General features: G+C 74.3%; 48 protein-coding genes (1 of these 48 only partly in view). 18 read left to right on the top strand and 30 right to left on the bottom strand.

Annotation, left to right across the window (positions count from 1 at the left end; translation table 11 throughout):
- A protein-coding gene (locus ABD361_RS24480) for a phosphotransferase family protein (protein ID WP_344437987.1) crosses the window boundary here: on the top strand, positions 1-277 show its end. It extends 752 nt beyond the left edge of the window; the window shows 277 of its 1,029 coding nt (coding positions 753-1,029); its start codon lies off the left edge, out of view; it ends in the stop codon at positions 275-277.
- Positions 278-287: 10 nt separating this feature from the next.
- The gene (locus ABD361_RS24485) at positions 288-1,511 is read left to right on the top strand and encodes an acyl-CoA dehydrogenase family protein (protein ID WP_344437990.1); all 1,224 of its coding nucleotides are present in this window, start codon (positions 288-290) and stop codon (positions 1,509-1,511) included.
- A 299-nt stretch (positions 1,512-1,810) separates the two neighbouring features.
- Here ABD361_RS24485 and ABD361_RS24490 read toward each other — a convergent pair whose 3' ends face one another.
- Positions 1,811-2,422, bottom strand: a complete 612-nt coding sequence (locus tag ABD361_RS24490; RefSeq protein WP_344437992.1) for a TetR/AcrR family transcriptional regulator — start codon at positions 2,420-2,422, stop codon at positions 1,811-1,813.
- A gap of 239 nt (positions 2,423-2,661) precedes the next feature.
- On the opposite strand from ABD361_RS24490, the gene ABD361_RS24495 reads away from it, so the two are divergent.
- Positions 2,662-4,008: a serine-threonine protein kinase gene (locus ABD361_RS24495; protein ID WP_344437994.1), complete on the top strand. Its 1,347-nt coding sequence runs from the start codon at positions 2,662-2,664 to the stop codon at positions 4,006-4,008.
- A gap of 180 nt (positions 4,009-4,188) precedes the next feature.
- Positions 4,189-4,800 (top strand): hypothetical protein, encoded by a 612-nt coding sequence (locus ABD361_RS24500; RefSeq protein WP_344437996.1) that lies wholly within the window; start codon positions 4,189-4,191, stop codon positions 4,798-4,800.
- Between the two features lie 67 nt (positions 4,801-4,867).
- Here ABD361_RS24500 and soxR read toward each other — a convergent pair whose 3' ends face one another.
- Together soxR and ABD361_RS24510 are read right to left on the bottom strand one after the other, a co-directional pair.
- Positions 4,868-5,317 (bottom strand): redox-sensitive transcriptional activator SoxR, encoded by a 450-nt coding sequence (gene soxR, locus ABD361_RS24505; RefSeq protein WP_344437998.1) that lies wholly within the window; start codon positions 5,315-5,317, stop codon positions 4,868-4,870.
- A gap of 15 nt (positions 5,318-5,332) precedes the next feature.
- The gene (locus ABD361_RS24510; RefSeq protein ID WP_344438000.1) at positions 5,333-5,947 is read right to left on the bottom strand and encodes a TetR/AcrR family transcriptional regulator; all 615 of its coding nucleotides are present in this window, start codon (positions 5,945-5,947) and stop codon (positions 5,333-5,335) included.
- A gap of 143 nt (positions 5,948-6,090) precedes the next feature.
- Here ABD361_RS24510 and ABD361_RS24515 point away from each other — a divergent pair, with 143 nt between their 5' ends.
- The 3 genes from ABD361_RS24515 to ABD361_RS24525 are packed head-to-tail and all read left to right on the top strand — an operon-like array spanning position 6,091 to position 8,786.
- Positions 6,091-6,609: a DUF2165 domain-containing protein gene (locus ABD361_RS24515; protein ID WP_344438002.1), complete on the top strand. Its 519-nt coding sequence runs from the start codon at positions 6,091-6,093 to the stop codon at positions 6,607-6,609.
- Positions 6,610-6,669: 60 nt separating this feature from the next.
- Entirely contained in the window at positions 6,670-8,007 is a 1,338-nt protein-coding gene (hmgA, locus tag ABD361_RS24520; RefSeq protein WP_344438004.1) for a homogentisate 1,2-dioxygenase, read from the top strand.
- Positions 8,008-8,036: 29 nt separating this feature from the next.
- Positions 8,037-8,786 (top strand): GntR family transcriptional regulator, encoded by a 750-nt coding sequence (locus ABD361_RS24525; protein ID WP_344438006.1) that lies wholly within the window; start codon positions 8,037-8,039, stop codon positions 8,784-8,786.
- 82 nt (positions 8,787-8,868) lie between these two features.
- Here ABD361_RS24525 and ABD361_RS24530 read toward each other — a convergent pair whose 3' ends face one another.
- Positions 8,869-9,159 carry a hypothetical protein gene (locus tag ABD361_RS24530; RefSeq protein WP_344438009.1) on the bottom strand — a complete coding sequence of 97 codons (291 nt, stop codon included), beginning with the start codon at positions 9,157-9,159 and terminating at the stop codon, positions 8,869-8,871.
- Positions 9,160-9,377: 218 nt separating this feature from the next.
- Positions 9,378-10,214 carry an SGNH/GDSL hydrolase family protein gene (locus ABD361_RS24535; RefSeq protein ID WP_344438012.1) on the bottom strand — a complete coding sequence of 279 codons (837 nt, stop codon included), beginning with the start codon at positions 10,212-10,214 and terminating at the stop codon, positions 9,378-9,380.
- Positions 10,215-10,530: 316 nt separating this feature from the next.
- Between ABD361_RS24535 and ABD361_RS24540 the strand changes: the two genes are divergently transcribed.
- The 6 genes from ABD361_RS24540 to ABD361_RS24565 all read left to right on the top strand — a co-directional run bounded on the left by ABD361_RS24540 (position 10,531) and on the right by ABD361_RS24565 (position 18,842).
- Positions 10,531-10,983, top strand: coding sequence for a hypothetical protein (locus ABD361_RS24540; RefSeq protein WP_344438014.1), 453 nt, complete (start codon positions 10,531-10,533; stop codon positions 10,981-10,983).
- 2 nt (positions 10,984-10,985) lie between these two features.
- Positions 10,986-12,080 carry a GNAT family N-acetyltransferase gene (locus ABD361_RS24545; RefSeq protein WP_344438103.1) on the top strand — a complete coding sequence of 365 codons (1,095 nt, stop codon included), beginning with the start codon at positions 10,986-10,988 and terminating at the stop codon, positions 12,078-12,080.
- A 418-nt stretch (positions 12,081-12,498) separates the two neighbouring features.
- Positions 12,499-13,320 (top strand): glycosyltransferase family 2 protein, encoded by an 822-nt coding sequence (locus ABD361_RS24550; protein WP_344438016.1) that lies wholly within the window; start codon positions 12,499-12,501, stop codon positions 13,318-13,320.
- A complete protein-coding gene (locus ABD361_RS24555) occupies positions 13,317-14,393 on the top strand; it encodes a glycosyltransferase family 2 protein (protein ID WP_344438018.1) in 1,077 nt (358 codons plus the stop codon). Before ABD361_RS24550 ends, ABD361_RS24555 begins: the two co-directional genes overlap by 4 nt.
- Entirely contained in the window at positions 14,390-15,235 is an 846-nt protein-coding gene (locus ABD361_RS24560; protein ID WP_344438020.1) for a polysaccharide deacetylase family protein, read from the top strand. The genes ABD361_RS24555 and ABD361_RS24560 overlap by 4 nt, the downstream gene beginning before the upstream one ends.
- Positions 15,228-18,842 (top strand): lipopolysaccharide biosynthesis protein, encoded by a 3,615-nt coding sequence (locus ABD361_RS24565; protein WP_344438021.1) that lies wholly within the window; start codon positions 15,228-15,230, stop codon positions 18,840-18,842. Before ABD361_RS24560 ends, ABD361_RS24565 begins: the two co-directional genes overlap by 8 nt.
- Positions 18,843-19,131: 289 nt before the next feature.
- On the opposite strand, the gene ABD361_RS24570 is transcribed toward ABD361_RS24565, so the two are convergent.
- From ABD361_RS24570 to ABD361_RS24635, 14 genes are all read right to left on the bottom strand, one after another.
- A complete protein-coding gene (locus tag ABD361_RS24570; protein WP_344438023.1) occupies positions 19,132-19,761 on the bottom strand; it encodes a hypothetical protein in 630 nt (209 codons plus the stop codon).
- Positions 19,758-20,006, bottom strand: coding sequence for a hypothetical protein (locus tag ABD361_RS24575; RefSeq protein ID WP_344438025.1), 249 nt, complete (start codon positions 20,004-20,006; stop codon positions 19,758-19,760). The genes ABD361_RS24570 and ABD361_RS24575 overlap by 4 nt, the downstream gene beginning before the upstream one ends.
- 84 nt (positions 20,007-20,090) lie before the next feature.
- On the bottom strand, positions 20,091-21,494 hold the full coding sequence (locus tag ABD361_RS24580; protein ID WP_344438027.1) for a glycoside hydrolase family protein: 1,404 nt from the start codon (positions 21,492-21,494) through the stop codon (positions 20,091-20,093).
- 85 nt (positions 21,495-21,579) lie between these two features.
- A complete protein-coding gene (locus ABD361_RS24585) occupies positions 21,580-21,954 on the bottom strand; it encodes a GntR family transcriptional regulator (RefSeq protein ID WP_344438030.1) in 375 nt (124 codons plus the stop codon).
- A gap of 9 nt (positions 21,955-21,963) precedes the next feature.
- Entirely contained in the window at positions 21,964-23,814 is a 1,851-nt protein-coding gene (asnB, locus tag ABD361_RS24590; RefSeq protein WP_344438032.1) for an asparagine synthase (glutamine-hydrolyzing), read from the bottom strand.
- 299 nt (positions 23,815-24,113) lie between these two features.
- Positions 24,114-25,262, bottom strand: a complete 1,149-nt coding sequence (locus ABD361_RS24595) for a type III PLP-dependent enzyme (protein WP_344438034.1) — start codon at positions 25,260-25,262, stop codon at positions 24,114-24,116.
- Positions 25,259-26,971 carry an IucA/IucC family protein gene (locus tag ABD361_RS24600; RefSeq protein WP_344438036.1) on the bottom strand — a complete coding sequence of 571 codons (1,713 nt, stop codon included), beginning with the start codon at positions 26,969-26,971 and terminating at the stop codon, positions 25,259-25,261. The genes ABD361_RS24595 and ABD361_RS24600 overlap by 4 nt, the downstream gene beginning before the upstream one ends.
- A gap of 57 nt (positions 26,972-27,028) precedes the next feature.
- Positions 27,029-28,783 carry an IucA/IucC family protein gene (locus ABD361_RS24605; RefSeq protein WP_344438038.1) on the bottom strand — a complete coding sequence of 585 codons (1,755 nt, stop codon included), beginning with the start codon at positions 28,781-28,783 and terminating at the stop codon, positions 27,029-27,031.
- On the bottom strand, positions 28,780-30,000 hold the full coding sequence (locus ABD361_RS24610; RefSeq protein WP_344438041.1) for an ATP-grasp domain-containing protein: 1,221 nt from the start codon (positions 29,998-30,000) through the stop codon (positions 28,780-28,782). The genes ABD361_RS24605 and ABD361_RS24610 overlap by 4 nt, the downstream gene beginning before the upstream one ends.
- A 110-nt stretch (positions 30,001-30,110) precedes the next feature.
- A complete protein-coding gene (locus tag ABD361_RS24615; protein ID WP_344438043.1) occupies positions 30,111-31,625 on the bottom strand; it encodes a carboxyl transferase domain-containing protein in 1,515 nt (504 codons plus the stop codon).
- A gap of 4 nt (positions 31,626-31,629) precedes the next feature.
- Positions 31,630-32,163 carry a ribonuclease FAU-1 family protein gene (locus ABD361_RS24620; protein ID WP_344438045.1) on the bottom strand — a complete coding sequence of 178 codons (534 nt, stop codon included), beginning with the start codon at positions 32,161-32,163 and terminating at the stop codon, positions 31,630-31,632.
- Between the two features lie 63 nt (positions 32,164-32,226).
- On the bottom strand, positions 32,227-33,126 hold the full coding sequence (locus ABD361_RS24625; protein ID WP_344438047.1) for an esterase/lipase family protein: 900 nt from the start codon (positions 33,124-33,126) through the stop codon (positions 32,227-32,229).
- A gap of 184 nt (positions 33,127-33,310) precedes the next feature.
- Positions 33,311-34,339, bottom strand: a complete 1,029-nt coding sequence (locus ABD361_RS24630) for a DNA polymerase Y family protein (RefSeq protein WP_425583312.1) — start codon at positions 34,337-34,339, stop codon at positions 33,311-33,313.
- Positions 34,340-34,539: 200 nt separating this feature from the next.
- Positions 34,540-37,962 (bottom strand): DNA polymerase III subunit alpha, encoded by a 3,423-nt coding sequence (locus ABD361_RS24635; protein ID WP_344438107.1) that lies wholly within the window; start codon positions 37,960-37,962, stop codon positions 34,540-34,542.
- Positions 37,963-38,262: 300 nt separating this feature from the next.
- Here ABD361_RS24635 and ABD361_RS24640 point away from each other — a divergent pair, with 300 nt between their 5' ends.
- Positions 38,263-39,294 (top strand): DUF3533 domain-containing protein, encoded by a 1,032-nt coding sequence (locus ABD361_RS24640; RefSeq protein WP_344438049.1) that lies wholly within the window; start codon positions 38,263-38,265, stop codon positions 39,292-39,294.
- A 547-nt stretch (positions 39,295-39,841) separates the two neighbouring features.
- A complete protein-coding gene (locus ABD361_RS24645) occupies positions 39,842-40,291 on the top strand; it encodes a subtilase-type protease inhibitor (protein WP_344438051.1) in 450 nt (149 codons plus the stop codon).
- A gap of 78 nt (positions 40,292-40,369) precedes the next feature.
- Here ABD361_RS24645 and ABD361_RS24650 read toward each other — a convergent pair whose 3' ends face one another.
- From ABD361_RS24650 to ABD361_RS24685, 8 genes are all read right to left on the bottom strand, one after another.
- A complete protein-coding gene (locus ABD361_RS24650; protein ID WP_344438053.1) occupies positions 40,370-41,263 on the bottom strand; it encodes a S1 family peptidase in 894 nt (297 codons plus the stop codon).
- 283 nt (positions 41,264-41,546) lie between these two features.
- On the bottom strand, positions 41,547-42,461 hold the full coding sequence (locus tag ABD361_RS24655; RefSeq protein ID WP_344438054.1) for a slipin family protein: 915 nt from the start codon (positions 42,459-42,461) through the stop codon (positions 41,547-41,549).
- Positions 42,462-42,628: 167 nt separating this feature from the next.
- Positions 42,629-43,543 carry a S1 family peptidase gene (locus tag ABD361_RS24660; RefSeq protein WP_344438055.1) on the bottom strand — a complete coding sequence of 305 codons (915 nt, stop codon included), beginning with the start codon at positions 43,541-43,543 and terminating at the stop codon, positions 42,629-42,631.
- Between the two features lie 262 nt (positions 43,544-43,805).
- The gene (locus tag ABD361_RS24665; RefSeq protein ID WP_344438057.1) at positions 43,806-44,633 is read right to left on the bottom strand and encodes a DUF1684 domain-containing protein; all 828 of its coding nucleotides are present in this window, start codon (positions 44,631-44,633) and stop codon (positions 43,806-43,808) included.
- 5 nt (positions 44,634-44,638) lie between these two features.
- Positions 44,639-45,937, bottom strand: a complete 1,299-nt coding sequence (locus ABD361_RS24670) for an LLM class flavin-dependent oxidoreductase (RefSeq protein ID WP_344438059.1) — start codon at positions 45,935-45,937, stop codon at positions 44,639-44,641.
- Positions 45,934-46,974, bottom strand: a complete 1,041-nt coding sequence (locus ABD361_RS24675) for an LLM class flavin-dependent oxidoreductase (RefSeq protein ID WP_344438061.1) — start codon at positions 46,972-46,974, stop codon at positions 45,934-45,936. Before ABD361_RS24675 ends, ABD361_RS24670 begins: the two co-directional genes overlap by 4 nt.
- A gap of 73 nt (positions 46,975-47,047) precedes the next feature.
- Entirely contained in the window at positions 47,048-48,970 is a 1,923-nt protein-coding gene (locus ABD361_RS24680) for an FAD/NAD(P)-binding protein (protein ID WP_344438063.1), read from the bottom strand.
- A 368-nt stretch (positions 48,971-49,338) separates the two neighbouring features.
- Entirely contained in the window at positions 49,339-50,583 is a 1,245-nt protein-coding gene (locus tag ABD361_RS24685) for a DUF5685 family protein (protein WP_344438065.1), read from the bottom strand.
- Positions 50,584-50,857: 274 nt separating this feature from the next.
- On the opposite strand from ABD361_RS24685, the gene ABD361_RS24690 reads away from it, so the two are divergent.
- Positions 50,858-51,298 (top strand): cell division protein SepF, encoded by a 441-nt coding sequence (locus ABD361_RS24690; protein ID WP_344438067.1) that lies wholly within the window; start codon positions 50,858-50,860, stop codon positions 51,296-51,298.
- Between the two features lie 75 nt (positions 51,299-51,373).
- Here ABD361_RS24690 and ABD361_RS24695 read toward each other — a convergent pair whose 3' ends face one another.
- On the bottom strand, positions 51,374-52,540 hold the full coding sequence (locus tag ABD361_RS24695; protein ID WP_344438069.1) for an acyl-CoA dehydrogenase family protein: 1,167 nt from the start codon (positions 52,538-52,540) through the stop codon (positions 51,374-51,376).
- A 242-nt stretch (positions 52,541-52,782) separates the two neighbouring features.
- Positions 52,783-54,393 (bottom strand): MFS transporter, encoded by a 1,611-nt coding sequence (locus tag ABD361_RS24700; protein ID WP_344438071.1) that lies wholly within the window; start codon positions 54,391-54,393, stop codon positions 52,783-52,785.
- Positions 54,394-54,562: 169 nt separating this feature from the next.
- Here ABD361_RS24700 and ABD361_RS24705 point away from each other — a divergent pair, with 169 nt between their 5' ends.
- Positions 54,563-55,762, top strand: coding sequence for a glycosyltransferase family 39 protein (locus tag ABD361_RS24705; protein WP_425583313.1), 1,200 nt, complete (start codon positions 54,563-54,565; stop codon positions 55,760-55,762).
- Between the two features lie 263 nt (positions 55,763-56,025).
- Entirely contained in the window at positions 56,026-57,045 is a 1,020-nt protein-coding gene (locus tag ABD361_RS24710) for a phosphatase PAP2 family protein (protein ID WP_344438073.1), read from the top strand.
- Between the two features lie 94 nt (positions 57,046-57,139).
- On the opposite strand, the gene ABD361_RS24715 is transcribed toward ABD361_RS24710, so the two are convergent.
- Complete coding sequence (locus ABD361_RS24715) at positions 57,140-57,355, bottom strand: I78 family peptidase inhibitor (RefSeq protein ID WP_344438076.1); 216 nt, start codon at positions 57,353-57,355, stop codon at positions 57,140-57,142.
- Between the last annotated feature and the right edge of the window lie 316 nt (positions 57,356-57,671).

Below are 57,671 nucleotides of genomic sequence, written 5' to 3' on the forward strand. Positions count from 1 at the left end.
CACGGCGGTGCCGGGCTCGCCGGTGAGCACCACCCGCGACGCCCCCGGCCACCCCTCCCCCACCGAGATCGCCCGGCGCTACGCGGACCGCTCCGGCCGGGACGTCTCCGCGCTGCCCTGGTACACGGCCTTCGCCTACTTCAAGCTGGCCGTCATCCTGGAGGGCATCCACTACCGCTACACCCTCGGGCAGACCGTCGGCACGGGCTTCGACCGCATCGGCGAGCTCGTCCCGCAGTTCGTCGAGGGCGGACTGACCACCCTGCGCACGGGCTGAGGAGGCCACTGTGGACTTCGCGTTCGACGCGCGCACCGAGGAGCTGCGCGAGAGACTGCTGGCCTTCATGGAGGAGTGCGTGTACCCGGCGGAGGCCACCGCCGCGGCCCAGCGGGCCGCACTCGCCTCGCCCTGGGACGTACCGCCGGTGGTCGAGGAGCTCAAGGCCGAGGCCCGCCGCCGCGGGCTGTGGAACCTGTTCCTTCCGGATGAGAAGTACGGCGCCGGGCTGACCAACCTGCAGTACGCGCCGCTCGCCGAGATCACCGGTCGCAGCCCGCAGCTGGCCCCCACCGCCGTGAACTGCGCGGCACCCGACACCGGGAACATGGAACTGCTCGCCCAGTTCGGCACCCCGGAGCAGCGCGAGCGGTGGCTGGCGCCGCTGCTGGCCGGCGAGATGCGCTCGGCGTTCGCCATGACCGAGCCGGACGTCGCCTCCTCCGACGCGACGAACATCGCCACCCGCATCGAGCGCGACGGCGACGCGTACGTCATCACAGGCCGCAAGTGGTACATCTCCGGCGCCCTGCACCCCGAGTGCCGCATCCTGATCGTCATGGGCGTGACGGACCCCGGCGCCCCGGACGTGCGCCGCAGGCAGTCCATGGTCCTGGTGCCGCGCGACACCCCGGGCGTGGAAGTGCGGCGCGCGATGCGCGTCTACGGCTACGAGGACCACTACCACGGGGGCCACGCCGAGGTGGTCCTGGACCGGGTACGGGTGCCGGTGACGAACCTCGTGGGCGAGGAGGGCGGCGGCTTCGCCATCGCCCAGGCCCGGCTCGGACCGGGCCGGATCCACCACTGCATGCGTCTGATCGGCATGGCCGAGCGGGCCGTGGAGCTGATGTGCCGGCGCGCGGTGGAACGCACCGCGTTCGGCGGGCCGCTGGCCGACCAGGGGGTGGTGCAGCAGTGGATCGCCGACTCGCGGGTGGCGATCGAACAGCTGCGGCTGCTGGTGCTGAAGACCGCGTGGCTGATGGACACCGTCGGCAACCGCGGGGCGCACACCGAGATCCAGGCCATCAAGATCGCCACGCCGCGGACGGTGGCGGACATCGTCGACCGGGCCGTGCAGCTGCACGGCGCGGGCGGGGTGGGCCAGGACTTCCCGCTGGCGGAACTGTGGGCCGCCGCGCGGACGCTGCGCTTGGCGGACGGGCCCGACGAGGTCCACCAGCGGTCACTGGCCCGCCGCGAGCTGGCCCGCTATCGGCGCGCCCCGTAGGGGCGCGGGGCCTTGTCGATCTGCGGCTGTCGCCGCGTGGTACGCCGACTGCGGGCCGTCAGTGGCCGATCGCGCAGTTCCCCGCGCCCCTGACGGGGCGCTGCCCCGTCGGCCCGTTGCCGGAGCTTCGTCACGGGGTGCGCCACGATGCCCCGTAGGGGCGCGGGGAACTGCGCGACAAGCCACGACGCGCCCGCAGACGGAGTTGCCGTCCTGCGCCCGGGCCCGGCGGTGGCGCGTCGGCTGCGGGCCGTCGGTGGCCGATCGCGCAGTTCCCCGCGCCCCTGACGGGGCGCCCCTTACGGGCGCAGCGCGCGCATCAGCAGGTCTGCCAGGTGGTCGGCCACCTCGCGGGGGCCGAGCGCCCCGTCCGGCCGGTACCAGCTGCCCAGGTGGTGGACGGAACCGAAGTGGTAGTCCACCACCAGGTCGGCGGGGGTGGCCCGGCTGAAGACCCCGGTGCGCTGGCCCTCCTCCACCAGCGCCCGGAACCGCTCGTGGTAGCGGCGGCGTTCGGCGCGCACCTGCTTGAGCTTCTCGGGCGAGAGGTGGTGCATGGAGCGGAAGAAGATCTTCGTGTCGTCGAGGTTCTCTATCGTGGTCACCACGACGTCGGCCGCCGCATCGCGCAGCCGCCGCTCGACGGGCGCGTCGGCGCCCGCGAAACCGTCGAGCCGCTCCTGCTGCAGGCGCAGGACGCGCCCGTAGACCTCGTGCAGCAGGTCGTCCTTGGAGCCGAAGTAGTGGTACAGGGCGCCCTTGGTGACGCCCGCGGCCTCCACGATCTCCTGTACGGACGTGCGGTCGTAACCGCGCTCCGCGAAGAGGCGGGTGGCAGCGGCCAGCAGGCGCTGCGGCACCGGTCTGCCGTCGTTCTCCGTCGCTCCGGCCGTCGCCGTTCTGCTGCTCATCCGCCGCCACCTGCCTTCCGTCCGCGGGGGCGGCCGCGCCGGGTGCGCGGCTCACGCTCAGGATCTTGCCACTGCGACCGGCGGTCGCGCGGGGGCTTCGGCCGCATCCGTTCAACTGCCCGTAGCACAAGGGCTCGTACCGCGCCTCACCAACGGGTGAAGGGCCGCCGGAACGGCTGGACACCCCCTCTTGACGGCAGGACGATGCGCACCGGGCGAGCGGCGACTTGGGGGACGGGATGTCGGACATAGGCGTGCGGCCGTACTGGGATCTGACCTTCGACGCCGAGGGCCACTGCGACCCCGGCGAACGGGACGCCCTGCTCGAGGGCGTCACGCAGAACGGGATCGGCGATCTGGTGGTCTTCTCGCACGGGTGGAACAACACCCGCAGCTCGGCCACCGCCCTCTACGGCCGCTTCTTCGCCCCGTTCCCCACGCTCCTCGCCGGCGCCGCGCACCACGGCGGCCTCGGCTACACGGGTGTGATCTGGCCGTCCATGCGCTTCGCGGACGAGCCGGTCCCCGATTTCCCGGCGCCGCGGGCGACGGCGCTCGACGCCGCGTGGCCCGTGCTGGAGCCGGCCACGCTGCAGGCGCTGGCGCGGGTGTTCCCCGGCAGCGAGGCGCTGCTGGACCGGCTGGCGGAGCTGCTGGAGCGGCGCCCGGACGACCCGGTGCGGCTCGCGGAGTTCGTGGGGCTCGCGCACCGGCTGACGACCTCCGGCCGGCAGGGCGCCGCGGACGGCGGCGCGGGCTCCGCGGCCTGGGCGTACGACCTGGAGGAGGGCGCGGGGGAGCCGGCGGAGCCCACGATGTTCTCCGGCGACCCCGAGCGGGCGTGCGCGGCCTTCGCCGAGGCCCTCTCGCTCGCGGGCATGGCGCGCACCGACCTGTTCGGCGCGGTGCGGCGGCTGTGGGCCGGGGCGCTGGAGCTGCTGCGGCAGGCGGCGTACTGGGAGATGAAGCGCCGGGCGGGCGTCGTCGGGCAGGCGGGCCTGGGTCCTGTGCTGGGGGCGCTGGCGGCGCGCTGCCCCGGCGTGCGGGTGCACCTGGTGGGGCACAGTTTCGGGGCCCGGCTCGTGGCGTTCGCGCTGCGCGGGCTGCCGGCGGGCGCGCGGTGCCTGGGCTCCCTCACGCTCCTCCAAGGCGCCTTCTCGCACTACGCGTTCGCCTCGCAGCTGCCGTTCGACTCCGGCAGGGGCGGGGCGCTCAAGGAGCTGCAGGCGCGGGTCGACGGGCCGGTGGTGTGCTGCCATTCGCGCCTGGACACGGCGCTGAGCGTGCTCTACCCGCTGGCATCGCTGATCTCCGGCGACGCCGACTCCGTACGCCCGGAGACCCTGCTGGGCGTGGACGCGGCCCGCTGGGGCGCGATGGGACACGACGGCGTGCAGGCCGTGGCCGGAACGGCCCGCACGACCCTGGCCGAGGCCCTGGCCGGGGCGCTTCCGGCCACGGGCTGCGTGAACGTCGACGCCGCCGCGGTCGTACGGCTCGGCGGCCCTCCGACGGGCGCGCACGGTGACATCTGCCACGCCGAACTGGCCCGCCTGGTCCTTCTGGCGGGGCGCGTGATGCGCTGACGACGGGCGCGAAGCGGCCGTCTTCGCGGCGAGGCCACATCGAGGGGCGCTGCCGGGGTAGCAGAGCCTGCAGCCGGGCGGGCCCGCGGGGCCCGCCCGTTTCCCCGAAGGGATCCGATCGGCGACGAGTTACGTCCCTTCCATGTCGATCCGAGTCCGCGCCGCCGGAGGTGGGATGCAGTGGCAGGTTTCAGAGCACTGGCACGAGAGGTGCGCAATCCGCGGAACAGCATCGCGCTGCGCAGGACGTCCCTGCGCAAGTGCCTGGAGCGGTTCGCCCCGTACGGGCACCGGGCGACCTGGCGCCATCTGTGCGCCCGGGCCGGCATCGCCCCGGACGACCGCGCCCCCGACCCCGCCCGGCTGATCGCGGCCCTGGCGGAGCTGGAGGAGGCGCGGGAGGTCTGGCTGGCGTACGAGGTGGAGTTCGCCGGCCGGCGCCGCCGTGAGAAGCACGAGGGAATCCGCCAGCCCAGCGCGGTGGACGACTGGCACCGCAACACGTGGGGCGGGTGCGACATCGTGCCCTGCGCCTCGCCCGAGGTCACCCCGGACGCCCGCCTGGCGGACGTCCTGCGCCGGGTCATAGCCGCGATGGAGTCCGCACCGGGGCGCTCCTGCCCGGTGTGCGCGCAGGAGCGCATCGAGTGGCGCACCGATCTGGAGCGCTACCCCCTTCAAGGTCCCGTCTGCACGGACTGCGGCATCGTGGTGCCGACGTCCGTGCTCACACCCGCGGCACTGTCGGCGACCCGCAGGTACGCCCTGGCCGAACAGTACGCGGCGGTATGAGCGCGCTCCCCGGACCGCCCGGGGAGCGCAGGAACCACCGGGCCGGCGGAGCGGGGCCGCCGGCGCATCAGGTCAGCAGCGAGCCGCTGCCGCCCAGCGTCCCGAAGCGGTCGTCGGGGTTGGACAGTGCGCACGCGTCGAGCGACAGGCAGCCGCAGCCGATGCAGTTGTCGAGGTGGTCGCGCAACTTGGTCAGCTGGGCGATGCGTTGCTCCAGCTCCGTCCGCCAGTCCTCCGAAAGCCGGGCCCAGTCGGCCCGGTTGGGGGTGCGGCCGTCGGGCAGGGTCGCCAGGGCCTCGGCGATGGTGGCCAGCGGGATGCCCACGCGCTGGGAGGCGCGGATGAAGGCCACCCGGCGCAGTGCGTCCCTGGTGTAGCGGCGCTGGTTGCCGGCGGTGCGCCGGCTGGTGATGAGCCCCTTGGACTCGTAGAAGTGCAGGGCGGAGACCGCGACGCCGCTGCGTGCGGAGAGCTGCCCCACGGTGAGCTCGTGGACCTGTCGGGATATCTGCGGCACGCGCCCGACTGTATGTCAGGCGCGGCAGCCGACCATGCGCAGGACCAGGTCCGCGTACAGGTCGCCGACCTCGGCCGGGGTGCGCTTGCCGTCGGCGGTGAACCAGCGGGCGACGTCGACGCACAGGGAGAGCACCGCAAGGGTGGTGCCGCGCACGTCGGGGACGTCGAAGTCGCCCGCCGCAACGCCGTCCTCGATGATGGCGCGCACGACGGCGTCCGTCTCCCGGCGCAGGGCGAGGATCTCGGCGTGGTGCTGCTCGCCGAGCGCGCCGAGCTCGTACTGCACGACGCGGGCGGTGGTGTGGTGCTCGGCGTGCCAGCGCACGAAGCGGCGCACCGCCTCGGCCAGGCGCTCGGCGGGGGTGCCGGGGGTGTCGTGGGCGCGGCGCAGGACGTCGAGGGCGAGGCGGTGCCCGACGCTGCTGATGCGGTAGAGGAGTTCTTCCTTGGTGCGGTAGTGGATGTAGAGCGCGGCGGGGCTCATGCCGGCCCGGCCGGCGATGTCGCGGGTGGTGGTGGCGTGGTAGCCGCGCTCGGCGAACGACTGCACGGCGGCGGTGAGCAGCCGGCGGGCCGCGTCCGGCGTGACGTCGGCCCATTCCCCGGTCGGTCGTGCCTGCGCGCCCATGGCGGTGCCCCCTCCTCGGCGACGAGACGTCCGGCCACCATACCCGCCCCTGAGCGCTCGCTCAGGGGCGGGCCCGGGGCTCCTGCGGCGCGGGGCCCCGGCCGGTCGGCATGCCGGGGGGCCGCGGCGGGCAGCATGCCCCCATGACCACCGGGCGCACCCTCGCGGGGGCGGCCACGGCGCTGACCGCCACGGTGGCGGTCCACATCGCGCTCGTCGCCTTCGGCAACATCACCGACTTCGGCACCAACCAGGAATTCGTCCGGCACGTGCTGGCCATGGACACCACCTTCGAGGATCCCGACCTGATGTGGCGGGCGATCACCGACCGCACGCTGCAGGACGCCGTCTACGTGGCCGTCATCGTCTGGGAGACGGTGGCGGCGCTGGTCCTGCTGGCGGCCACGGCGCTGTGGCTGCGGGCGCTGGCGCGCCGGTCGGGCTACGGTCCGGCGCGGCGGCTGACGACCGCGGGGCTGGTGATGCTCCTGCTGCTGTTCGGGCTGGGGTTCCTCGCCATAGGCGGGGAGTGGTTCGCGATGTGGCAGTCGACGAAGTGGAACGGACTGCAGGCCGCCACCCGCAACGTCCTCCTCGCGGGCCTGACCCTGCTGCTGGTCCAGCTGCCCTCGCCGCAGTGGCACGGCCGGGACATCCATTGACGTGCCCGCCCACTAATCCTACGGTCGTCCATAGGAATCCGTCGGCAGTGGGAGCACGCGATGAGCGGTACCGACAACGAGCAGGCCCGGAAGACCGCGGAGACGCTGTCCTACCTCCCGGGCTTCGGCAACGAGCACAGCAGCGAGGCGGTTCCCGGCGCCCTGCCGCACGGCCGCAACGCGCCGCAGCGGGCGCCGCTGGGGCTGTACGCCGAGCAGCTGAGCGGCAGCGCCTTCACCGAGCCCCGCCGGCACAACCGCCGCTCCTGGCTGTACCGGATCCGCCCCTCCGCCGCTCACCCGCCCTTCACCCGCGTCGCGAACGGCGCCCTGCGCGGGGCGCCCTTCACCGAGACCGTCCCCGACCCCAACCGGCTGCGCTGGGACCCGCTGCCCGAGCCCGCCGAGGGCACCGACTTCGTCGCCGGCCTGTGGACCCTGGGCGGTAACGGCGACGCGGCCCAGCGCGCGGGCATGGCCGTCCACCTCTACGCCGCCAACGCCTCCATGCACGACCGCGTCTTCAGCGACGCCGACGGCGAGCTGCTCATCGTCCCCCAGCAGGGCGCCCTGCTGCTACGCACCGAGTTCGGCCTGCTGCGGGCGGAGCCGGGGCACGTGGCGCTGATCCCGCGTGGCGTGCGCTTCCGGGTGGAGCTGCTGGATGCGACCGCCCGCGGCTACGTCTGCGAGAACTACGGCCAGCCCTTCACCCTGCCCGACCTCGGCCCGATCGGGGCCAACGGGCTGGCCAACGCCCGCGACTTCCTGGCCCCGGTGGCCGCCTACGAGGACGTCGAGGGCCCGGTCGAGGTCGTCAACAAGTTCTGCGGCAACCTCTGGAGCGCCACCTACGACCACTCCCCGCTGGACGTCGTCGCCTGGCACGGCAACCACGTGCCCTACGTCTACGACCTGCGCCGCTTCAACGTCATCGGCAGCATCAGCTACGACCACCCGGACCCGTCGATCTTCACGGTGCTCACCTCGCCCTCCGACACCCCGGGCCTGGCCGGTGTCGACTTCGTGGTCTTCGCGCCGCGCTGGCTGGTGGGCGAGGACACCTTCCGGCCGCCGTACTTCCACCGCAACGTGATGAGCGAGTACATGGGCCTGATCGAGGGCGCGTACGACGCCAAGAGCGCCGGCAAGGGCGGCTTCGTGCCCGGCGGCGGCTCCCTGCACAACATGATGTCGGCGCACGGCCCCGACCGCGCCACGTTCGACAAGGCGAGCGCCGCCGAGCTGGTGCCCCAGAAGATCGACGACGGCCTGGCCTTCATGTTCGAGACCCGGTGGCCGGTGACCCTCACCGAGCAGGCGGCGGGCGCCGACCACCTGCAGCAGGGCTACGACGGGGTGTGGCAGGGTCTGGAGCGCCACTTCCGCCACCCTTGAGACCCGCCCTCCTTCCCGTCGGAGCCGCCGTGACCCTCTTCGCCCCCGACTCCCTCGCCCTCAACCGCAAGCTGCCCCTGTGGTACCAGGTCTCGCAGTCGCTGCGCGCCTCCATACTCGGCCGGCGCCCGGAGGACCCGCTGCGCCTGCCCACCGAGGACGCCCTGGCCGAGCACTACGGCGTGAGCGTTTTGACCATGCGGCAGGCGCTGAAGGAGCTGGAGGCGGAGGGGCTCATCAGCCGGCACCGCCGGCGCGGCACGTTCATCGAGCCCAGCGCCCGGCGCGGCGCCCCGGTCCGGCTGCTGGGCTCGGTGGACACCATCGTCGCCCAGCAGTCCGGCGAGCGCACCGACCTGCTCGACCACGGCCCGGTGCCCGTCCCGCCCGACCTGGCCGAGCACTTCCCGGACCTCACCGAGGCGGTGGCCTACCGCCGGCTGCGCCGCGACGGGACCGGCGGCGAGCCGACGAACTGGGCGGAGAACGTGGTGCGCCCCGACCTCGCCCGCCGCATCGACGTCGCGGACCTCGTCCGCTGGCCGATGACCAAGGTGCTGCGCGACGCCGTGGGCGTGAGGATCAGCCGCATCACCGACACCGTGGAGGCACGGCTGGCGGACCCGGAGACGGCCCGCCTGCTCCAGGTGCCGCTGCTCAGCCCGATCCTGCACTACACGGGGATCACCTACGACGACACGGGCCGCGTCGCCGACGTCGCGCGCATCCGCTACCGGGGTGACCGCTTCTCCTTCACCGTCACGCTCGAAGCCCACTGACCGGCCGGGATGCCGGGGCCGGGCGGCCTGCCCCCCGGGGGAAGGGGCGGGCCGTACGGGAGTCGGACGCCGCGGGTGCGGGTCAGGCGTGGGAGCCGCTGCGGCTGCCGAAGAGCGTGCGGCGCAGCCGCCGCAGCGGGGCGAGCAGGGAGACCTTGGCCGTACGGCTCTGGCTGCTGCGCTCCTGGCCGGCACGGGCCTGGTCACGGGAGGTGATCTCCCGCATCAGCACCGTGGCGCCCTCGACGTCGCGCTGCGGCAGGGCGGGCCCGGACAGCACCGCGAGGTGGCGCTCGAGCCGTGCACTGGACGCACTGCTCCCGTAACTGATGGCAGGCACACGCGCCCTGCTGCGCATAGCTATCTGATCCATGAGACTCCCCACCCGTACGAGGCACCCGGCCCAGGCAGGGTAACCCTATCGCCCCATCGCGTCACCCGCGCATTCGCGGGGCCGATTCACCACCCCGTCAAGGGCGTTGACAGGGCTGACGTGAACCTGCCGTTACCGAGCGGTTGTTGCCCGGGACAATACGCCACGGAAGGGGGGACAATCACGCTACATTCCGATAGATTCACCCTAAATCACTCTCAGTGCGGACGGTGGGCCGGGTGGGCGCCCGGGACGGCCGCCGAGGAGAAGACCGGAAGGTAGCCGCGGGACTGGCCGGAGGCGGTGGGGTGGTAGGACTCGTCCACCGGGAGCGTGACGCTGTTCAGCCACGCGCTGCCGGAGCACAGCTCGTGTCCGGCGAAGGTCGTATTGACGTCACCGAAGCGGAAGCCGTGGTCCGCGGCGCGCTTGGCGGTGACGGCGTTGATGAGGTCGGCGGCGGCGTTGATCGCCTTTCTCTTGGTGTCGCTCAGCCCCACGCAGGTGCCGCCGGTCCGGTAGAAGCGGGGATAGCCGAGCACGACCACCTGCGCCCGGGGGGCTCTGGAGCTGATGGCCGAGTAGACGTTGTCGAGCTTGGCCGGCAGCTCGTTCTGAATGAAGGAGCGCGCCTTGTTGATGCGGTCCAGGCACGGGCCGTCCCCGTTGAAGACGCAGGTGGACATGGTGTCGGCGAAGCCGGCGTCGTTGCCGCCGATGCTGATGCTCACCAGCCCGGTGGCGGTGGAGAGCGAGGAGAGCTGTTCGTCGAGCACATCACCCGTACGGGCCCCCGAACAGGCGGCGAAGGAGAAGCGCGCGGGGGCGTGCGCGGCGGCCCACAGGGCGGGATACGCTCTCGTGCTTCTCTTGCAGTCGCCGCTCGCGGAGTCGTAGCCGCCCGCCCCCAGGCCGGCGGAGTAGGAGTCACCGAGGGCCGCATAGGCGGGAGTTGAGGTCCCTTCGGCGGCCTGCGCCGTGGTGGCGCCGCCGGCGGCGAGGGTGACGGTGAGGGCCAGCGCGGAGAGCGCGCCGGCGAGGCGGATCAGTTTCATGGAACCTCCCTAGCAGGGGTCATCGCCATCACCGTGGTAGCAGCGCCCCGGTGTCTCTGGAAGTGTCCATGTCAATTTTCGAATCGGAAGACACCCGTCGATCGATCATCCAAACGAATTTGCTCGCAAAGCAGCCGGACTGACTGAGCGTCAGGTGGGCATACTGTTCATTCGACGGACATCTTCCGGTTGTGGTGGCACGCCGCCGGAGCCGTTCGGCAACACCCGTTCGCACAGCCTTCACATCTTGACGGGCCTTTGTCCGCTGCGCGACATTGAAGCCCGGCATCCGGCGCTTCGGGGGGCAAAGTCGCCAATGCAGAGCTTCACTGATCTCACCGGTCTGGACGACTCGACGGAGCCGGGTGGTGCGCGCTCGGGGCCCGGCCGCTGCCGGAGGATGCCGGCCGCGGACTCGCTGCCGGTCACCGCGGGCGCGGCGGCGGTGGTCGCCGCGGTGGGCGGGGCCCTCGCCCTCGCGGACATCGCCTCTCCGCTGCGGGCGCCGTTCACCTTGTTCTACCTGATCGTGGCGCCGGCGTGCGCCGTGGCGGCGCTGCTGGACGGGCTGGACCCGCTCAGCCGGGCCGTGGTGGCCACGGGCGGGGCCCTGGCGGCCGACCTGCTGGTGGCCCAGGTGATGCTCGCCCTGCACGCCTGGTCGGTGCGCGGCGGCGTGGCCGCGGTGGCGGGCATGAGCCTGCTGCTCTTCCTACTGGCACAGGCGCGGCGCCACCGGGGGCGCGCCTCGAGAAGTCGGGCGTCGTGACCGTGGACATCAGCGTGTACCGGCCCGGCGAGCTCACCGCGGCCGACCGGGCGGCGTGGTCGGCCCTGCAGGCCAGGGCCGTGGAGGACGGCTCGCCGCAGCTCGCGAATCCTTTCCTCGCGCCGGAGTTCGCCCTGGCCGTGGGGCGCTGCCGGCGCGGGGCACGGATAGCGGTCGTGCGGGAGGACGGCGAGGCGGTGGCCTTCTTCCCCTTCCAGCGCACGTCGATGGGGGTGGGGCAGGCGATCGGGCTGGGCGTCTCGGACGCCCAGGGCCTGGTGCACCGGCCGGGCTTCCAGTGGGACACCCGCGAGCTGCTCGCGGCCTGCGGGCTCTCCCTGTGGGAGTTCGACCACCTGATCGAGGGGCAGAAGCCGTTCGAGGTGACGGCCTCCGGTTCGTACGCCTCGCCCGTGATCGACGTCGACCAGGGGTTCGAGCGGTACCTGGCGGCGCTGCGCAAGCAGTCGCCGAAGTTCACGCGCACGACCCTGGCCAAGGAGCGCCGGCTGGGGCGGGACGTGGGCGAGGTCAGGTACGTGCACGACGAGCGCGATCCGGCGATGCTGCGCGTGCTGACCGGCTGGAAGTCGGCGCAGTACCGAAGAACGGGGCGCGCGGACCGGTTTGCGCGCCCGTGGATAGCCCATCTCGTCGAGCAGCTCTTCCACACCCGCACGCCGTCCTTCAGCGGGCTGCTGTCGGTGCTCTACGCGGCCGGCCGGCCGGTCGCGGCCCACTTCGGGCTGCGCTCGCAGACGGTGCTGGCCTGCTGGTTCCCGGCGTACGACCCGGACTTCGCCAAGTACTCCCCCGGCCTGGTGCTGCACCTGCGGATGGCCGAGGGGGCGGCGGCCGAGGGGCTGGCGTACCTGGACCTGGGGCGGGGCGGCAAGGCGTACAAGGACTCGCTCAAGACCCGTGAGCTCAGCGTCTCGGAGGGCTGGGTGACCAGGCGGCATCCGGTGGCGCTGGGCTACCGGGCGCGGCGGGCGCCGGTGCGGGCGCTGCGCAACACCGTGCAGTCCCGGCCGGAGCTCTTCGAGCACGCCGACCGGCTGCTCAAGCGCGTGGGCCGGATACGGGAGCGCGGCTGACCGGCCCCGGTCAAGCATCCCGGCCGATGCGGCGTCAAGAGCCGGACGGCGGTGGATGGATGCATAGGCGCAAATAACACCAAAGGAGGAGTCTCCAACCCACCTCTTGCCATACACTCTCAAGCTTCAATACCGTCGTACATCTACCCGCATCGGCCCATCATGTATCTCAGCGGCTCCGGGGAGGGCTTGACAGCGTCGCGATGGTGTCCGGCGCGGGGCGCGGCAGGGGGTGCCGCGCTCGGCCGTCCAGTGGAGAGCCGAGTCGCGCGCCGCGCGGCACGATGTATTTGCCAACTCGCCCTGTTCAGGCGGTGATTCCTGCCGTCCGGGGAAGGACGAGTACCCCCTTTTCGAACCGGCACACAATCGGACCGCTGGGGCAGGCGGTCCACCGGACGAGAGGGAAAGACGAACCATGAGTGCGTTCCTGCGCCCGGCGGCCAGTGAAGAGGATCCCGAGACATCCGGTCGCTACCGTCCGGTGACCTCTCACTTCGCGATAGCGCCACCGGTGAGCGTGGTCATTCCCGCCATGAACGAGGCGGAGAATCTCCCGTACGTGTTCAAGACGCTGCCCGACTGGATCCACGAGGTGGTTCTGGTCGACGGCAACTCCACCGACGACACCGTCCGGGTCGCCCGGGACCTGTACCCGCAGGTCAAGGTCGTCGAGCAGCTCGGCAAGGGCAAGGGCGACGCCCTGATCACGGGCTTCGCCGCCTGCACCGGCGAGATCATCGTCATGGTCGACGCCGACGGCTCCGCCGACGGCGGAGAGATCGTCAGCTACGTCTCCGCGCTGGTCGGCGGCGCGGACTTCGCCAAGGGCTCCCGCTTCGCCAACGGCGGCGGCACCGACGACATGACGCTGATCCGCAAGCTGGGCAACCGGATCCTCACATCCCTGGTCAACCACAAGTTCGGCGCCCGCTACACCGACCTGTGCTACGGCTACAACGCCTTCTGGAAGCGCTGCCTGGACGAGATCGCCCTGGACTGCGCCGGCTTCGAGGTCGAGACCCTGATGAACATCAGAGTGGTCAAGGCCGGCCTGCGGGTCCAGGAGATTCCCAGCCACGAGTTCGTGCGCATACACGGCACCAGCAATCTGCGCGCCGTGCGCGACGGGCTGCGCGTGCTCAAGGTCATCCTCAACGAGCGGGGCACGCCCCGCGCCTCGCGCCGCCGCCGCACCCTGGCCATCGCACCCGCCGCGGGCCGGGGGGACGTCTCTTGAGCAGCGCGCCCCATGGAACGGGCCGGGCCGGCGCGCCGAGCGTGTCGGTGGTCATCTGTGTCTACACCGAGGACCGCTGGGACGACATCCTCGCCGCGGTGGCCTCGGTGCACGACCAGTCCTACCCGGCACTGGAGACGCTCCTGGTGGTCGACCACAACCCCGCGCTGCTGCGCCGGCTCGCCAAGGCGTACGGCGACGACGGCGCGGGGGCCGGTCTGCCGCCGGTGCGGGTGCTGGCCAACACCGGCCCCCGCGGCCTGTCGGCCGGCCGCAACACGGGCACGGCCGCGGCCGGCGGCGAGGTCGTCGCCTTCCTGGACGACGACGCGGTGGCCGAGCGGGACTGGCTGCTGCACTTCGCGGCCGCCTACGCCGATCCGAGGGTGATGGCGGTGGGCGGCCGGACGGAGCCCGTGTGGTCCTCCCGGCGCCGGCCGGCCTGGTTCCCGGAGGAGTTCGACTGGGTGGTGGGCTGCACCTACCGCGGCCTGCCGCCCGGCAAGGTGGTGGTGCGCAACGTCCTGGGCGGCAACGCCTCCTTCCGCCGCGCCGCGCTGCGGGCCGTCGGCGGCTTCGCCAGCGGCATCGGCCGGGACGGCCACCGGCTGCCGCTGGGCGGCGAGGAGACGGAGCTGTGCATCCGCCTGACCCGGGCCATGCCGCAGGCCCTGCTGCTCATCGACGACCGGGCGGTGATCCACCACCGGGTGCCGCCCGGCCGCGAGCGCTTCGCCTACTTCCGCACCCGGGCGTACGCCGAGGGCCTGTCCAAGGCCCTGGTGGCGCGCAGCGTGGGCACGGAGCGCGGGCTGGCGAGCGAGCGCCGCTACACCACGCGGGTGCTGCCCGCCGGGGTGGCGCGCGGGCTGCGGGACGCCGTGCTCGGCCGCTCCGGCGGGGCCGGCCGGGCCGGGGCGATCGTGGCCGGCGTCCTCGCGGCGACCGGCGGCTACGCGCTGGGCAGTCTGCGGGCGCGCGCCGCCGGCGCGCGCTTCGCGGTGGCGGCGCCGCAGCCGGCGGTGCCGCGGGCGCCCGCGGCGCCCGTGCCGTACGAGGGGGCGGGCGCATGAGCGGCGGTCCGGTGCCGATCCTGATGTACCACGCGGTGGCGCAGGCCCCCGCCCGGGCGGCGTACGGGCTGTCGGTCGCCCCGGCCGCGTTCGCGGAGCAGATGCGGCTGCTGGCCGGGCACGGGTTCACGCCCGTGACGGCCGGGCAGCTGGCCGCGGCGTGGCGCGGGGGCGGCCGGCTGCCCCCCAGGCCGGTGCTGATCACCTTCGACGACGGCTACGAGGGCGTGCACCGCTACGCCCTGCCCGCCCTTGCCGAACACGGCTTCACCGCCACTGTGTTCGCCTCCACCGGCTGGCTGCGGGGGGCGCACGACGCCGGGGGCGCCCTGGATCTGATGCTCAGCTGGGACCAGCTGCGGGAGCTGGCCGCGGCCGGGTTCGAGATCGGGGGCCACAGCCACACCCACCCCCAGCTCGACCAGCTCGGGGACGAGCGGCTGTGGTTCGAGGTGGGGCACTGCCGTGACCTGCTGGCGGAGGAACTGGGTCACCCACCCGTGTCCTTCGCCTACCCCTACGGCTACTCCAGCCGCCGGGTGCGCGATACGGTGCGCGCGGCCGGGTTCACGGTGTCCCTGGCCGTGGGCAATGCGCTGGCCGCGCGCCGCCAGGGGCCGTACGCCCTGGAGCGGGTGACCGTGCGGCGCTCCACGGGCATCGAGGAGTTCGAACGGCTCGTCGAGGGACGGGACATCGGCCGGATCTTCGCCCGGGACCGGGTGCTGACCAAGGGATACGCCGTCGTCCGCAGAAGCCGGGGCCTTGTCAGAAGCAGTCTCGTCAGAAGCAGCCTCATCGGAAACAGCGGCACCAGGAAAGCGATCGAAGCCCGTGTCTGACACGACCGCCCCGACCGAGGAACGAGCCGAGGACGCACGCGAGGAGCCGATGCCCCGCCGGCGACTGCCCGGGCGGGGCATCGGCAGTCCGCTGTTCCGCAACGCCTTCGCGCTGATGCTCAACACCGGCATCAGCGCCGTCCTCGGCCTCGGCTTCTGGCTGATGGCCGCCCACTACTACAGCGAGGCGTCGGTCGGCCAGGGCTCGGCGGCGATCGCCGCGATGAAGCTCCTGGCCGGCCTGACCGCCGTCACCCTCACCGGGGCACTGGCCCGCTTCATCCCCGTCGCCGGCCGCACGACGGGCTCGCTGGTCCTGCGCACGTACGCGGGCAGTTCGGTGGTCGTGGCGGTCGCCGCCGGCGTCTTCCTGCTCACCCTCGACCTGTGGGGCCCCTCCTACCGCTTCCTGCACGGACTGCTGCCGGGGGTGGGCTTCGTGGTCGCCGTGGTGGCCTGGTCGCTGCTGACCCTGCAGGACGGCGTGCTGACCGGGCTGCGCAGCGCGCTGTGGGTGCCGGTGGGCAACACCGTCTTCTCCGCCGTGAAGCTGGCGCTGCTGGTGGGGCTGGCGGCGGCCCTGCCAGTGTCCGGGGTGTTCGTCTCCTGGGTGGTCTCGATCGCGGCATCGGTGCTGCCGCTGGGCTGGCTCGTCTTCCGCCGGCTGGTGCCGGCGCACGTCAGAGCCACCGAGGGCCGGGGACAGCCGGCCTCGTACCGGGAGATCGGCCGCTTCCTCGCCGGGGACTACACCGGATCGCTGTTCTCCCTCGCCGTGGTCTACCTGGTGCCCGTGATCGTCGCGGCACAGGTGGACTCGGCGGACAACGCCTACTTCTACATCACCTCCACCATCGGCGGCACGGTCAACCTGCTCGCCATCAACATGGGCGCCTCCCTGACCGTCGAAGGCTCGCACGACCCGGCCCGCCTGGCCGACAACTGCCGGGCCGCGCTGCGCCGCATGGCCAAGATCATGGTGCCGGTGTGCGTGCTGATGTTCGCCCTCGCGCCGTACATCCTCCACGTCTTCGGGCGCGGGTACGCCGAGGCGGCCACGCCTCTGCTGCGCTGGTTCGCCGTGGGCGCGGCGCTGCGCGTGGTGATGGAGGTCTACTTCGCGGTGCTGCGGGCGCAGAGCCGCACGGCCGGGCTCGCCTACCTGCAGGGGCTGCTGTGCGTGCTGGTGCTGGGGCTGACAGTGGTGCTGCTCCCCCGGATGGGGCTCACGGGCGCGGGCGTCGCCGAGATCTGCAGCCTGACGGTGATCACGGCCATCGCGGCGGTACGGCTGCGGGGCGTGCTGAAGGCGTCGCCCGCGAGCTCCTCCCCCGCCGCACCGGTGCCGGCACCGCCCGACGGGGACCTGGCCGACCTCCCCGTACGCGGCGAGCGCGACCCCGGCGACGAGGGGGCCGGCGAGGGCGGCCGGGGGCGGCTGACCGGCGCCCGCCGCGTGCTGCGCTCCGCGCTGGACGCGGACACCCTGCCGCTCGGCGTCCGCCTGGACATGGACCACCCCGAGCGCCGCCCCGACGTACGCCCGGTGAGCGCGCCGCCCAAGGCGCCGGCCCCGCCGCCCGTGCCCGGCCTGCTGCGCCGCCTGCGGACCCCCGGGGCCGCCGTGTGGGGGCTGCTCGTGGTGGCGCTGGCGCTGTACTGGCTGCCGCTGACGGCCCTCGGTCACACCGACCTGGACGCCATGGGCGGCTTCGGGCTGGTGTCCGTGCTGCCGGTGGCCACCCTCCTGGGCGCGGGACTGCTGATCGCCGCGTTCGCCTGCGCCCTGTGCCTGCCGCGGCCGCGCCGGTGGCTGCTGGCGGCGGTGCTGGTGGCGACCGTGGTCTGCCTGCACGCGGTGCCCGCCGTGCTGGAGGACCAGCCGCGCTTCGCCACGGCCTGGCAGCACCTGGGCTTCCTGGACTTCATCGACCGCACCGGGGTGGCCGCTCCCGACCTCGACGCCCGGTGGAGCTGGCCGGGCTTCTTCGCGCTGGCCGCCTTCGCCGCACGGGCCTGCGGCGTGAGCGACCTGGGCGAGGTGCTGCGCTGGTGGCCGCTCGCCGTACAACTGCTCTACCTGGCCCCGCTGGTGCTGCTGGTGCGCACGGTGCGGGCCGACTGGCGGGCGAAGTGGACGGCCCTGTGGCTGTTCGTGCTGTGCGGCTGGGTCGGGCAGGACTACTTCTCCCCGCAGTCCCTGAACTACTTCTTCTACCTGCTCTTCGTCGCGGTGCTGGTGGTGTGGTTCCGCTGGCCCGGGCAGCTGCGGGGCAAGCGCCTGCCCGGCGAGCAGGAGGTCGCCCCGGCCGGGCGCGGGACCTCGGTGGCGCTGCTGGCCCTGGTGATCGCCCTGTTCGCCGCGTCGGTCGCCAGCCACCAGCTCACCCCCTTCGTGATGCTCGGCGTGCTCACCGCGCTGGTGCTCGCCCGCCGGCTCACACCGGCCGGGCTGCCGCTGCTGTGCACGGTGCTGCTGGCGGTGTGGGTGGGGTTCCTGGCCGAGCCGTACTGGTCCGGGCACTTCGACGACCTCTTCGGCGGGCTGGGCTCGCTCGGCGGCAACGTCTCCGCCTCCGTCTCGGGCCGCATCCAGGGCGGCAGCGCCACGCACAAGGCAGTGCTCTACGTCCGGGTGGCCCTCGCCGCCGGCGTGCTGGCCTGCGCCGCCCTCGGCTGGTGGCGCCGGCGCCGCGCGGGCCTGGCCGACGTCGTGCTGCCGGTGCTGGCCGCCGTGCCCTTCCTGGCCTTCGGCATGCAGTCCTACGGCGGCGAAGTGGCGCTGCGTGTCTTCCTCTTCGCCCTGCCGGGGGCCTGCGCCCTGGCCGCCCTCGCGCTCTTCCCGCGCCCGGACGCGGTGGGGACGACGGGGGCGCGCCGCTACCGGGGGCCGCTGGCGGCGCTGCTGGCGGGGCTCGTGCTGGTCATGGGGTTCCTGGTGGCCCGCTGGGGCAACGAGCCCTTCGAGCGGGTACGGCCCGGCGAGGTCGCCGCCATGGACTACGTCTACCGGCACGACAGGCCGACCGTCCGCCTGCTGTGGCCGAGCAGCAACACCGCCGACGACGTCACGCCCGCCATCCCCTGGGGGGCGCGCGAGATGGAACGGGTGCTGTACCAGCCGGTGCTCGCCCCCCGCGACGCGGCGCAGGCGGGCGACCTGGTGGACGCCCTGGGCGCGGCCGGCAGCAACGCCTACCTGATCGTCAGCCGCGGGCAGTCGGAATACCTCGAACTCAGCGCGGGCTACGCCCCCGGCTGGCGGCAGCAGCTCCTGCGGACCCTCGACGGACGGCCGGAGCTGCACCGGGCGCTGACCAACGACGACGCCGTGCTGTACGAGCTGAAGGACAAACCCGCCGGCACCGCCGCCGCCCCGCGGCCGGGCCCGCCGGGCCCCCGGGTGACCTGGACACCGGTGTCCGTCGTCGGCGCGCTGGCCGCGCTGGCCCTGCTGGTGCTGCTCACGGCGCGCGAGCTGGTACGGGTGGGCTCGGCGCCCGGCGTACGGCAACTGCGGCTGCTGCAGGGCTCCTTCTGGTTCGCGCTGCCGCTGCTGCTGGTGGTGGCCGGATCCCTGGCGTGGCGGCTGGTGACGCTTTCCTGACGTGCCCCGTAAGGGGCGCGGGGCCGTGTCGATTTGCGGCTGCCGCCGCGCGGGCGCGGACGAAGCACCGCACCTTCTCTGCGGGCGCGTCGTGGCTTGTCGCGCAGTTCCCCGCGCCCCTTACGGGGCGCTGCATAATCCGCCGCACCACGGCGCCCCGTAAGGGGCGCGGGGAACTGCGCGATCGGCCACCGACGGCCCGCAGTCGAACACGCCACCGGGGGCCCGGGCGAAGCACGGCCCCTGCGGGGCGCCGGGACGCCGTGGCGCCGCATGAAAGGTTGCCGGTCTAGAACAGCGACCGGTAGCACAGGGCCGCCACTGCGCTCGGGCCCGGTAGCGGTCCGGCGGGGCGGTGGTGCGGGAGGGTCCGGCCGTCGAGGGCGGTCACTCCCGTGGCCGGGTAGGTCAGCCGCACGCCGCCGGCGCGGTCCCAGGCCGGGTCGCGCTCCAGCGCGCCGAGGCGCTGCATGGAGCTGCCCCGCAGGGCAGGGTGCACGTGCAGCGGCCCGACCGCGCCGAACGCGGTGGTGAGCAGGGTCAGGTCGCACTGCTCGGTGTCCACGTGCAGCAGCACCTCGTCGTCGTCCTCGTAGTAGCCGTACGCGGCGAAGGTGGGCACCAGCAGCCGTCCGGTCAGGGCCCGGCCCAGGCCCGTCAGGGCCAGGTGGAGCCGGGCCAGCAGCGGCCCGCCCGCGGCGGGGGTGGCGCGGCGGGCGGGCGGGCCGGCGGGCACGGGCGTGCGCGGCCCGCGGCGCGGTGGCGCCGCCCGGGCCCACCGTTCGCGGCCCTCGGCCGCCAGGCCCTCGGCCAGGGCGCGGTCCCACAGCCCGGGCAGCCGGGCGTGGCCGTGGGCGGCGAAGGAGCCGCGCTCGGCGCGGGTGGCCGTGGTGCGCAGCAGCGCGGGGGGTGTGCTCATGTGGGGGCGGGCCAGGACACCTCGGGGGTGTAGTGGGCCAGTTCGGCTTCTGGCGCGAGACTCAGCACGCCGGCGAAGGAGTACCCGCCGGCCAGGGGCACCCGGGCGGCCCCGCCCAGGTGGGCCTCGATGGCCGCTCTGGCCTCCGGCGCGGCCTTCGCGGTCTCGACGACCTCCCGCGGCAGGACGTAGTAGTTGTGCTCCGCGTCGACGATGACCAGCGCCTGACTGGTGTGATCGGGCATGGTGGCCCTTCTTTCGCAGGGTTCGACACTCGGGTCCTGGTGACACCTGTTCGCAGTGTTGCCGCCCGGTGACCGGGGCAACCGTCACAGCCAGCGCACTTCGTAAGGCCGCAGGTCCAGGGGCCGGCCGTCCACGTGGGCGGTGACCGGAGTGTTCTGTGTGTTGACGACGAGCACGGTGGAGCCGGCGGCGAGTGCCCTGACGCGTGCGCGGTCCTGCTCGGCGACGTCGGGGGTGCGCAGGGGGGCGCCGGGCGGGAAGGCGCGGGCGAAGCGGGTGAGGAGGTCGAGCATCGGCAAGCCGCTGCCGCCGTCGGCCAGTTGGGTGCTGCGCCACAGGCAGCCGGGGCAGTCGGCGCCCTCCTCCTCGGGGTTCCAGTAGAAGGCACCGGCCGCGCCGGAGGCGGCCAGGTGCATCATGGCGCTCGCCTGGACGGCGAGGCGGTGTTCCTCGGTCCAGGTCCTGCGGCTGTCGTGCTCGTCGGCGGGTTCGACGTACCACTCGGCCCACCACACCGGCAGCCCGGTCGTGCGCTGCAGCCAGGCGGTGACGTCGGCGAACTTGCGGGTGGCGCCGAACTCGTCGGGGACGGACCTGTTGCCCGTACGGGTGTAGCTGGCGCCGTCGACGACGACGAAGTCGGCTCCGTCCTTGTGCCTGTCCCAGTACTCCAGGGCGTCGACGGCCCGTTGGTCCACGGCGCCCCAGTCGCCGCTCACCCGGGAGGCATAGGAGCCCGTTCCCGGTGCTTCGCTGTCCATGACGACGTAGGGGCCGCCGACGAGGGCTCTCCTGTTGTGTTGCTTGATCTGCTTGTAGACGAGGTTGTACAGCTCGGTGTACCCCTCGTAGTCCCAGCGGTTGCGTGATTCGTCGTAGAAGCCCTTGAACTCGTTCCAGACGATGAAGTGCCGTACGTCCGGGTAGCGTTGGGCGATGACGCCGGCGAGGTGGGCGAAGTCCTTGTAGTGGGCGCGGTCGGGGGCCTTCTCCAGGGCCTTCTGCGACCAGTCCGTCCGCTCCCCGCCGCCCTTCATCCAGTCGGGTGCGCAGCACAGGGTGAGCACGGGCGTGCTGCCGGTTCTGCGCATCAGGGCGATGCGGCGGTCGAGGTCGGTGAAGTTGTATTTTCCGGGCCGGGGTTCGGGGTTGTCCACGCCCCAGCCCATGATGTGCTGGTTCTGCGCGAGGGGGGCGGCGTCCAGGGTCCGTTCGGCCGTCTTCACGGCGCCGTCCTGGCCGAGGTCGGCGCTGTACTGGGTGTGGGTGAAGCCCCATCCCACGGTGGCGGCCGCGCCGCCGGGCCGGCCCGGTGGTCCGCCGCCGCCCGACTGCCAGGCCGCGACCGTCGCGGCCACGAGCACCGCGAGGGCGAGCAGCGCCCCGGCGAGCAGTCCGGCCGTGCGCCCCCGGGGCGGCCACGACCACCACCCCCGTGCCCGCGACCGTGCCCGGGGCGGCGCGGGCCATCCACGATGACGTCCCATCACGGAAAGGGTAACCGGGGAGGAAACGGTGTGCGGTGGCTTCGGCTCAACGCCGGTGCGGGCAGGGCCGCCTCACGGGCCGGCCTCAGTCGCCGTAGACGGCCCGCAGGGCGTCGGTGACGGCCGCGAGGGCCGCCGCGCGGTCCGCGCCGAGGCGGTGGGCGCGCTCGGCGTAGGCCCGGGCGGCGGCCGCGGTCTCGCGCTCGGCGGTGTCGCCGGGTGCGGCGACGAAGGTGCCGTTGCGGCCGCGGGTCTCGACGACCCCGTCGGCCTCCAGGGCGCGGTACGCCTTGGCGACCGTGTTGGCGGCCAGCCCCAGCTCCTCGGCGAACCCGCGCACGGTGGGCAGCTTGTAGCCGACCGGCAGCGCGCCGGAGCGGGCGCGCTCGGCGATGCGGGCACGGATCTGCTCGTACGGGGGTTCGGGCGCGTCGGGGTCGACGGTCAGGTGCAGGGCCATGACCCCATGCTAGAGCGCGAGCTCGGCCCCTTGGCCGGTCAGCCAGCCGTTGAGGTTGAGGACCACCTCGGTGGCGGTGCGGAAGGACTCGCCCGCGCCCTCGGCCAGGGCCTCGGCGACCGCGGCGGAGTCCAGCAGCGGCCGCACCGGCGCGTCGGCCCCCAGGTCCTGCAGCGCGGTGCGCAGGGCGGCGGCGTAGCGGGGGTCCTGGGTGCTGGGGTAGGGGCTCTTGACGCGGTCGGCGACGGCGTCGGGCAGCACGTCGCGCACGGCGGCCCGCAGCAGGGACTTCTCCCGCCCGTCGAAGGTCTTCATCTCCCAGGGGGTGTTGAAGACGTACTCCACGAGCCGGTGGTCGCAGAAGGGCACGCGCACCTCCAGGCCGACGGCCATGCTCATGCGGTCCTTGCGGTCGAGCAGCTGCTGCACGAAGTGGGTCAGGTGCAGGTGGCTGATCTGGCGCATGCGCAGCTGCAGGCCGCTCTCCCCCGGCAGCACCGGCACCCGGCCGAGGGCCTCGTGGTAGCGGGCCCGCTGGTAGCCGGGCAGGTCCAGCTTGGCGAGCAGCCCCTTGTCGAGCAGGGCGACGCGGCCGCCGCTGCCGGGCCCGGAGAACTGGTCGGCGACGCCGGCCGCTATCCAGGGGAAGGTGTCCGCCCACACGGTCTGCGGGTCGTGGAACCAGCGGTAGCCGCCGAAGACCTCGTCCGCGGACTCGCCCGACAGCGCGACCGTCGACTGCTCGCGGATGGCCTTGAACAGCAGGTACAGCGAGACGTCGCCGTCACCGAAACCGGCGGTGGGCATGTCGCGCGCCCGCAGCACGGCCTCGCGGTTCGCCCGCTCCATCAGGGCCGCGGTGTCCAGGACGATGTCGCGGTGGTCGGAGCGCACGTGCTCGGCGAGCGCGTGGGCGTACGGGCCGTCGGGCGTGCCCCGCAGGCTGTCCGGCGTGAAGTTCTCGGTGTGGCCGGCGAAGTCGACGGAGAAGGACCGCACCGGCCCCCGCCCCGCCTCCGCCAGGCCCCTGGCCGCCAGCGCGGTGATGGCCGAGGAGTCCAGGCCGCCGGAGAGCAGGCTGCACAGGGGCACGTCGGCGACGAGCTGGCGGGCGACGATGTCGTCGAGCAGCTCGCGCACGTGCCGCACGGTGGTGTCGGTGTCGTCGGTGTGCTCGCGGGCCTCCAGCCCCCAGTACCGGTGCACGGTCAGCCCCTGCCGGCGCACGCGGGCGGTGTGCCCGGGCAGCAGCTCGTACATGCCCTTGTAGACGGCGTGCCCCGGCGTCTTGGTGAAGGCCAGGGCCTCGGCGAGCCCCTCGGCGTCCACGACGGCCCGCACGGCGGGATGCGCGAGGATCGCCTTGGGCTCGGAACCGAAGAGCACGCCGTCGGGCGTCGGGTGGTAGTAGAGCGGCTTGATGCCCATGCGGTCGCGCACGAGGAGGAGTTCCTCGCTGCGGGCGTCCCACAGGGCGAAGGCGTACATGCCGTTGAGCCGCTCGGTGAACGCCTCGCCCCACTGCAGGTACGCGTGCAGCACGACCTCGGTGTCGCTGCTCGTGCGGAAGGTGTGGCCGTGCGACGCCAGCTCGGCGCGCAGCTCGCGGTAGTTGTAGACCTCGCCGCTGTAGGTCAGGGCGAGCAGCGTACGCCCGTCACGCTGCAGCAGCATCGGCTGCCGGCCGCCCTCGATGTCGATGACGGCGAGCCGGCGGTGCCCTAACGCGGCGTGCGCGGCGCTCCAGACGCCGCCGGCGTCGGGGCCGCGGCAGATCATGGTGGCGGTCATGGTGTCGAGGATCTCTCGGCGGGTGGTCAGGTCGTGGTCGAAGGCGACCCATCCGGTGATGCCGCACATGGTGCTTCTCCCTTCGTCGGGGGTGGCGTTGCGAGGCTACGCCCAGTTGCATGTATGCACCATCCACTTTGGGTAAAGGTGCGGGGCGGGGGCCTGCGGCGCCGGCCCCGGTCCCTCCCCCAGCTACCGCTGGGAGGTGCCCCCACTTTCGCCGTTTCCCGGGGGCAAGCCCCCGGCCCCCCGGACCGGGCTGCGCCCGGTGTCCTCAAACGCCGGACGGGCTGAACAGCCCGTCCGGCGTTTGAGGACCGGGGTCCGGGGCGGAGCCCCGGGAGACGGGGAGAGGGCGGGGCTGGGGATCAGCCCGCCGCAGGCGCGCCCACCACGTGGAACGTCGGCCGCGGGTGCATCAGAAAGTCGTGGTGCGAGATGTTCCACGCATACGCCCCCGCCATCGCGAACGCCACGCGATCCCCCACCGCCAGCCGCTCGACGCGCACCCGCGCCGCCAGGACGTCCTTCGGTGTGCACAGCTGGCCGACCACCGTCACCGGTTCGTCCGTCAGCTGCGGGCGCAGCCCGCGCGGCAGCACCGTGAAGGGCTGGTCGTGCCCTTTCGTCACCGGTGTGCGCAGGTGGTGCGTTCCGCCGCGCACCACCGCGAACGCCTCGCCGTAGCTGCGCTTGAGGTCCAGGACGTCGGTCACGTACCACCCGCAGTACGCCGTGAGGGCCCGTCCCGGCTCCACGCGCAGCGTGAACGAGGGGTACTGCCGTGCCAGTCGCCGCAGGCCGGCCCCGTACGCGGTCCAGCCGAAGCGGGCCTCGGGGTGGCGGTAGTCGACGGCCATGCCGCCGCCGAGGTTGAGTTCGCCGGCCGGCAGGCGTGCGGCCGCCCAGGCGGCGACCTGTTCGGCCACGGCCAGCTGGGCGGGTGCGTCCAGGCCGCTGGCCAGGTGGGCGTGGATGCCGCGCAGGCGTACGGGGGAGGTGCGCAGCAGGGTCATGCAGCGTTCGGCCGCGGCCGGGTCGAGGCCGAAGGGGCCGGGGCGTCCGCCCATGGCGAGGGCGGCGCCGCCCAGGCTGCCGTCGCGTACCGGCAGGTTGACCCGCAGCAGGACGTCGGTGGCGGTGGTGCCGAGCAGGCGAAGCTCCCGCTCGCTCTCGACGTGGAGGCGGTGGGTACCCTCGGCCAGGGCCAGGCGCAGTTCCTGCGGGGTCTTCCCCGGGCCGCCGAAGGCCAGGCGGGGCCGCCCGGGCACCACGCGCCGTACGTGCCGCAGCTCACCGCCGGAGGAGACCTCGTAGCCGTCGACGTGCGGCGCGAGGGCGCGCAGGACGGCCGCGTCGGGGTTGGCCTTGGTCGCGTAGTACAGCTCGACGTCCGCCGGCAGTGCCGCCCGCACCGTCCGGGCGTGGTCGGCGAGGGCGGCGACGTCGTGGACGTAGGCGGGCAGTGCGTCGTCCGGCAGTGTCTCGGCGCAGGCCGCGGCCCGTGGCGTGATCACGACGAGAGGGCCTTGAGCAGTCCGGAGCCGAGGGGGGAGCCGATGCGCACGTAGCCGGCGTCCCGGTCGGCCTTGCGCTCCCAGCGGGTGAGCAGGTTGGCCTTGGCCGGCAGGGGCGCGCCCGCGATCAGTGCACGCAGGGGGCGGGGGTGGCCGTGGGCGGCGGCGCAGCCGGCGAGTGCGCGGCGCACGGCGCACCACAGTCGCGCCTCCAAGTGGGGGTGGCGGTCGGCGAGGGCGGCGAGCATCTCGGCGAGGTGGTTGACGACCAGGCAGTACACGACGCGGTCCCAGCCGCGCCCGGCGTCGTAGGTCAGTGGCGCGGCGACGCCCGGTGGCAGGGCGGCCAGGGCCCGGGCGTGGTGCCCGGCCAGGAGCTTGGTGCCTTCGAGGTCGCGCAGCAGCACTTGGCGGGGGGTGCCGGCCGCGTCGACGCCGACGACGACGTTCTGCAGGTGGGGTTCGAGGACGACGCCGTGGTCGAAGAAGGCGGCGAGGACCGGTGGCACGAGCAGCTCGAGGTAGGTCTCCCACCAGGTGAGCGCCTGCTGTTCGCCGGCGCCGGCCAGCAGGTGGTTCAGCTGGGCGGGCCCGGTGGGGTACTCGTCGGCGACGGCGGCGGCCAGCAGCGCGGTCAGTCCTGGTGCGAGCCGGGCGCCCAGGCCCTCGCGGACGATGACGCCGAAGCCCTCGGCGAGGTCGCGGCTGCCGACGTCGAGGGTGCGGTAGGCGGGCTCGCGCAGCAGCACCGTGCCGGGGAAGCGGGCGCTCAGGTCGGCGGCCACGGGCTCCAGCAGCCGGGTGAGGGCGACGGCGCCGGCCAGTTCGTACTCGGCGTTCTTGCGCAGGCAGTTGGTGATGCGGACGTTGAGGCTGCACTTGAGGAAGGTGCGGCCGTCGTAGAGGGTGCGCACCGAGGCGGTCGGCCAGAACCGTGTGCCGCGCGGCCCCAGGTCGAGCACGGCTCCGCGGCGCAGTGCGGCCCGCAGGGCGGGGTGGCGGCGCAGCATGGCGTACTGCCAGGGGTGGACGGGCAGCAGGAGGTGGCCGGGCGGTACGCGGCCGAGCCGGTCGAGGGCGGTCAGGGCGTGCGGGCCGGTGCTCTCCTGGCGTATGTGCTCGGGACGTACGGCCAGGTGGCGCAGGGCGAAGCGGGCGCCGGCCTCGGGGGCGTAGCGGGCCCAGTGGGCGCCGGAGCCGGTGCGGGCCTTGGGGGTGGGGTGGAAGCGGTGGCCGAAGAGCAGGGACTGCTCGGAGTTGCGGTAGCGGTCCGCGGCGGCCGCCGGTACAGCGCCGGCCCGGTGGGCGGCCAGGGCGGCGCGGACGCCGGCGTGGGTGGCCGCGACCTGCTCGGGGAACTCGTCGTTGCGCACCCCGGTGCGCAGCAGCAGTTCGTGGTGGATGCGCTCGGCCAGGCCCTGCCAGGACAGCTCGCCGAAGGTGCCGCCCCGTTCCTCCGCGACGGGTCCGGTGAGGCGGTGGGCGCCGATCAGGGAGGTGCGGCGCAGCCGGACCCGCAGCAGGGTTCCGCTGCGCGGCAGGCGCAGCAGCAGGTGGCCGTCGCTGACGGCGGTGTGGTGCCCGGGGCCGCAGACCTCGCGCAGCAGGCAGTTGAGCAGGGTGTGGGCGACGACGTGGCCGGCCTCGGGCAGGGCGGCGGGGACGGCCGCGGCCACGGCGGAGGCGGCGGCGGAGGGGGCTGAGGTCATCTCGGCGACTCCAGGGGGTGGCGGGCGTGCGGGGGCGGGCCGTCGGTGCGCGAGCGGTCAGCGCGCGGTGGGGCGCAGGTAGTTGGGGCCGTCGACGTAGTGCTTGTTGATGTCGGCGGCGCCCGAGCGCTCCTTGGTGAGCAGGGTGCCCGCGGTGACCATGGCCTTGACCGGCAGCCGGCCGGCGTCGAGGACCCGGGCGCGCAGGACGGCGGCCGGTCCGGGGGCGAGGCGGCCGACGGCTTCGGTGAGCCGCCGGCGCAGCAGGCCGAGCCATCCGTCCAGCGTTCCGCGGCCCAGGCGGGCGAGTTCGAAGGCGAGGGCGCCGGCGCACAGGTGCACGGTGATGGTGGCGAAGACGTCGGCGAGGGCGTGGTCGTCGGCGGTGGTGATGCGGCGGTCGTCGAAGGCCGCCAGCGCGCGGGCCGCCGGGCCGAGCCGGCCGGTGAGCCGGGCGGGGTGCACGCGGGGGCCGTCGTTGTCCTTCAGCAGCAGCCGCAGCCGGGGGCGTCCGCCGCTCTCGTCGAGGACCAGGGAGGTGTTCTGCTGGTGGGACTCCAGGGCGATGCCGTACGAGAAGAGGGTGGTGTGCCAGTCCAGGAGGAGCGTGAGGTAGGCGTCGAGGAGGGCGCGCAGCGATCCGGCGTAGTGGCGGTCGGCGAGGGCCTCGGCGACCAGGCGCCCGTCGGGGGCCCGGGCGAGCAGCGCGGCGACGGTGACCACGCGGGCGCCTTCGAGGCCGGGCGGGTAGCGGCGCACCAGGACGGTCAGCGCCTCGTGTCCGGCGCCGAGGTGGGTGCGTTCGTCGGCCAGCAGCACGCGGCCGGCGAAGCGGGGCTCGCGGGCGAGGACCTCTTCCAGCAGCCGCTGGCAGGCCTCGCCGTCGCGCAGGGAGCCGGGGGTGAGGGTGCGCCGGTTGCGCAGGCCCAGGGTGGCGGTGGGCAGCGGCAGTTTGAGGTGGGTGGCCGGCTCGCGGGCGAGGGCGACGGTGCGCATCGACAGGGTGGGGACCACCTCGGGCCAGGACACCGGAGCGAGGCGGGCGGTGCCGGCCAGTCCGGTGGCGCGCAGCGCCGCTTCGAGCGGGGCGCCGGCGGTGAGCGGGTGGACGGGCAGGGCGAGGTGGGTGGCGGCCGGGTGGGGCAGGCCGAGCCGGGCCGGGGCGGGCCACCAGGGCGGCAGCGCGGTGGTGCGGCCGGTGACGGCCGTGCGGGGCAGGACGAGCCAGCGCAGGGCGAACACCGGGTGCAGTTCGGGGGCGTAGGCGCGCAGGTGCTCCTCGGTCAGGCCGGGCCGGGCGCGGCCGGTGGGGTGGACGGGGTGGTCGCGGAAGGCGGCCAGGGTGTCGTGGGCGAGGGAGCCGCGCAGGCCGCTCCAGTCGGCGGCGCCGGGCCCGTGGAGGGCGGCGAGCCGGGTGAGGACGGCGTCGTGGACGCGGGCCTGCAGCCGAGCGGCGGTCAGGGCGGCGTCGCACTCGGCGAGGAAGGCGTCGAAGCCGGGCCGGTCCTGCTGCGGCACGGCCGGGCGCAGGCGCAGCAGCACCGGGCGCAGGCCGTGCACCGGGCCGGCGGGGGTGGCGAGCAGGGCGGCGCGGGCGCGCACCTCGCACTGGAAGCCCTCGGGGGCGACGGGCAGGCGCAGGTCGGCGCCGGGGACGGGCAGGCGCAGCCAGTCGCCGTCGGGGTGCCGTTCGGCGGTGGCGCCGGTGCGCAGCCGGTAGGCGTCCTCGCGCAGCAGGGTGCCGAGCACCCGGGTCAGCAGCTCCTCCTCCAGTGCGTCCCGGGCCGTGGCGGGGGTGGTGGCGGTGCTCATGGGACGATCTCCCATCGCCGTGCGGCCAGGAATGCCGCGACGGCGCGGTCGATCCGGTCCTCGTCGGTACCGGTCGCCCGCAGCACCCCCAGGTAGTCGCGGTTCGTGCGGTGATGCGGGTGCTCCTCGCCGACCTCGCGCAGCGGGCGGTAGACCAGCCGGACGCCGTCGCGCTCGGTCTCGCTCGGCCCGGGCGCGGCCTTGAGGGTGCCGCCGCGCCCGGCGCACACGTACTCGATACGTACCCGCCTTGCGCACCCCGCCGCACCCGCGGGCAGGGGCGGCATCTCGCCGAGATGCACGCGCAGGACGAGGTCGAAGTAGGGCAGGTCGAGGGCTTCGGCGAGGGCGAGGTCGCACTGGTCGCCGATGGAGCGGTAGTTGACCTCGATGATGCGGGCGCGCCCGTCCTGGGCGGCGTACTCGGTGTGGCAGGCGCCGAAGCCGATGCCCAGCGCCTGCAGTTGCGCGGCGACGTGGGCGCTGTGCGGCTGCGGGAGCGCCGGCAGCAGGTCCATGCGCTCCTCGACGAAGTGGGGCGGCGGGGAGAGGGTGGCGCGGAAGGCGGCGAGCAGGTGCAGGGCGGTGCCGTCGCCGAGGGTCTCCAGGCTCTGCAGGGGGCCGCTCAGGTACTCCTCGGCGACGAGGGCGGCCCCGGGGCGGCGGGCGCGTATCTCGCGCACGCGGGCGGCCAGTTCGGCGGCGTCGCCCACCAGGACGACGTCCTCGCTGGCCACGCCCTCGCGGGGCTTGAGCACGCAGGGGAAGGGCAGGCCGGTGAGCGCCTGCGGATCCCGGCCGGGCGGCAGTTCAGCGCAGCGGACGGCGTCCAGGCCGCGCGCGGCCAGGGCGCGGCGCAGCTCGGCCTTGTTCTTGGCGCGCAGGGCGGCGCGCCAGTCCTTGCCGGGCAGGCCGAAGTAGGCGGCGGCGAGGGCGGCCTGCACCTGGAGGTGGTCGCTGTTGGTGAAGACGGCGTCGGGCCGGCCGAGGGCGGAGATCGTCGCGATGCAGGCGCGGAAGTCGGTGACGTCGCAGGCGAGGACGTCGAGCGGGGGCAGCGGGGCGCGGCCCGCCGCCGTGTGCCGGGCGTGGGCGCGCCGGTGCGCCCCGGGCCGGTCGGTGAGCACGGTGACGGCGAGCCCGAGGCGGGCGGCGGCGGGCAGGTAGCCCTCGGTGACGGAGTCGGTGGGGTTGAGCGCGAGAAGATGCAGCCGCACGGGGGCACCTTTCGGTCGGCCGACGGGGTACGAGGGCGCGTACGTCCGAGGGGCCGGCGCGGGCGTGGTGCGCGGGCGCGCGGCGGGGCGGGGCGGCGGGGGCCGGCGGGTCAGCCGGTGGTGCCGAGCCGCCGGTAGCGGGCACGGCGTGCCCGCAGCCGGTCGTGCCGGTCGCCCGCCCTGAGAGCAGCCATGTCCGCTCCGATCACCCGGCCGAGGTCCGAAAGGAAGTCCGCGCCCTCTGCGTCCTCCTCCACGATGCGGTCCACGATCCCGTTCGCCAAGAGGTCGGCGGAGCGCACGCCCTGGCGGGCGGCGACCTCGTGGGCCCGGTCGGTGGTGCGGTGCAGGATCGCCGAGGCGCCCTCGGGCGGCAGCGGCGAGAGCCAGGCGTGCCGGGCGGCCACCACGCGGTCGGCGGGCAGCAGGGCGAGCGCGGCACCGCCGGCGCCCTGGCCGAGCAGCAGGCACAGGGTGGGTGCGGGGAGGTTGACCAGGTCGGCCAGGCAGCGCGCGATCTCGCCGGCGAGCCCGCCCTCCTCGGCCTCCTTCGACAGTGCGGCGCCTGCCGTGTCGACGACGCTGAGCAGGGGCAGGTCGAGTTCGGCGGCGATGCGCATGCCGCGCCGGGCGGCGCGCAGCCCGGCAGGGCCCAGGGCCTGCCCGGGGGCCGCCGGGGTGGTGCGGGTGCCGCGGTCGTGGCCGAGGACGACGCAGGGGGTGCCGCCGACGCGGGCGAGGGCCAGCAGCAGGCCGGGGTCACGCTCCCCGGCGCCGGTGCCGCTGAGCAGGGTGACGTCGGTGGCGGCGGCCTTCAGCAGCTCCCGTACGCCGGGGCGGCCGGGCTCGCGCGAGCGCCGGATCGACTCCTCGGTGGACGGGACGGGGCCGCCGGTGCCGGCCGCCGGGCCGGCGGGCGGTGCGGCGGTGGTGTCCCGGTCGCACAGCACGGCCAGTGCCCGGGCCGCGGTCGCCGGCAGCTCCTCGGGCGGCAGCACGGCGTCCACCAGGCCGTTGGCCAGCAGGTTCTCGGCGACCTGCACGCCGGGCGGGAACTGTTCGCCGTACAGGGCCTGGTGCACCCGCGGGCCCAGGAAGCCGATGAGGGCGCCGGGTTCGGCCGCGGTGAGGTGGCCGAGGGATCCCCAGGAGGCCAGCACCCCGCCGGTGGTGGGGTGGCGCAGGTAGACCAGGTAGGGCAGCCCGGCGGCCTTGTGGTCGGTGATGGCGGCGGCCACCTTGACCATCTGCAGGAAGGCGACGGTGCCCTCCTGCATGCGGGTGCCGCCGGAGGCCGGTGCGGCCAGCAGCGGCAGCCGCTCGGCCGTCGCCCGCTCCACGGCCCGTACCAGCCGCTCCCCCGCCGCGACCCCGATCGATCCGGCCAGGAAGCGGAACTCGCAGGCCACGACGGCCACCCGGCGGCCGTGCACCCGCCCCTCGCCGGTGACGACGGACTCGTCCAGACCGGTGCGCTCGCGGGCGGCGAGCAGGTCGGCGCGGTAGGCGGGGTCCTCGGTGGTGACGTCGACGGGCTCGTCCCAGGACCGCCAGCTGCCGGGGTCCACGGCGGCGCGGATCAGGTCGAGGGCGGGCACGGGTGCCGGTCTGCTGCGCTCGGTCATGCGTTCAGCCTGCCACGGGCCCGCCGAGCAGGTCGTCGAGGCCGCCGGCGCGCACCAGGGCCTCCAGTTCGTCCAGCGTCCGCCCGGCCGCCTGCGCCGCCTGCGGATCCCGTTCGGCCAGGCCGCTGGCGGCGAACTCGTCCTCGTCCAGGCGCAGTACGGTGGCCCGGTCGGCCGAGACCCACAGGTCCAGGTCGAGGTCCTCGACGACGACCCGGCCGGCCGTGACGCCGGCGGGGCGGGTGATGTCGCAGTACCAGCCCTTGAGCGAGCCGTCGGCCTGCCGCACCTCCTTGACGGAGAACCAGCGGTCGCGCCAGTAGTGCTCGGTGAAGACGTCGCCCTGCTCGAACCGTACGAAGCCGAAGTCCCGCACCGGCGGCCCCGCCCAGGGGGCCCGTACGGCGAGATGGGCGCCGTCGTCGTGGAGGACCTGCGCCGGGTAGCGGACCTTCTCCTTGCCGGCCTTGGTCAGCACGATGGTCGCGGTGGTGCCCGGGGCGAGAGGGGGATTGGTGTTCATGGGGTGCGTGTTCATGGGGGCAGCCTCTCCCGCACCGGGCGACCGGGCCAGCGATTAACGCCGGCGTGTCAGACGCGCTCAGCTCACCATCGACGCGCAGGTCGAGCGGGTGGCGTGGGCGGGGTCGAGGGTGTTGGTGATCTCGTGGAAGACGACCCGGTCGATCGTGCCGATGGTCACGTGCATCGAGATGTCGATCGGGCACAGGTCCTGCAGGAGCACGTTGCGCACGTCGGGACCGCTGAGGAAGCCGGAGGTGTAGGGCGTGACGACCTCGTCGTAGCGGGTGGCGATGACGGTGTAGTGCACGCCCGGGACGGTGTCGCCGCCCTCGTTGAGCCGGCGCAGGAAGTCCGAGCCGACGGCCTGGTCGGTCAGGCCCGGCGCGGTGCCGCCGATGGCGTTGCGGGCACCGGGGACGGCGTCCATGAGCTTGGTCAGGCCGCTGAGGGTGGTGCCGTGGTTGGTGGGGGCCACGGCGATCAGGGAGCCCACCTTGGGAGCGCCGCCGAGGAACTTCAGGTAGTAGCGGGGCATCATGCCGCCCTGCGAGTGGCCGACGATGTCGACCTTCTTCGCGCCGGTGGCGGCCAGCACCTTGTCGACGTAGCGGGCCAGTTGGCCGGCCGACTCCGAGACGGGGCCCAGGCCGTGGAAGAACGGAACGCCGGGGAGCTGGCCGTAGTCGAAGGAGAAGACGCAATAGCCCCGGGCGGTCAGATAGGGGGCGAGCGCGAGCCAGTTGTCGACGGAGTTCCCGAGGGTGCCGTGGGAGAGGACGACGGGGCGGGGATGGGCGGCGGACGGTTTGCAGGTGTAGTCGTTCCAGCCGCTGCTGACCGTGCCGGCGGTGCGGGCACCGGCCGGGGCGGCCGCCGCGACCTGCGGCGTCGCGACGATCGCCAGGGTCAGGGCGAGGGCGGCGAGAAGGGCCCGGAGGGGGGCGGCACATCTCCATCGGGCATGGCGAAGGCGCACGGGAACTCCTTTTTCGGCAGGAGGAGTTACCCCCGTTAACGTTACGGGGGCGTAAACTTACTTTCGAGTAGGGTGCGGGCCGTTCACCTGCGCGTCAAGAAAAAGGACAGGAATTCCAGCAATCGGCCCATGAGTTGATCCATTCCGGCCATGGCCGGAATAAGGGGCCTCCGCGAAGAAGCGGCTACGCCGCCCCCGGTTCCCGCACGTCCAGCGCCGCGGCCGGCCCCACCGCCCCCGCGCCGAAACGCGCCCGCGCCCGGTCCATCGCCGCCTCCACCCGGCGCGCCTTCTCGTCGGCCGGATCGAACGTCAGCTGGTGAGCGGCCGACCGCCCGTCGCACACCCCCTCCGCCCGCAGCGCCACCGCCCGCACCCGGGCCCGCTGCAGGGCCAGCGCCTCGTGCAGCGCGTACGCCGCGGCGATCAGCTCCGGACCGTGCGCGGTCGGCTCGGCGAACGCCCGGGAACGGGTGCTGGACGAACCGTCCGCGTACCGCACGGTCAGCTTCAGGGCCCGCGCCACCTGCCCGCCCGCCCGCATCCGCGCACCCAGCCCGTCCGCGAGCGCCAGCAGCGCACGGCGACGGTGCTCCGGATCCAGCTCGTCGGCGCGGAAACGGTGCTCGGCACCGAGGGAGGCGGCACGGGCGTCGGGCGTCACCGGCGTCGGATCGATGCCGCGCGCCCGCTCGTGCAGCCGCCGCCCGGCGGCCGCGCCGAGGATGCGCTGCAGGGCGGGGACCGGGGCGGCCGCGACCCGGCCGACCGTGTCCAGGCCGTACGTGCGCAGGGTACGGGCGGTGGCCGGGCCCACGCCGTACAGGGCGGCGACGGGCTTGTCCGCCAGGAACGCGGCGGCCGCCGCGTCCCCCTCCGGCAGGGCCCGCACGGCCCCCGCGGGGCCGTGCTGCGCCGCCATGCGGGCGAGCATGGGGTTGGCCGCGATGCCGATCGTGCAGTCGACGCCGTAGCGGGCGAGGGTGCGCACGCGCAGCAGATCGGCCAGCTCGGCCGGATCGTGCCCGAAGTAGCGCACGGCGCCGCGGACGTCCATGAGGGCGGCGTCGGGGGGCACGACCTGCACGACGGGCGTGACCTCGGCGAGCAGCCCGAGGAGCCCGTCGAACGTCTCCTCGTCGAGGCCCCCGCGGGCCCCTCCGGGGTGGAAGTGCACGTAGAGGGTGGTTGCGGTGGGTTCTTTCTCCCCCACCCCGCCCCTTCCCGAAGCTGGAAGCTTCGCCCCCAGACCCCCATACCGGGGCTCCGCCCCGGACCCCGGCCGGGGGCTTCGCCCCCTGGCCCCCAGCTGACCGGTAGCTGCCGGTTTGTGGGCAGTCGTTCCGCTGGGGCGGAACGGGTGGGCACAAACCGGCCCACCGGCCGCAACCACCCCGCCCCGGCGACGGCGCGTCATCGGCCCGCGCTCCCCGAACTCGCATGCCACAGCTTGCGCCCCGTGGGCGCGCCCTCGCCCGCCGGGCGGAGGTCGGCCCACGGGTGCATCTCGTAGCCGGTGGGCATCTCGATGCGGCGGTCGGGTTCGGGCCCGGCGGCCCGGGCCCCGTCCGCCGGGGCGGCGAGGAGTTCGGCGACCGCCCCCAGGCCCCCTTCCTTCCGCACGCGCAGCAGCGCGGAGAGGTCCCACGCCGCCGCCCCCACCACGCTCAGGCTGCGCGGCCCCCGCCTCTGCACGACGCCGCGGACGAGCAGCAGCCAGGAGTGGAAGACGGTGTGGGCGCACGTCGCGTGGCTGTCGTCGAAGAAGGCGCAGTCGACCAGGCCGGTGCCGTCGTCGAGGGTGGTGAAGATGACGCGCCGGCCGGAGCGCACCGGTGGGGTCTGGGTGGCGGCCTTGGCGCCGGCGACCAGCACGGTCTCGCCGTGGCGGGCGTCGCGCAGCCGTCGGGCCGGGGTGACGCCGAGTTCGGTGAGGAACTGCCGGTGGTCGGTCATCAGGTGGCGCGAGGTGTCCATGCCGAGGACGTCGAGTTCGGCGCCGAGGCGTTCGCGGGCGTCGAGGTCGGGAAGGCCGATGGGTTCGGTCCGGGCACTGTCGATGAGCGTCGGCTGGGTGGCGCCGGTGGCGGCTCCCGCGTGCCGTCCGCCGTGGTGGAGTTCGGCGATGTGCAGCAGCAGGTCGCGCCGGTTGGTGCCGAAGGCGTCGAGCGCACCGACGCGGGCGAGGCGTTCGGCGACGGGGCGGGCGGGCCGGGCCCGCTGCCACAGGTCGGGCAGGGAGGTGTAGGGGCGGCCGGCCGCGATGCGGTCGGCTTCGGCCTTGGTGATGCCCTGGACTTCGGAGAGGGCGAGCCGGAGCCCCCACACCCCATCGGACATCAGTTCGATCGAATAGGCGGTTCCCGAGCGGTTCACGTCCAGCGGCAGGATCGGCACTCCGTGCCGCCGCGCGTCGGCGAGCAGCAGTCGCTTGGGGTACATGCCGGGGTCGTGGGTGAGCAGTCCGGCGTAGAAGGCCGCGGGGTGGTGGGCCTTGAGCCAGGCGGACTGGTAGGTGGGCACGGCGAAGGCCACGGCGTGGGCCTTGCAGAAGCCGTACGCCCCGAACGCCTCGACGATCTCCCAGGTGCGCCGGACGACCTCGTCGGCGTAGCCGCGTTCCTTGGCCTTGGCCTCGAACCAGGCGCGTACCCGGCCCTGCAGGGCGGGTTCGGACAGGGCGCGGCGGCTCTCGTCGGCGAAGCCGCGGTCGCAGCCGGTCATGATGCGCAGGATCTCGATGATCTGCTCGTGGAAGACGACCACGCCGTGGGTCTCGCCGAGGGTCTCGGCGAGGTCGGGGTGCGGGTAGCGGGCGGGGGCGCGGCCGTGCCGGGCGGCGATGAAGGGGCGGACCATGTCGGCCGCGACGGGTCCGGGCCGGAAGAGGGAGATGTCGACCACGAGGTCGTGGAAGTTCTCGGGCTGCAACCGGCCGATCAGGTCCCGCTGGCCGGGCGATTCGATCTGGAAGCAGCCGAGGGTCTCGGCGGAGCGGATGAGCCGGTACGTCCGCTGGTCGCCCGGCGGCACCTGTGCGGGGTCGTCGAGGTCGATGCGGCGGCCGGTGGCGCGGTGGATCTCGGCGACGGCGTGGGCCATGGCGGACTGCATCCGCACGCCCAGGACGTCGAGCTTGAGCAGGCCGAGGTCCTCGACGTCGTCCTTGTCGAACTGCGACATCGCGAATCCCTCGCCGCTGGTGGGCACGACGGGGGTGCGGGCGCGCAGTGAGGCGTCGGAGAGGAGTACGCCGCAGGGGTGCATGGCGATGCCGCGGGGCAGCCCGTCGAGGGCCTCGACCAGTTCCCACAGCCGGCCGTGGTCCTCGGCGGCGACGGCGCGCAGTTCGGGCAGTTCGGCCAGGGCGGCGCGGGCGTCGCGGGCGCGGATGTGGGGGAAGGCCTTGGCGAGCCGGTCGACCTCGGCCGGTGCCATGCCGAGGGCCGCGCCGACGTCGCGGATCGCGTGCCGGATGCGGTAGGTCTCGGGCATGGAGACGGTGGCGACGCGGTCCTCGCCGAAGCGTTCGAAGATCGCGCGGTAGACCTCCAGGCGGCGGGCGGACTCGACGTCGATGTCGATGTCGGGCAGCGCGGCCCGCCGGGTGGACAGGAAGCGCTCCATCAGCAGGTGGTGGGCGACGGGGTCGGCGTGGGCGATGCCGAGCAGGTGGTTGACGAGGGAGCCGGCGCCGGAGCCGCGTGCGGTGACGCGGATGCCGAGGGCGCGGGTGTCGTCGACGACCCGGGCGACGGTCAGGAAGTACGAGGGGAAGCCGCGCTGTTCGATGATGGCGAGCTCCTCCTCCAGCCGGTCCCAGTAGCGGCGGTCGCGGTCGTGGCCGCGGCGCACCATGGCGGCGGCGCAGCGGGAGCGCAGTACACGGGCGGCGGTGCGGCGGTCGGCGCCGACGAGGTGGGGCTCGGGGAAGTGGACGGTGCCCAGGCCCAGGTCGTCCTCGGGGTCGACCAGGCAGGCGGCGGCGCTCTCCTCGGTGGCGGCGAGCAGCCGGTGGGCGCCCGTGCGGCCCTGGCCGGCGGCCTCGGCGATGCGGGCGGCCACGTCGGCCATGCGGGCACCGTCCTTGAGCCAGCGTTCGCCGCCGTCGTGGTGCTCGGGCCGGCGGGGGTCGACGGGCACCAGGAGGCGGGCGGAGTCCAGGACGTCGGCGACGGGTCCCTGGCCGGGGTCGGCGTAGCGGACGGCGTTGCTGAGGACGGCGCGTACGCCCTGGTCGGCGGCGAAGCCGACGGTGCGGGCGGCGAGCCGCAGGGAGCCGGGGCCGGTGCCGGTGCGGCCGTGCCAGACGGCCTCCAGCCGCAGGGCGTCACCGAACATTTCCCGCCAGGGCGCGAGCAGCCGGGCGGCGCGGTCGGGGCGGCCGGCGGCCAGGGCGCGGCCGACCTCGGAGCCGGGGCCGAGCAGCACGGTCAGCGGGGTGCGCAGGCCCTCGGCGGCGCCGGCCAGGTCGGTGCGGGTCAGCCCGGGGCGTTCGGCGGCGCCTGCGTGGGCGGCGGAGACCAGGCCGCACAGGGCGGCCCAGCCGCGGGCGCCGTCGCGGGCGAGGAAGACGGCGCGGGGGGCGGACTCGTCGACGAAGGCCCCGCCGCGTGCGGGGGTGCGGCGGCGCGCCGCGGCGGGTCCGGGCTCGGGCAGCGGGTCGCGTACGGCGAGGTCCACGCCGAACAGCGGGCGCACTCCGGCCCTGGCCGCGGCCCTGGCGAAGCGCACGGCGCCGGCCAGGGAGTCGCGGTCGGTCAGGGCGAGCGCATCCAGGCCGCGCTCGGCGGCGCGCTCGGCCAGCCGCTCGGGGTGCGTGGCGCCGTAGCGCATCGAGAAGCCCGAGACGGTGTGCAGGTGTGTGAACGCGGGGACCGCCACAGCCGTCGCACCTCCTGCCGCTCGCGCTCACTCCATGGCCGAATCCTTTCGCCCTCCCTGTCACCACCATAAACCACTTCTCGAACGTTCGTACGAATCCCGTGCGAGGCCTGCCTCCGGCCACCCGAACGGCCCGCCCGGCCTGCGCGCGGCCGCCCGCGATCGCAGGCTGGGCGGCGGGGAGCGGCGGCGGGACGGCGGCGAGACGACCGCAGGACGGCAGCGAGAGACGCAGCGAGCAAGGAGCGGCGCATGGTGCACGGCCCCGGTGGCACCACCCGGTTCCTCGGGGAGGTCCGCAGCGCGGTCACGGGCCGGGCGGCCGCCCTGGTGATCGGCACCCTGGTGCTGCAGCTGGCGTTCATCGCCTCCTACGTCGGCGCCTTCCACCGGCCGAAGCCGGCGGACGTCTCCCTCGGCGTGGTCGCACCCGCCCCGGTGGCGGCGCAGGTCGTGCGGCAGCTGGGGGCGCTGCCCGGGGACCCGCTGGAGCCCACCGCGGTGCCCGACGAGGCGACGGCGCGGCGGCGGATCGGCGAGCGGGAGCTGGACGCCGCGCTGATCGTCGACCCGCGCGGCACCACCGACACCCTCCTGGTCGCCGGCGGGGCCGGCGCCTCGCTGGCCCAGGCCACCGAGGCGGTGCTCACCCGGGCCGAACGGGCCCAGCAGCGCGCACTGAGGGTGGTCGACGTGGCCCCGGCGGCGGCCGGCGACGCCCGGGGGCTGACCTCGTTCTACCTGGCGGTCGGCTGGTGCGTGGGCGGCTACCTGTGCGCCGCGATCCTCGCCATCAGCGCCGGGGCGCGGCCCGCCAACACGCACCGCGCGCTGATCCGGCTCGGCGTCCTCGCCCTCTACGCCATCGCGGCAGGACTGCTGGGTGCGGTGATCGCCGGGCCGGTGCTGGACGCACTGCCCGGCAGCCTGCCGGGGCTGTGGGGGCTGGGTGCCCTGACGGTCTTCGCGGTCGGTGCGCTCACCCTCGCCCTGCAGGGGCTGGCGGGGGTGGTGGGCATCGGGCTGGCGATCGCGCTGGTGGTGGTGCTGGGCAATCCCAGCGCGGGCGGCGCCTACCCCTACCCCCTGCTGCCGCCGTTCTGGCGGGCCATCGGCCCGGCGCTGCCGCCGGGCGCGGGCACCTGGTCGGCGCGCTCCCTCGCGTACTTCCACGGCAACGGGCTGACCTGCCCGCTGCTGGTGCTGTCCGGGTGGGCGGTGGCGGGCACGCTGGTCGCCCTGGGCCTGGCCCTGCGACGCTCGCGCGGCCCCGCGCCGGAGTGAGGGCCCGGGGCCGCCACCCGTCCCCTCCACGAGTGCCGGCCCCGGGCCGGGCGGGCCCCCGGCCCCGCCCGAAACGGCAGACCGAACGGTCGGTTAGAGCGGTCTTCGGTCATTGCTGCGGCACGCCACGACCACCCCGGCCGTCGCACGAGCAACCGGGCGCGCCCTTTTCGGCCGGACCCCGCGAGGCCTCCGCGGACCGGCTTGCAGGACATTAGATCCAATGGTCAACGCTGCCACAAGTCGTGTTTTCTCAGGTTTATTTGATAATTCGTCAGAGAATTCAAGGAATCCCTGCAGGTCAACACGCCTGAAACATTGCTTCCCCCGCTTCCCTCCCAAGCCGGGCGCGAGCGCACCCCCAGCACTCGCGCGACGCCCCGGGGAGATCACCCGGCCACAGGAGCGGGCAGAAATCCAGCCACAGCACTCCACTACACAGGGTCCTCGCGCGGCGACTGAAAGTGTTCGATGAGAGTGCGTTCATGCGCGAGTTGAGCAAGACTGCCGTCCGTTATCTGCAGCCACGAGCAAGGGAGTGTTCGGAATGCGGTACATCACTGGGGGACTCGCGCTGGGAGCCGCGGTGGCGCTGGGCGGCCTGATGGCAGCCGGAACGTCGGCGAGCGCCGCCCCCACGCCCATACCCGCGGCACAGACGCAGAGTCTGTACGCGCCCTCAGCGCTCGTACTGACCATCGGCCAGGGCGACTCCGCGGTCGCCTCGGGAGTGCAGCGCGCGGTGACGCTCACCTGTACGCCCAAGCCCAGCGGCTCCCACCCGAACACCCAGGGCGCCTGTACGCAACTGCGTGAGGCGGGCGGTGACTTCACCAAGGTCACCAGGATCAAGGACGGCACGTTCTGCACCCGGGAGTGGAACCCGAGCGTGGTCACCGCCCAGGGCGTGTGGGAGGGCCGCCGGGTGAACTACGAGCACACCTTCGCCAACCCGTGCGAGCTGAAGGCGGGCAAGGGCCTGGTCTTCGAGTTCTGACCGGCCCGGCGTGGGCGCGGCCCCCGGACACCGTGGAGGTGTGTCCGGGGGCCGCTGTTCGTGGGGGCCGCCGGGCCTTCAGCCCGTACCCGTCTCCAGGGACGCGCCGTAGGCCTGCAGCGCCTGGGGCACCGGCTGGTAGTAGGTCTCCCCGCCCTGCGTGCAGTTGCCGCTGCCGCCGGAGGTCAGGCCGATCGCCTTGTCGCCGTCGAAGAGCGGGCCGCCGCTGTCGCCGGGCTCCGCGCAGACATCGGTACGGATCAGGCCGTCGACGCGGCCCTCCTGGTAGTTGACGGTGACGTCGAGACCGGTGACCTTGCCGGTGTGCACGCCGGTGGTCGAACCGCTGCGGGAGACCGGCTCGTCGACGTGCGCCGCGGCGGCCTGCCGGATCGCCTGCGTACGGCCGCCGGAGAGCATCACCGCACCGGGATGCGCGACACCGGCGGTGTACTCGGCGAGGGAGTAGTCGTGCCCGGGGAACGTGGCGGCGACCGTCTTCGCGATCTGCGACCCGCCGCGGACCGCCGCCCACACGTTCGCGGCCTTGCCGCAGTGGCCCGCGGTCAGCAGGTACGGCCGGCCGTCCTTGACCACGTTGAACCCGGCGGAGCAGCGGGCCGAGCCGCCCCAGATCGCCTCGCCCCCGGCGAGGTAACGGGTGAGCCGGGTGGGAATCGAGCGCACCGTGACCGCCTCGCCGAGACCGGAGGCGACCTCCCTGAGCCGGGTCAGCTTCGCCCCTTTGACGGTGCTGTCGGCGGTCACGACGACGCGGTGCGTTCTCGGGTCGGTCATCCACGCGGTGCCGGGAATGGCGGCCCGCGCGTCCAGGATGCGCCGGGCCTCGTCCAGCCGGGCCTGCCACGGCTGTGCCCCCGCGGCGGGGTGCGGGGCGAGGGTGACGGCGGCCAGCACGGCGGCCGCCGCTCCCGCCAGGACGGCCCGCACGGGCAACCGACGGATCTTCAACTCGGCACCTCCAGTGGGGGGTGGGACCCGTCGGTCGGGATCGGCCGGGCCCGGAGGACGTACGACACAGCCGCACCCCCGTTGGAGGTCGCGTCCATGCCAAGTTGGTCCGTCGAGTGTCCCGACCGGGCAAGGGAGTGCACAAGGGCGACTTCCGGTCGCGCGCATGCCCATGCGTGCGCCGTGGGCGTGCGCCGGGTGTCCTCACACGCCGGACGGGCTGACAAAGTCAGCCCGTCCGGAGGGGGCGGGGCCGGGGCTCGGCCCGCCGCAGGCGCCCTTCTCAGGCGTGTCCGATATTCGCCTCGGTCGTCTCGGACTGCGGACGCCCCGCCTCCACGTGCCCGAATTCCAGCGGCACCGGCTCCACCGGCACCGGCCCCCGCACCGGCGGCGCCGTCGGCTCCGCCTCCGGCCGCTGCGCGGCCTGCGGCGCCTCGCGGCCCGCGCGCTCCAGGAAGCGCAGCAGCTCCACCGGGAAGGGCAGCACCAGCGTGGAGTTCTTCTCCGCCGCGACGGCCACGATCGTCTGGAGCAGCCGCAGCTGCAGCGCGGAGGGCTGGGCGGACATCGTCGCCGCGGCCTCGGCGAGCTTCTTCGACGCCAGCAGCTCCGCGTCCGCGTTGATCACGCGGGCTCGCCGCTCGCGCTCGGCCTCGGCCTGCCGTGACATGGAGCGTTTCATGGTCTCGGGCAGGGAGACGTCCTTGATCTCGACCCGGTCGATGTGGACGCCCCAGCCGACGGCGGGGCTGTCGAGCATCAGCTCCAGGCCCTGGTTGAGTTTCTCGCGGTTGGAGAGCAGGTCGTCCAGGTCGCTCTTGCCGATGATCGACCGCAGCGAGGTCTGGGCCATCTGGGAGACCGCGAAGCGGTAGTCCTCGACCTGGATGACGGCCTCGGCGGGATCGACGACCTTGAAGTAGACGACCGCGTCCACCCGGACGGTGACGTTGTCGCGGGTGATGCCCTCCTGGGCCGGGACGGGCATCGTGACGATCTGCATGTTCACTTTGCGCAGGCGGTCGACGAACGGAACGATCAGGGTGAGGCCGGGTTGCCGGATCTGCGAGCGCAGCCGCCCGAGCCGCAGCACGACGCCGCGCTCGTACTGCTTGACCACTCGGGCGGAGGCCGTCAGGCACACCACCGCGGCCGAGCCGGCCGACACCAACGCCACCACGAGGTCTTCGAGCATTTCGACCCCCTGCGTACACGCGTACAAGGTCCGCTGTTACGTCCACGGTATGCCCGTGCCGGGGCACGGTCGAGCCCCCGGCGCGGATGCCGGGGGCTCGGCCTGCTGCTGGCCGCAGGCGGGCGTGGGGAAGGGCGGAATGCACGCTCGCGGTCAGGTCGGACGGGTCAGAAGATGCTCACCCCGTAGGCGCTGAGCGCCTTGGTGACCGGCTGGAAGAAGGTCGTGCCGCCCGACGTGCAGTTGCCGCTGCCGCCGGAGGTCAGGCCGAGGGCGGTGGAGCCGGCGAAGAGCGCGCCGCCGCTGTCGCCCGGTTCGGCGCACACGTTGGTCTGGATCAGGCCGCGCACGATCTGGCCGTTGCCGTAGTTCACGGTGGCGTTGAGCCCGGTGACCTTGCCGCCGTGCACCTTGGTGGTGGAGCCGCTGCGCTGGACGCTCTGGCCGACGCTCGCGTTGCCGGCGGCGGTGATGCGCTGGGTGCGCCCGTTGTAGAGGTCGACCTCGCTGGGGTGCGGGAGCGAGCCGTTGGTGTACTGCACGATGCCGTAGTCGTTGCCGGGGAAGCTGGTGCCGGTGGTGGGGCCGATGCTGGTGGTGTGGCCGGCGTTGGTGTAGTAGGCCGGCTTGCCCTGGGTGCAGTGCCCGGCGGTCAGGAAGTAGTAGGTGCTGCCCTTGCGCACGTTGAAGCCCAGGGAGCAGCGCCAGGTCGGGGCGTAGATGGCGTCGCCGCCCGCGAGGAGCGGGCGGAAGGTGCCGGGGGTGCGCTCGATGCGCAGGGCACCGGCCGCACGCCCCGCCTGCTGTCTGATGCGTTCCAGGCCGGCGGCCGGGACGGTGGCGTCGGCGGTGACGACGAGCGTGCGGCCGGTGTCGTCCACGTACCAGGCGGTGCCGGGAACGTCGGCGCTCTCGACGGCCGAGGTCGCGGCGGTGAGCGCCGCCGCGCTCGTGGCGGCGGCGGGCTCGGCCCGGGCCTGGGTGGAGACGAGTGCGGAGGCGGCCAGGAGGCCGGCTGCGACGGCGGTGACCCGGGCGCGCCGGGCGGTGGTGCTGCGGGGGGTGGTGCGCCTGATCCTCACGTATGTCCTCCCGAGTGGGGTCGGGGGTCCGCGGTGGGCGGCCCCGTGAGGCGCGGCCGAAGGGCACGGCGCATTCCGCTTTCGTCGTGCCCCTGACAAGCGCTGTTCGGGAGTATTCGGGCGCCGCACCGCGCGGCGCAAGGGCTCCTTTCGGACGCGCCCCCGCGCACACCGAAGCGCCCCGGCTGCTTCTCCCGCCGCCGGGGTCCGCGGGACGCCGCCCCGTCCACGGCGGGGCGGCCCCGTCCGGCGGTTCGACGCATCAGTGTGCGAGCGGGTTCCGCTCCCCCGCCTCGACGGCGAACGGCAGCCGGTTGCCGGGCGGCGGGAGGGGGCAGATGAAGTGGTCGGCGAAGGCGCACGGCGGCAGCAGGGCGCGGTTGAGGTCGACGGTCAGCCGGCCGTCGGCGTCCGGGACGCCCGGCCGCAGGAAGCGGAAGCGGTAGCCGGACACCCCGCTGGTGCCGTCGGCGAAGACGCCCCACAGCGCGCCGTCGGCCTCCGCCGCCACCCGCAGCGCGAACTCCCGGCCGTGCGGTACGCCGGCGGGGGCCCCGTCCGGCGCGGCGGGGCCGATGACCAGCTCGCCGGCGAGGGCCAGGCCCCGCGCGCGCCCGTCGGCGTTCTCCACGGTGATCCGCTGGTCGCGCTCGTACGGGCAAAAGCGCCCCGGCAGCACCCAGCGCTCGTCGTAGGGGAAGACGTCGATGCCGGCGAACGCCCGGCGGCGGGCGGAGCCCGGGTCGAAGACGCGCACCGCCCACACCCCCTCCCGGTGCATGACCAGCAGTTTCCGCTCGCCGGAGGCGACCTTGGCCGCTTCCGGGGAGGGGTCGGCGGCCAGGACCGTCTCGCCCGTGAACGGCTTGCCGTCCACCACCAGATCGTCCTCGGTGCGGGCGCGCAGCAGCACCCCGTCCCCCTCGGGCGCCTCGCTCCACTGCCCGGGAATGGCCGGGATCCGACCGTCCGGAAGGTCGGGGAGCCAGTGCGTCCCGGTGAGGGACAGCGGCCCGTACGGCGCCGCGACCGTCCCGGTGCGCTGCTCGCACCACTGCTGCCACTGCCGGTGCGCCTCGCTCGTGCTCATGACGGTCAACCCTTCCACACCGGCACCTCCAGCCCGAGGTGGTCCCGCAGTGTCGGGCCCGTGTACTCCTCGCGGAAGACGCCCCGCTCCTGCAGCAGCGGCACCACACGGTCGACGAACTCGTCGAGCCCGCCCGGGGTGAGCTGCGGGACGAGAATGAACCCGTCGGCCGCGCCGGCCGCCACGAACTGCGCCATCGCCTCCGCCACGTGCTGCGGCGTGCCGATGAACGACTGGCGGCCGGTCGCCTCGATGACGGTCTGCCGGGCGGACAGTCCCTTCGCCTCCGCCAGCGCACGCCACCGGGCGACGACGGCGAAGGGGTCGCCCAGGGCCACCCGGCCCTGGGCGAGCCGGCCCTGCGGATCGGGGTCGCACGTCGGCAGCGGCCCGTCGGGGTCGAGGCCCGACAGGTCGCGGCCCCAGACCTGTTCCAGCGTCAGCAGCGCGGTCTGCGGGGAGATCTGCTGCTCGCGCAGGGCGTGCGCCCGCTCCTGGGCCTCGGCCGCGGTGTCGCCGAGCACGAAGGTCACCCCCGGCATGATCTTCAGCTGCTCCGGCCGCCGGCCGTACGCGGCCAGGCGCCGTTTGACGTCGGTGTAGAAGGCGCGGCCGGCCTCCAGGGTGCCGTACCGGGTGAAGACGACGTCCGCGGCGGAGGCGGCGAACTCCCGGCCCTCCTCCGAGTCACCGGCCTGGATCACCACGGGATGCCCCTGCGGCGAACGGGGCACGTCGAACTCCCCGGAGACCGTGAAGTGCCGCCCGCGATGGGCGAAGGGGCGCCCCCCGCCGCCGGGCGCCCGGGAGTCCCACAGCCCACGGGCCAGGGCGAGGAACTCGGCGGCGCGGACATAGCGGTCGGCGTGGTCGAGGTAGCCGCCGCGCCGGAAGTTCTCGCCGGTGAAGGCGTCGGAGGTCGTCACCACGTTCCAGGCCGCCCGGCCGGCGCTGAGGTGGTCCAGCGACGCCAGGCGGCGGGCGAGTTCGTAGGGCTCGTTGAAGGTGGCGCTGACCGTCGCCGCCAGCCCCAGCCGCTCGGTCACGGCGGCCAGCGCCGCGAGCACCGTGACCGACTCGGGCCGGCCGACCACGTCCAGGTCGTGCACGGCACCCTTGTGCTCGCGCAGCCGCAGCCCCTCCGCGAGGAAGAAGAAGTCGAACCGGCCCCGCTCCGCCACGCGCGCCACGTGCGCGAAGGAGGAGAAGTCGATCTGACTGCCCCTGGGCGAGCGGGGGTCCTGCCAGACGGTGGTGTTGTTCACGCCCGGGAAGTGGGCGGCCAGATGCAGCTGCCGGCTCATGCGGACTCCCCCGTGCGCGCGTAACGGTTGGCAGGACGGGCCAGGCACAGGTGCTCGCGCAACGTGGCGCCCGGATAGAACACCCGCAGCAGACCGCGGTGCTGCAGCACGGGCACGGTCGCATCCACCAGCAGCGCGAGGTCACGACCGGGCCGCTCGGGCCTCAAGTGGAAGCCGTCGGCCACGCCGTCCGCGTACCAGGAGCCGAGCAGCGAGGCCAGAGCCACGGCGTCGGCGGGCGTGTGCAGCGCCACGGGCAGCGAGGCGAGGACCACGAGGCGGCCGGCCGGCGCCCCCGGGTCCCGGCCGTGGGCACGGGCCCGGCGCCGTAACTCCTCCGCGGCGGCCCGCACCCGCTCGGCGCCACGGGTGCGGGGCAGGCGGACGTACGCCACGTCGGCGCGCCGCACCGCGGCCTCCCGGGCCTGCGGGGCGGTCGCGTCGACCACGACGACCGGGTGGCCCTGCGGCGGCCGCGGCACGATCGCCGGACCGCGCACGCGGAAGCCGGGGCCCTCGAAGTCGACGTGGTGCAGCTTGCCGCGGTCGACGAAGCGGCCGGTGGCCACGTCACGGATCTCCGCGTCGTCCTCCCAGCTGTCCCACAGCCGGGCGGCGACGTCGGCGACCGCATCCGCTTCCCGCCACGCCTCGGCGGGCGACGGCGCGGGCCGCCGCCCGAAGGCACGGGCCTCGGCCTCGGAGGACGAGACCCCCACCTGCCACCCGGCCCGGCCCCGGCTGACCCAGTCGAGGGTGGCCACGGCGGACGACACGTGGAACGGCTCGGTGTGGGTGGTGGTGACGGTGGGCACCAACCCGATCCGCTCGGTGACGGGCGCGACGCGCGCCAGCACGGCGAGCGCATCGAGCCGCCCGCGTCCGCGGCCGGGGGCCGCGAAGGAGTCGTCGAGGGTGACGAAGTCGAACCGGCCCCGCTCGGCGAGCCGGGCGGCACGTACGTACGGCTCCGCCGTGGAGGCGGCGACGTTGTCGAGAGCAACGGCGAGGTGGAGAGGGCGGGTTGGCACTGACACGTGAGCTCCTCGGTGGGTACGGGGGTGGTTGCTGCCCGGTGGGCCGGTTTGTGCCCACCGGCGGATGCCGAAATCAGCCCGTCCGGCGTTTGAGGACACCGCGCGGAGCGCGGTCCGGGGCTCGGGGCGGAGCCCCGGGAAACGGTGAAAGGGTGGGGTCGGGGCCGGCGCCGCAGGCCATGAGCGCAAGCACCGCCCGCGCCGTCGCATCGTTCTGGCGGAACGCCACCGCGTTCGTCCCCGGCCGGGCGAACGCCGCCCCCGTGCCGCCCGCGTCCGTGAAGGGGCCCAGCGCGTAGAGCCCGGGCCGTACCCGCCCGTCGGCGGGGTCGACGGCGAGCAGTCCGCGCCCGGTGGCCTTCGCCGCCAGGCTCCGCAGCAGCGGGTCCCGGGACCGTTCCACGGTCGGCTCCGGCACGCGCGCCTCGACCAGGGCCCGCGCCCGTACCACGTGCCCGGGCACGCTCGGGGCGTGGGCACGGAAGACCCCGTCCTCCCGGTCCGTCGTGAAGACGGGGTCCGCTCCCAGGAAGTGGACGATTCCGGCGCGCGAGAGTGCCATCAGTTGCCGCAGCCGCGGCGCGGGCGGCCCGGAGGCGAGGTAGCTGAAGAAGCCGTGCCAGGCGGGGCCGCCGGCGCTGCCGAGCTGTCCGTAGAGGGACAGCAGGGCGAGGAAGACGGCGAAGTCGGGGCTGTGCCGCGGGTCCTGTCGGCGGGCGATGTCGGCCTCGACGTGGGTGCGCACCGCCTCCTGCAGGGTGGCGGGGTCGGGGAAGGTGCGCAGCGCCAGCGGCCGGTCGAGCGCGGCGAGGTCGAAGCGGTCGGCGGGGTCGGGCACCGACGCCGCCACCAGGGCGTCGAGTTCCGCGCTGCCGGGCGGGCTCGCGGCGTACGTCTCGGCGAAGGCGTGCCAGGGCGTGCGCGTGCGTTCGGGGTGGGCGGTGAACAGGCGGTGGTAGTGGGCGTACCCCAGGTCCTTGGCGACGAGCGGCAGCAGGTCGCGGTGGAGGTCGGGGTCCCGGGGCAGCCGGCGCAGCTGCTCGGCCTGGGCGGGGCCGAGGAAGCGGGGCGGCGTGAGCGGTCCGCCGTCCCAGGGGTAGCCGATCTTCGCCCGGTACGGCACGCCGCGCCGCGATCCGACGTACAGCACGGGTTCGCGGCCGGAGGGACGGTAGGCGAGGCGGCCGGGGCCGTCGGGGGTGAAGCGGCCACCGCGGCCCTCGGTCAGCAGGACCATCAGGTCGGTGAAGGCGAGGCCGAAGCCGCGTACGAGGACGGGCTCGCCGGGGCGCAGGGCGCGCAGGTCGCTGTCGGCGGTGAACTGCGGTGGCAGGTAGGTCAGGTCGTGGGCGGCGGCGAAGCGGGCGAGGGCCTGCTGGGCGGGGTCGGGTTCGGCGTCGAGGTGGCCGAGGCACAGGACGACGACGTCGGCGAGCAGAGGTGCAGTGGCGCCGTCCAGCCACAGGCGCTGCCGGCCGTCGGGTGCCCGGTCGAGGCGGACGGCGCGGCGGCGGTGCCGGTGGACGGCGACGCCGGGCGGCAGGGCGGCGACGGCGCGCTCGTACACCCAGGACAGGTAGGCGTTCTGCAGCCGGCGGCCGGCGAAGTCGCGGGGGTGCAGCGCCCGTACGTCGGCGGCCGTGCCCGGATCGAGGCGGATCGTTTCCGCACCCGGCCCGCCGTCCCGGACGAGCGCTGCCCACTCGGCGAGCGAGGGGCCGGGCCGCACGGGCCCGGCGCAGGCGACGCTCTCGTCGGTGTACATGGTGACGTCCTCGGCGTGGGAGTTCATCCACAGCAGCGGGGACTGCTCGCGCCGCCAGATGCGCCCGCCGCCGGGCGGGTAGGGGTCGACGAGGTGCAGGTCGAGCGGCGAACCGTGCAGGAGCTCCGGCGCGTTGGCGGCGATGCGTTCGAGGAGGCCGGTGCCGCGGGGGCCCGTGCCGACGAGGGCGAGGCGGGGGGCTGCGGCCGGGCGTAAGGGGTGCGGGGGCATGCGAAGGCTCCGTGGGTGCGGGACCGGACGGGTGGTCGGTCGCCTTCGCGCGGGCCGCGCCCCTCAGCACGGCCGGGTGCCGAGGCTACGGCGGGGCGCGGGTGGACTGTCAACCGCGTCCCGCACTGTGAACGGTGCGTCTCACAGCGGCGGAACGGCGGTTGACGGCGCAAGCGGATGCCTGCTCCACTTGCGCCATGCGCTCTCGGCTGCGGCTCGTCACCCGGGACCACATCGACTTCGGCCGGGTGTGGTCCGCCTCCTGTACGGCTTCCTGTACGGGCTGACGCCGCCCCGCGCGGCGCCTCCCGCCGCCTTCGCGCCCGCGGCCGGTGGCCGCGCCCCTCCCCTCGCTCTCCGCTACGCAGTCAGCAACCGTCGCAGCAGCAGCCGTCGCAGCAATCGCAACCGTCACCACAGCAGTTGCAGCAATCGCAGCAGCCGTCACAACCGTCGCAGTCGGGTCCATCGCAGTTGTCACAGCACTTGGCGCACCAGCCCTCGCGCGGCTGCCCCGTCCAGGGGTCCTCGTAGGGGTCCTTGCAGCACACCTGGCACGAGCAGAACATGAGCGTCCACACCGCGCAGCCGGCGATCAGCCCGCGCCTGCGGCGCGGCGGCCCCGGCGGTGCGGGCGGCGGCGGCATCACCGGCGGCGGGCCGAACGCGGCCTCGGGGCCCGCTCCCTCGTGCCGTACGGCTCCCTTGTGCCGTACGGCACAGGCGCCGCCGGACGTCGTCCCGAACGCCCGGTCCACGGCCCGATCCAGCTCGTGCGCCAGCAGCAGGTGCGCGAGCCGGCCCTGACTCCTGCTCGCGAACTCCACGTCGCGCAGCGCGAGCCGCACGCCGTGCACCGCGTCGTCGCACAGCCGCCGCACGTCCTCAAGTGGCGTGCCGGTGGCCGCGATGGGGTTCCACGCCCCGGTGCGGGCGTCCTCGGACAGGTCCTCCACCGCGTCCAGCAGGTGCGCGAGCCGGCCGAAGAGCCGGCCCGCCTCCTCCAGCGGCGCCCGGTTGCCCGGCCTGCCGGCCAGGACGGCGGTGTGGCCGAACGCGGCGGCGGTGGCGCTCTCCGTGGGCTCGGTGACGGCCAGCAGCGAGGTCCCCGGGCCGGCCAGCGCCTCCAGGCCGGACTGCCGCTCCACCGCGTCCACCAGGACGGCGGTGTCGAAGCCGAGTTCCGCTCCCGTACGGGCGCCCGCCCGGTCCCAGCCGGCGGCGACGCGGCGCGCCGCCGCGGCAACGGGACGGCGTGCCAACACGCCGTCGCCGTCGGCGACATGGTCGCGCATCTTGGCCGAGGCCAGGACGAGCGAGACCGCGGCGGCCAGCCTGGCCCCCTCGCCCTGGGCGACCGGCGCCGAGCGCATGCCGCGCAGCGGGCAGGGCCCGGCCTTGCGCCGCCAGGCCCCGGCGCCGCCGGGCGCGGGTGCCGCGGACTGGGCCTCGACGAGTACCGATATGACCAGACCGTCGTAGTTGGTTGCTATTCGAGCAAACTGACCGTGGTCGCCCCTGAGTGCCAGGCACAAACCGCAAAGATGCGCCATCCACTCCGTCCGCATGCTCTCCGAGAGCCGGTGACGGCATGGCCTGATGATCCCGAACAAAACGTGCCCCCGTGTGTGGTGTCGATGCGCCCGGGCATCCTAGTCACCGGGGACAATCGTTCCGGGGCGGAGCCCGCTCGCCCGCACGATGCCGCATATGCCCAGGTCCAGCGCCTGCGGTCCACTCATAGGAGTTTCTGACGCACCGCCACCCGCTTTGCACCAGATGCGTCACGAAATCCCCGCATGGCCGCCATCCACTTGGCACATCATCCGCATCATGGACGACCATAGAGGAGCGGGCGGAACACACCGCGTGTGAGAGGAGGCGTCCATGGGATCGGTGCGCAAGGCGAGTGCCTGGCTTGGCCTCGTCGACGACAGCGATGACGAGGGCTACTACGGCGGCTACGAAGAGGATTCCGACGAGGGGCCCGGCGACTCCTGGGTGACCAACCCCAAGGTCCGGGTGGCCGACGAGGTCGCCCAGGAGCAGGGCACCCGCATCGCCACGGTCACCCCCGACGGATTCCGGGACGCCCGGGGCATCGGCGAGCTGTTCCGGGCCGGCGTACCGGTCATCGTCAACCTCACGAGCATGGAGCCCAGCGACGCCAAGCGGGTGGTGGACTTCGCCGCCGGATTGACCTTCGGCCTGCGCGGCTCGATCGAACGCGTGGCCAACCGGGTGTTCCTCCTCACCCCGGCCGACTACCAGGTCGTCAGCGGCGAGCCCGTGGGCCGCTCGAACGGCGGCTTCTTCAATCAGAGCTGATGCGGCGAGGGGAACGGCCGGGGGTCCGGGGGTGGTCCCCCGGGAAAGCACAGCAATCAGAGCTGATGCGGGCGCTCACCGGAACGCGTCCAGGCCGGTGAGCGCCTTGCCCAGCACCAGCTGGTGCATCTCCACGGTGCCCTCGTAGGTCAGCACCGATTCCAGGTTCGTCGCATGGCGCATGACGGGGTATTCGAGCGAGATCCCGTTGGCGCCGAGGACCGTCCGGGCGGTACGGCAGATCTCGATCGCCTCCCGCACGTTGTTGAGCTTGCCGAAGCTCACCTGCTCCGGCCGCAACCGCCCCGCGTCCATCCGCCGCCCCAGGTGGTGGGCCAGCAGGATCCCCTTGTGCAGTTCCACCGCCATGTCGGCCAGCTTGCCCTGCGTCAGCTGGAAGCCGCCGATGGGCCTGCCGAACTGCTCGCGCGTGCGCGCGTACTCCAGCGCCGTCTCGAAGCAGGTGCGCGCGGCGCCCATGGCCCCCCACACGATCCCGTACCGGGCGTGGTTCAGGCAGCCCAGCGGGGCGCGCAGACCGGTGGCCTCCGGCAGCACCGCGTCGGCCGGCAGCCGCACCTCGTCCAGCACCAGCTCGCTGGTGACCGAGGCGCGCAGCGACCACTTGTGCCGGATCTCCGGCGCCGAGAAGCCGGGGGTGCCGGCAGGGACGAGGAAGCCGCGCACGCCCTCGTCGGTGCGCGCCCAGACGACGGCCACGCCGGCCACCGAGCCGTTGGTGATCCACATCTTGCGGCCCGTCAGCACCCAGTCGCCGCCGGGGGTGCGCTTGGCGTACGTCCGCATGCCGCCCGGGTCCGAGCCGTGGTCCGGCTCGGTGAGCCCGAAGCAGCCGATCACCTCGCCGGTCGCCATGGCCGGCAGCCACTGCTGCTTCTGCTCCTGCGAGCCGAAGCGGTGGATCGCGTACATCGCCAGGGAGCCCTGGACGGACAGCAGGGAGCGGATGCCGGAGTCGGCGGCCTCGACCTCCAGGCAGGCCAGGCCGTACTGCACCGCGCTCGCCCCCGCGCAGCCGTAGCCGGTGAGCTGCATGCCGAGGGCGCCGAGGGCGCCGAGCTCGCGGGCCAGTTCGCGGGCGGGGACCTCGCCGCGCTCGTACCACTCGGCGACGTGCGGCAGCACGCGCTCGCGGGCCCACTGCCGTACGGCGTCGCGGATGGCGCGGTCCTCGTCACCGAGCAGGTCGTCGATCCCGAGGGGGTCGTGGGCGTCGAACACGAGGGCCTCCGGCGGATGCGGGCGTGATCTTCGGGTGCGCCGACGACGTTACGGCGCAGTAACCCACCCCGTCCAGTGCGGGGGCGCCCCGCAGGGGCGCGGGGAACTGCGCGATCAGCCACGGCGCGCCCGCAGGCGGGGTGCCGCGTCGGCCGCGGGGTCGGTGGCCGGTCGCGCCCACGCGGCGGCAGCCGCAGATCGGCACTGCCCCGCGCCCCTTACGGGGCGCCCCGTGCCGGGCGCTAGCCCTCGCGCGCTGCCGGGACCGCCGCAGGCGCCCCGCAGTCCATCGCCCGCGGCAGCCGCAACGCCGCCAGCGCGCCGAGCAGCAGCAGCCCCGCGCTGACCGCGAGCGTCACATGCAGCCCGAACACGAACGCATCGCGTGCCGCCGCGCGCAGCGCGCCGCCCGCCGGTCCGCCCAGGCGGTCCGCGACGTCGTACGCCTCGCCGAGCGAGTGCCGGGCCGCCAGTCCGGCGGCCGACGGCACTCCCGGCACGGTGACGACGCCGGGTGCGTAGGCCGCGTTCATGACGCTGCCGAGCAGGGCGATGCCGATGCCGGCGCCGAGCTGGTAGGACGTCTCGCCGATCGCCGCCGCGCCGCCGGCGGATTCCGCGGGCGCTTCGCTGAGCATCGACTCGTACGCGCCGAACAGGGTCGTCTCCAGCCCGAAGCCGAGGACGACGAAGGCGGCGACGAGGGTGGCGGGCCGGTCGGTGCGGCCCATGGCGGTCAGCGAGAGCACGGCCATGGCCGTGAGCACGAAGCCGGCGCAGACCATGGTGCGCGGCCCGAAGCGCTGCAGGACGCGGGAGCCGGCGAGGCCGGCGGCCATGGCGGCGAGGGTCAGGGGCAGCAGGCGCAGTCCGGTCTGCAGGGGTGTCAGGCCGAGGACGAGCTGCAGGTACTGGGCGGCGATGAGTTCGAGGCCGACGAGGGCCAGCATGGCGAGCACGATGCAGCCGACCGACGTGCCGAACGCGGGCCGGGCGAACATCGTGAGGTCGACCAGGGGGTGGGCGCGCCGCCGCTGCCGCCGGACGAAGAGGACGAGGAGGGCGGCGCCGACGCCGGCGGGGACGACGGTGTCCAGCGAGAGGGCCTCGGGGCCGCCCACGTGCTTGACGCCGTAGACGACGCCGAAGAGGCCGAAGGCGGCCATGAGGGCGCCGAGGACGTCCCAGGGTCCGTCGCGTTCGCCGGTGGACTCCGGCAGGAGCCAGCGGCCGACGGGCAGGCTGACGATCATCAGCGGGACGTTGATGAGGAAGACCGAGCCCCACCAGAAGTGTTCGAGCAGGAAGCCGCCGAGCAGCGGTCCGACCGCGGCGCCGACGGCGGCGACGGCGCTCCACACGCCGATGGCCAGGGCGCGCTCGCGCCGGTCGGGGAAGACCTGGCGGAGGATCGACAGGGTCGCCGGCATGATCATGGCTCCGCCGGCGCCGAGGAGGGCGCGGGCGGCGATGAGCACTTCGGGCGCGGTGGCGAGGGCGGCGAGCGCGGAGGCGGTGCCGAAGAGGGCGTAGCCGAACAGCAGCACGCGCCGGCGTCCGACCCGGTCGCCGAGGGTGCCGAAGAGGATCAGCAGCGAGGCGCACACGAGCGGGTAGACGTCGACGATCCACAGCAGCTGGATCGCGCCGGGGCGCAGGTCCTCGGTGACGGCCGGCACCGCGACGTGCAGGACGGTGGCGTCGACGGCGACCAGGAGCAGGCTGACGCAGAGGACGACGAGCACGGTCCAGCGGCCGGCGAGAGCGCCGCCGTGGTCGTCCGCGCGGCGGGAGCGCCGCTGCCGGGGAACGCCGACCGGCCGTCGGGGGCCGGCGGTGGTCGTCCCGGACATCCACACACCTCCGTGTCCTGCGCTCGCGGCCGCCGTGGGCCTGGGGTCGGGAAGAGCCCCGGCGGTTGAGAGGGGCGAGTGAGTCGACAGAGTACGCGAGGTCCTGCCGGATCCCACGTGGCGCCTCTCACGTCGTGGGGCACATCGCGCCGCCTGGGACAATCGATCGGTGAGTGATCTGCGTTCCCCGGTCGGACCGGCGGCCGGGCCGGCCCCGGCCGCCGTCCTCTCCCTGTCGCGCTCCGGCGCCGCGGCCGCCCTGCGCCGGGCGGCCGCGGCGCTGTGGCTGTACGCGGGGATCCGGGCGGTGGGCCTGGTGGCGCTGGCGCTGTGGGGGCTCGCGGACGACAAGGGTGCCCGCCATCTGCTCTCCGGGCGCTGGGACTCGGTCTGGTACGCCCGAATAGCCGAGCAGGGGTACGGCTTCACGCTGCACCTGCCGGGCGGCAGGGTCCACTCCGACCTGGCGTTCTTCCCGCTGCTGCCGTGGCTGGAGCGGTTGGTCTCGCACCTGTCGCCGCTGTCGGTCGCGGACGCGGGCCTGGTGGTGTCGGCCGTGGCCGGCCTGCTGGCCGCCTGGGGGATCTTCGCCGTCGGCGAGCTGCGGTACGGGCGCCGGGCGGGCCTGGCGCTGGTGGGCCTGTGGGCCGCGCTGCCGGTGGGCGTGGTGCAGTCGATGGCGTACTCGGAGTCGCTGTTCACGGCGCTGGCCGCGTGGAGCCTGTACTGCGTGCTGACCGGCCGGTGGGCGGGTGCCGGCGCGTTGGCGGCGCTGGCCGGGCTGACCCGGCCGGTGGGCGCCGCGGTGGTCGCGGCCGTGTGGCTGGGGGCGGCGCTGGAGCTGGTGCGGGCCCGCCGCGGGGAGCGGGGTGCGCCCGCGGCCCGCGTCCTGGCCGGGGCGGTGCTGGCCCCGCTGGGCTGGCTGGGATACGTCGCCTGGGTCGGGGCGCGCACCGGCAGCGTCACCGGCTACCTGGAGGTGCAGGGCGGCTGGGGCAACGGCTTCGACGGCGGTCTGGCCTTCGCCTCCTTCATCGGGGAACGGCTGGCGGGGCCCGCCTTCCCCGCGGGCCTGGCGCTGCTGGCGGGGGTCGTGCTGGTGGTGCTGCTGTATGTGAAGGGGGTGCGGCAGGGGCAGCCGCTGCCGCTGCTGGCGTACACCGGCACGGTGGTGCTGCTGGCGCTCACCGCGAAGGGCTACTTCGGTTCCAAGCCGCGCCTGATGCTGCCGGCCTTTCCACTGCTGCTGCCCCTGGCGGTGGCGCTGGCCCGGCTACGGACGGTGCGCGCGGTGACGGTGTTGTCGGCCGTGACGCTGGTGTCGGCCGTCTACGGCGCGTTCTGGCTGCACGGTTCCGGCCCCCCATGATCGTAATTCGGCGGGTGGCGCGGAGCGGCCGGGCAAACGCCGGGGAACCTCTCGGTCAATCACCGATAAACACCGCGCCAGGGAAAGCAATTCAAGATTTCCCGGCCTTTACCGGGAACCGGCCGGGACTTCTTTAACTTTTTCTTATGCGGCTGTTCCAAACATGCCGGGCAGCACGATTGAGACGCATTCCACATCACATCGTCATCACAAAGCGGCTCGATCGGCCGGACCCTCCTGTCACGCAATGTAACGTCCATTGAGTGCGTACCAACGACGAGCTCGTCCCAGCGGAGGAGCGCCCGACCGAAGCCGTGCCGCCACGGATGACCCGGACCCGTCTGGGGATCTTCGTGGCGACCTCCGTGGTGTACGCGGCGATCGTGGTCGGTGTGCTCACCACGTCCTGGCCGGTGCGGTTCGACTGGCAGGTCATGCTCTTCCGGCCGTACAAGCAGTGGCCGGAGATCCACACCTTCCTGGACTACTTCGTGGTCCTGGGCCAGCGCGGACCGACCGCCGTGGCCGTGGCCGCCTGGCTGGGCTGGCGCACCTACAAGCTGCGCACGATGCGCCCGCTGCTGGTGCTGGGCACCTCGCTGCTGCTGCTGAACGCGACGGTGGGCGCGGCGAAGCTGGGCATGGGCCGGCTCGGCCCGCACTACGCCACCGCGGTCGGCTCGAACGAGATGTTCGCCGGCGGCGACATATTCCCCTCGGGTCACACCGCGAACGCCGTGGTCACCTGGGGCGTCCTGGCCTACCTGGCCACCACCCCCCGCGCGCGCCGCATCGCCTCGGTGAGCGCCGCGCTGCTCGCCCTCGGCGTGGGGATGACGACGGTCTACCTCGGTACGCACTGGATGAGCGACGTCACCCTGGGCTGGACGGCCGGCCTGCTGGTGCTGCTGGCCCTGCCCTGGTTCGAGCCGGCGATGGCGCGTGCCGACGTCTGGCTGCAGGAGGCCTGGCGCCGGCTGCGGGCCCGCCGCGCCGTGCCCGCACTGCCGGTCGCACTGCCGGCCGCCGCGGGGGTGTCGCTGGGCGGTCCGCGGGGCCCGGCCGACGACGACCTCCCGGTCCGCGAACCGGTGGGCGCCGGCAGCCGCGCCACGGCCCGGGTCGCCGACGGCCGGCCGCACCTGCCGCCCCGGCCGCACACGGCCCGCTCCGAGCGCACGCCGGTCACCCCGACCGGCAGCCGCCGGCCGCCGCACGCCGACCGCCTGCCGCGCACCGCGCCGCTGGGCCCGGCCGCCGGCCGCGGCCGCGCCGCCGCCTGACGGCCCACCAGGGTCGTACGCACCACCGTACGCACACACGCACATACGCCGAAGGCGGCCCCGGACAGACGTCCCGGGGCCGCCTTCCGGCGTCTCAGCCCTTCCAGGAGCGGCGTACGACGCCGTCCTCGACCTCGAAGTTCAGCCGGCCGGCCCGGTACTCCATGGTGATGATCGCGCCCGGTGGCAGCGTGCGCACGTCCGTCCAGCCGCGCTCGCGGGCCCGCTCGGCGGCCGGGCCGGCGGGCAGCCCGGTGTAGCCCTCGGGGTCGTCGTCGGGGTCCTTCGGAAGGTTCGTCAGCGGTGCCATGACAGCCACCGTAGGTGGCGGCGGACGGGCGCGGTAGGCGGGGTCCGTCCCCGCCGGCGCGCCACTGGTCACACTTCTGTCACAGACAACTCAGGGGAGTTTGCCCGGCCCGCATCACCCGTACGGGCCTTCCCTTTTCCTTCCCAGAGCCTCCACATAAACGCGCCGGGGAATTCACCGGGCGCTTCCTGAAGGGCGGCCGCCGACCACCGGGAGGGCCCGCCCGAATTCCCGCTCCGGGGTCCGCTCCGGGTAATGATCGATTCGAATTCCGGGCTCCGGTGCGCCGACCGCTCCGGAGCATTCGGAATTTGAC

It is taken from the genome of Streptomyces luteosporeus (assembly GCF_039532865.1).
GTDB lineage: Bacteria > Actinomycetota > Actinomycetes > Streptomycetales > Streptomycetaceae > Streptomyces > Streptomyces luteosporeus.

Coding starts and splice junctions, on each gene's coding strand:
- ABD361_RS24490 (WP_344437992.1), bottom strand. CDS start 2,422: ATGAGCAGCAGAACGGCGACGGCCGGAGCGACGGAGAACGACGGCAGA.
- ABD361_RS24495 (WP_344437994.1), top strand. CDS start 2,662: ATGTCGGACATAGGCGTGCGGCCGTACTGGGATCTGACCTTCGACGCC.
- ABD361_RS24510 (WP_344438000.1), bottom strand. CDS start 5,947: ATGGGCGCGCAGGCACGACCGACCGGGGAATGGGCCGACGTCACGCCG.
- ABD361_RS24515 (WP_344438002.1), top strand. CDS start 6,091: ATGACCACCGGGCGCACCCTCGCGGGGGCGGCCACGGCGCTGACCGCC.
- hmgA (WP_344438004.1), top strand. CDS start 6,670: ATGAGCGGTACCGACAACGAGCAGGCCCGGAAGACCGCGGAGACGCTG.
- ABD361_RS24530 (WP_344438009.1), bottom strand. CDS start 9,159: ATGGATCAGATAGCTATGCGCAGCAGGGCGCGTGTGCCTGCCATCAGT.
- ABD361_RS24535 (WP_344438012.1), bottom strand. CDS start 10,214: ATGAAACTGATCCGCCTCGCCGGCGCGCTCTCCGCGCTGGCCCTCACC.
- ABD361_RS24540 (WP_344438014.1), top strand. CDS start 10,531: ATGCAGAGCTTCACTGATCTCACCGGTCTGGACGACTCGACGGAGCCG.
- ABD361_RS24550 (WP_344438016.1), top strand. CDS start 12,499: ATGAGTGCGTTCCTGCGCCCGGCGGCCAGTGAAGAGGATCCCGAGACA.
- ABD361_RS24560 (WP_344438020.1), top strand. CDS start 14,390: ATGAGCGGCGGTCCGGTGCCGATCCTGATGTACCACGCGGTGGCGCAG.
- ABD361_RS24570 (WP_344438023.1), bottom strand. CDS start 19,761: ATGAGCACACCCCCCGCGCTGCTGCGCACCACGGCCACCCGCGCCGAG.
- ABD361_RS24575 (WP_344438025.1), bottom strand. CDS start 20,006: ATGCCCGATCACACCAGTCAGGCGCTGGTCATCGTCGACGCGGAGCAC.
- ABD361_RS24580 (WP_344438027.1), bottom strand. CDS start 21,494: ATGGGACGTCATCGTGGATGGCCCGCGCCGCCCCGGGCACGGTCGCGG.
- ABD361_RS24585 (WP_344438030.1), bottom strand. CDS start 21,954: ATGGCCCTGCACCTGACCGTCGACCCCGACGCGCCCGAACCCCCGTAC.
- asnB (WP_344438032.1), bottom strand. CDS start 23,814: ATGTGCGGCATCACCGGATGGGTCGCCTTCGACCACGACCTGACCACC.
- ABD361_RS24600 (WP_344438036.1), bottom strand. CDS start 26,971: ATGACCTCAGCCCCCTCCGCCGCCGCCTCCGCCGTGGCCGCGGCCGTC.
- ABD361_RS24605 (WP_344438038.1), bottom strand. CDS start 28,783: ATGAGCACCGCCACCACCCCCGCCACGGCCCGGGACGCACTGGAGGAG.
- ABD361_RS24615 (WP_344438043.1), bottom strand. CDS start 31,625: ATGACCGAGCGCAGCAGACCGGCACCCGTGCCCGCCCTCGACCTGATC.
- ABD361_RS24620 (WP_344438045.1), bottom strand. CDS start 32,163: ATGAACACGCACCCCATGAACACCAATCCCCCTCTCGCCCCGGGCACC.
- ABD361_RS24635 (WP_344438107.1), bottom strand. CDS start 37,962: ATGCGCTACGGCGCCACGCACCCCGAGCGGCTGGCCGAGCGCGCCGCC.
- ABD361_RS24640 (WP_344438049.1), top strand. CDS start 38,263: ATGGTGCACGGCCCCGGTGGCACCACCCGGTTCCTCGGGGAGGTCCGC.
- ABD361_RS24645 (WP_344438051.1), top strand. CDS start 39,842: ATGCGGTACATCACTGGGGGACTCGCGCTGGGAGCCGCGGTGGCGCTG.
- ABD361_RS24655 (WP_344438054.1), bottom strand. CDS start 42,461: ATGCTCGAAGACCTCGTGGTGGCGTTGGTGTCGGCCGGCTCGGCCGCG.
- ABD361_RS24665 (WP_344438057.1), bottom strand. CDS start 44,633: ATGAGCACGAGCGAGGCGCACCGGCAGTGGCAGCAGTGGTGCGAGCAG.
- ABD361_RS24670 (WP_344438059.1), bottom strand. CDS start 45,937: ATGAGCCGGCAGCTGCATCTGGCCGCCCACTTCCCGGGCGTGAACAAC.
- ABD361_RS24680 (WP_344438063.1), bottom strand. CDS start 48,970: ATGCCCCCGCACCCCTTACGCCCGGCCGCAGCCCCCCGCCTCGCCCTC.
- ABD361_RS24690 (WP_344438067.1), top strand. CDS start 50,858: ATGGGATCGGTGCGCAAGGCGAGTGCCTGGCTTGGCCTCGTCGACGAC.
- ABD361_RS24700 (WP_344438071.1), bottom strand. CDS start 54,393: ATGTCCGGGACGACCACCGCCGGCCCCCGACGGCCGGTCGGCGTTCCC.
- ABD361_RS24715 (WP_344438076.1), bottom strand. CDS start 57,355: ATGGCACCGCTGACGAACCTTCCGAAGGACCCCGACGACGACCCCGAG.